The organism is Ruegeria sp. CG1 (genome assembly GCF_056537265.1).
In genome coordinates this window covers 1-55197 of sequence record NZ_JBQFRF010000007.1, presented here as the reverse complement: position 1 = coordinate 55197, position 55197 = coordinate 1, and the positions used below count along the sequence as shown (strand labels likewise).

Annotated in this window: 66 protein-coding genes, 1 tRNA gene and 1 pseudogene (1 of these 68 only partly in view); 16 read left to right on the top strand and 52 right to left on the bottom strand. The window is 56.8% G+C overall.

Annotation, left to right across the window (positions count from 1 at the left end):
• Positions 1 to 200, bottom strand: the 5' portion of a protein-coding gene (gene rhaS, locus ACR0AU_RS18220) for a rhamnose ABC transporter substrate-binding protein (protein ID WP_058272419.1). The gene continues 799 nt to the left of window position 1, outside the view; 200 of the gene's 999 nt are visible here — the first part of the coding sequence; it begins with the start codon at positions 198 to 200; its stop codon lies off the left edge, out of view.
• A 49-nt stretch (positions 201 to 249) separates the two neighbouring features.
• Positions 250 to 1053: a DeoR/GlpR family DNA-binding transcription regulator gene (locus ACR0AU_RS18215; protein WP_170624484.1), complete on the bottom strand. Its 804-nt coding sequence runs from the start codon at positions 1051 to 1053 to the stop codon at positions 250 to 252.
• A 146-nt stretch (positions 1054 to 1199) separates the two neighbouring features.
• Here ACR0AU_RS18215 and ACR0AU_RS18210 point away from each other — a divergent pair, with 146 nt between their 5' ends.
• Both ACR0AU_RS18210 and ACR0AU_RS18205 read left to right on the top strand, forming a co-directional pair.
• Positions 1200 to 3341, top strand: a complete 2142-nt coding sequence (locus ACR0AU_RS18210; RefSeq protein ID WP_480796047.1) for a bifunctional rhamnulose-1-phosphate aldolase/short-chain dehydrogenase — start codon at positions 1200 to 1202, stop codon at positions 3339 to 3341.
• An 11-nt stretch (positions 3342 to 3352) separates the two neighbouring features.
• The gene (locus ACR0AU_RS18205) at positions 3353 to 4582 is read left to right on the top strand and encodes an L-rhamnose isomerase (RefSeq protein WP_170624488.1); all 1230 of its coding nucleotides are present in this window, start codon (positions 3353 to 3355) and stop codon (positions 4580 to 4582) included.
• A 585-nt stretch (positions 4583 to 5167) separates the two neighbouring features.
• Here ACR0AU_RS18205 and ACR0AU_RS18200 read toward each other — a convergent pair.
• From ACR0AU_RS18200 to ACR0AU_RS18185, 4 genes are all read right to left on the bottom strand, one after another.
• A tRNA-Arg gene (locus tag ACR0AU_RS18200) sits at positions 5168 to 5244 on the bottom strand.
• Positions 5245 to 5308: 64 nt separating this feature from the next.
• The gene (locus ACR0AU_RS18195) at positions 5309 to 6691 is read right to left on the bottom strand and encodes a sensor histidine kinase (protein ID WP_480439421.1); all 1383 of its coding nucleotides are present in this window, start codon (positions 6689 to 6691) and stop codon (positions 5309 to 5311) included.
• A gap of 18 nt (positions 6692 to 6709) precedes the next feature.
• Positions 6710 to 8128: a dihydrolipoyl dehydrogenase family protein gene (locus ACR0AU_RS18190; protein WP_480796046.1), complete on the bottom strand. Its 1419-nt coding sequence runs from the start codon at positions 8126 to 8128 to the stop codon at positions 6710 to 6712.
• 3 nt (positions 8129 to 8131) lie between these two features.
• Entirely contained in the window at positions 8132 to 8890 is a 759-nt protein-coding gene (locus ACR0AU_RS18185; protein ID WP_480459796.1) for a TVP38/TMEM64 family protein, read from the bottom strand.
• 268 nt (positions 8891 to 9158) lie between these two features.
• Here ACR0AU_RS18185 and rpmH point away from each other — a divergent pair, with 268 nt between their 5' ends.
• The 12 genes from rpmH to ACR0AU_RS18125 all read left to right on the top strand — a co-directional run bounded on the left by rpmH (position 9159) and on the right by ACR0AU_RS18125 (position 18851).
• Positions 9159 to 9293 (top strand): 50S ribosomal protein L34, encoded by a 135-nt coding sequence (gene rpmH / locus ACR0AU_RS18180; protein ID WP_005980833.1) that lies wholly within the window; start codon positions 9159 to 9161, stop codon positions 9291 to 9293.
• A 26-nt stretch (positions 9294 to 9319) separates the two neighbouring features.
• Positions 9320 to 9745 carry a ribonuclease P protein component gene (gene rnpA / locus ACR0AU_RS18175; protein ID WP_170392869.1) on the top strand — a complete coding sequence of 142 codons (426 nt, stop codon included), beginning with the start codon at positions 9320 to 9322 and terminating at the stop codon, positions 9743 to 9745.
• On the top strand, positions 9742 to 9975 hold the full coding sequence (yidD, locus tag ACR0AU_RS18170) for a membrane protein insertion efficiency factor YidD (RefSeq protein ID WP_170392870.1): 234 nt from the start codon (positions 9742 to 9744) through the stop codon (positions 9973 to 9975). Before rnpA ends, yidD begins: the two co-directional genes overlap by 4 nt.
• Positions 9976 to 10013: 38 nt before the next feature.
• Positions 10014 to 10898 (top strand): tRNA 2-thiocytidine(32) synthetase TtcA, encoded by an 885-nt coding sequence (gene ttcA, locus ACR0AU_RS18165; RefSeq protein ID WP_480796045.1) that lies wholly within the window; start codon positions 10014 to 10016, stop codon positions 10896 to 10898.
• 70 nt (positions 10899 to 10968) lie between these two features.
• Positions 10969 to 12510, top strand: a complete 1542-nt coding sequence (locus ACR0AU_RS18160; protein WP_480796044.1) for a putative bifunctional diguanylate cyclase/phosphodiesterase — start codon at positions 10969 to 10971, stop codon at positions 12508 to 12510.
• 126 nt (positions 12511 to 12636) lie between these two features.
• Positions 12637 to 14460 carry a membrane protein insertase YidC gene (gene yidC, locus ACR0AU_RS18155; RefSeq protein WP_480796043.1) on the top strand — a complete coding sequence of 608 codons (1824 nt, stop codon included), beginning with the start codon at positions 12637 to 12639 and terminating at the stop codon, positions 14458 to 14460.
• Positions 14457 to 15194, top strand: coding sequence for an MOSC domain-containing protein (locus tag ACR0AU_RS18150; RefSeq protein WP_170733981.1), 738 nt, complete (start codon positions 14457 to 14459; stop codon positions 15192 to 15194). The genes yidC and ACR0AU_RS18150 overlap by 4 nt, the downstream gene beginning before the upstream one ends.
• The gene (gene yihA / locus ACR0AU_RS18145; RefSeq protein ID WP_170392875.1) at positions 15191 to 15844 is read left to right on the top strand and encodes a ribosome biogenesis GTP-binding protein YihA/YsxC; all 654 of its coding nucleotides are present in this window, start codon (positions 15191 to 15193) and stop codon (positions 15842 to 15844) included. The genes ACR0AU_RS18150 and yihA overlap by 4 nt, the downstream gene beginning before the upstream one ends.
• Before the next feature lie 147 nt (positions 15845 to 15991).
• The gene (gene argB, locus ACR0AU_RS18140; RefSeq protein WP_170508738.1) at positions 15992 to 16855 is read left to right on the top strand and encodes an acetylglutamate kinase; all 864 of its coding nucleotides are present in this window, start codon (positions 15992 to 15994) and stop codon (positions 16853 to 16855) included.
• 57 nt (positions 16856 to 16912) lie between these two features.
• Positions 16913 to 17704, top strand: coding sequence for a sterol desaturase family protein (locus ACR0AU_RS18135; protein WP_170508739.1), 792 nt, complete (start codon positions 16913 to 16915; stop codon positions 17702 to 17704).
• Entirely contained in the window at positions 17704 to 18357 is a 654-nt protein-coding gene (locus ACR0AU_RS18130; RefSeq protein WP_170733980.1) for a ferredoxin, read from the top strand. Before ACR0AU_RS18135 ends, ACR0AU_RS18130 begins: the two co-directional genes overlap by 1 nt.
• On the top strand, positions 18354 to 18851 hold the full coding sequence (locus ACR0AU_RS18125; protein WP_170733979.1) for a histidine phosphatase family protein: 498 nt from the start codon (positions 18354 to 18356) through the stop codon (positions 18849 to 18851). Before ACR0AU_RS18130 ends, ACR0AU_RS18125 begins: the two co-directional genes overlap by 4 nt.
• Positions 18852 to 18898: 47 nt before the next feature.
• Here the strand turns inward: ACR0AU_RS18125 and ACR0AU_RS18120 are convergent, their stop codons facing one another.
• The 9 genes from ACR0AU_RS18120 to ACR0AU_RS18080 form a co-directional block, all read right to left on the bottom strand.
• Positions 18899 to 19690, bottom strand: coding sequence for an amino acid ABC transporter ATP-binding protein (locus ACR0AU_RS18120; RefSeq protein WP_304621965.1), 792 nt, complete (start codon positions 19688 to 19690; stop codon positions 18899 to 18901).
• 12 nt (positions 19691 to 19702) lie between these two features.
• Positions 19703 to 21058 (bottom strand): amino acid ABC transporter permease, encoded by a 1356-nt coding sequence (locus tag ACR0AU_RS18115; RefSeq protein WP_170392880.1) that lies wholly within the window; start codon positions 21056 to 21058, stop codon positions 19703 to 19705.
• Between the two features lies 1 nt (position 21059).
• Positions 21060 to 22328 carry an ABC transporter permease subunit gene (locus ACR0AU_RS18110; protein WP_170392881.1) on the bottom strand — a complete coding sequence of 423 codons (1269 nt, stop codon included), beginning with the start codon at positions 22326 to 22328 and terminating at the stop codon, positions 21060 to 21062.
• Between the two features lie 124 nt (positions 22329 to 22452).
• On the bottom strand, positions 22453 to 23472 hold the full coding sequence (locus tag ACR0AU_RS18105) for an amino acid ABC transporter substrate-binding protein (protein ID WP_170392882.1): 1020 nt from the start codon (positions 23470 to 23472) through the stop codon (positions 22453 to 22455).
• A gap of 206 nt (positions 23473 to 23678) precedes the next feature.
• A complete protein-coding gene (locus ACR0AU_RS18100) occupies positions 23679 to 24386 on the bottom strand; it encodes an ATP12 family protein (protein WP_170392883.1) in 708 nt (235 codons plus the stop codon).
• A gap of 4 nt (positions 24387 to 24390) precedes the next feature.
• Positions 24391 to 25062 carry an HAD-IA family hydrolase gene (locus ACR0AU_RS18095; RefSeq protein ID WP_170392884.1) on the bottom strand — a complete coding sequence of 224 codons (672 nt, stop codon included), beginning with the start codon at positions 25060 to 25062 and terminating at the stop codon, positions 24391 to 24393.
• The gene (locus ACR0AU_RS18090) at positions 25059 to 26102 is read right to left on the bottom strand and encodes an RluA family pseudouridine synthase (RefSeq protein WP_170733978.1); all 1044 of its coding nucleotides are present in this window, start codon (positions 26100 to 26102) and stop codon (positions 25059 to 25061) included. The genes ACR0AU_RS18095 and ACR0AU_RS18090 overlap by 4 nt, the downstream gene beginning before the upstream one ends.
• A 104-nt stretch (positions 26103 to 26206) precedes the next feature.
• Positions 26207 to 27520, bottom strand: a complete 1314-nt coding sequence (locus tag ACR0AU_RS18085; RefSeq protein ID WP_170733977.1) for a replication-associated recombination protein A — start codon at positions 27518 to 27520, stop codon at positions 26207 to 26209.
• Positions 27521 to 27523: 3 nt separating this feature from the next.
• A complete protein-coding gene (locus tag ACR0AU_RS18080) occupies positions 27524 to 28909 on the bottom strand; it encodes a trypsin-like peptidase domain-containing protein (RefSeq protein ID WP_170733976.1) in 1386 nt (461 codons plus the stop codon).
• 228 nt (positions 28910 to 29137) lie between these two features.
• Here ACR0AU_RS18080 and budA point away from each other — a divergent pair, with 228 nt between their 5' ends.
• Complete coding sequence (gene budA, locus ACR0AU_RS18075) at positions 29138 to 29926, top strand: acetolactate decarboxylase (RefSeq protein ID WP_480796042.1); 789 nt, start codon at positions 29138 to 29140, stop codon at positions 29924 to 29926.
• A gap of 87 nt (positions 29927 to 30013) precedes the next feature.
• Here the strand turns inward: budA and rplQ are convergent, their stop codons facing one another.
• The 8 genes from rplQ to ACR0AU_RS18035 form a co-directional block, all read right to left on the bottom strand.
• Positions 30014 to 30436: a 50S ribosomal protein L17 gene (rplQ, locus tag ACR0AU_RS18070; protein ID WP_170392888.1), complete on the bottom strand. Its 423-nt coding sequence runs from the start codon at positions 30434 to 30436 to the stop codon at positions 30014 to 30016.
• Positions 30437 to 30554: 118 nt separating this feature from the next.
• The gene (locus tag ACR0AU_RS18065) at positions 30555 to 31571 is read right to left on the bottom strand and encodes a DNA-directed RNA polymerase subunit alpha (RefSeq protein WP_010437127.1); all 1017 of its coding nucleotides are present in this window, start codon (positions 31569 to 31571) and stop codon (positions 30555 to 30557) included.
• A gap of 114 nt (positions 31572 to 31685) precedes the next feature.
• On the bottom strand, positions 31686 to 32075 hold the full coding sequence (gene rpsK / locus ACR0AU_RS18060) for a 30S ribosomal protein S11 (RefSeq protein ID WP_008757289.1): 390 nt from the start codon (positions 32073 to 32075) through the stop codon (positions 31686 to 31688).
• 15 nt (positions 32076 to 32090) lie between these two features.
• Positions 32091 to 32459, bottom strand: coding sequence for a 30S ribosomal protein S13 (gene rpsM, locus ACR0AU_RS18055; protein ID WP_008757392.1), 369 nt, complete (start codon positions 32457 to 32459; stop codon positions 32091 to 32093).
• 200 nt (positions 32460 to 32659) lie between these two features.
• The gene (locus ACR0AU_RS18050) at positions 32660 to 33304 is read right to left on the bottom strand and encodes an adenylate kinase (protein ID WP_170424551.1); all 645 of its coding nucleotides are present in this window, start codon (positions 33302 to 33304) and stop codon (positions 32660 to 32662) included.
• A complete protein-coding gene (gene secY, locus ACR0AU_RS18045; RefSeq protein ID WP_170392890.1) occupies positions 33301 to 34665 on the bottom strand; it encodes a preprotein translocase subunit SecY in 1365 nt (454 codons plus the stop codon). Before secY ends, ACR0AU_RS18050 begins: the two co-directional genes overlap by 4 nt.
• A gap of 109 nt (positions 34666 to 34774) precedes the next feature.
• Positions 34775 to 35248, bottom strand: coding sequence for a 50S ribosomal protein L15 (rplO, locus tag ACR0AU_RS18040; RefSeq protein WP_170567425.1), 474 nt, complete (start codon positions 35246 to 35248; stop codon positions 34775 to 34777).
• 200 nt (positions 35249 to 35448) lie between these two features.
• Positions 35449 to 35664, bottom strand: coding sequence for a DUF1127 domain-containing protein (locus ACR0AU_RS18035; protein WP_170663167.1), 216 nt, complete (start codon positions 35662 to 35664; stop codon positions 35449 to 35451).
• A 487-nt stretch (positions 35665 to 36151) separates the two neighbouring features.
• Between ACR0AU_RS18035 and ACR0AU_RS18030 the strand changes: the two genes are divergently transcribed.
• Positions 36152 to 37975, top strand: a complete 1824-nt coding sequence (locus ACR0AU_RS18030) for a DUF3604 domain-containing protein (protein WP_480796041.1) — start codon at positions 36152 to 36154, stop codon at positions 37973 to 37975.
• A 127-nt stretch (positions 37976 to 38102) separates the two neighbouring features.
• Here the strand turns inward: ACR0AU_RS18030 and rpmD are convergent, their stop codons facing one another.
• The 29 genes and pseudogenes from rpmD to ACR0AU_RS17885 form a co-directional block, all read right to left on the bottom strand.
• Positions 38103 to 38291 carry a 50S ribosomal protein L30 gene (rpmD, locus tag ACR0AU_RS18025; protein WP_039538297.1) on the bottom strand — a complete coding sequence of 63 codons (189 nt, stop codon included), beginning with the start codon at positions 38289 to 38291 and terminating at the stop codon, positions 38103 to 38105.
• Positions 38292 to 38303: 12 nt separating this feature from the next.
• The gene (gene rpsE / locus ACR0AU_RS18020; RefSeq protein ID WP_155148691.1) at positions 38304 to 38873 is read right to left on the bottom strand and encodes a 30S ribosomal protein S5; all 570 of its coding nucleotides are present in this window, start codon (positions 38871 to 38873) and stop codon (positions 38304 to 38306) included.
• Positions 38874 to 38989: 116 nt separating this feature from the next.
• Positions 38990 to 39349: a 50S ribosomal protein L18 gene (gene rplR / locus ACR0AU_RS18015; protein WP_170392895.1), complete on the bottom strand. Its 360-nt coding sequence runs from the start codon at positions 39347 to 39349 to the stop codon at positions 38990 to 38992.
• A gap of 11 nt (positions 39350 to 39360) precedes the next feature.
• Entirely contained in the window at positions 39361 to 39894 is a 534-nt protein-coding gene (gene rplF, locus ACR0AU_RS18010) for a 50S ribosomal protein L6 (RefSeq protein ID WP_170392896.1), read from the bottom strand.
• An 11-nt stretch (positions 39895 to 39905) separates the two neighbouring features.
• Entirely contained in the window at positions 39906 to 40298 is a 393-nt protein-coding gene (gene rpsH / locus ACR0AU_RS18005) for a 30S ribosomal protein S8 (RefSeq protein WP_010437099.1), read from the bottom strand.
• A gap of 13 nt (positions 40299 to 40311) precedes the next feature.
• Entirely contained in the window at positions 40312 to 40617 is a 306-nt protein-coding gene (rpsN, locus tag ACR0AU_RS18000; RefSeq protein ID WP_010437098.1) for a 30S ribosomal protein S14, read from the bottom strand.
• 19 nt (positions 40618 to 40636) lie between these two features.
• Complete coding sequence (rplE, locus tag ACR0AU_RS17995; protein WP_170392897.1) at positions 40637 to 41197, bottom strand: 50S ribosomal protein L5; 561 nt, start codon at positions 41195 to 41197, stop codon at positions 40637 to 40639.
• Entirely contained in the window at positions 41190 to 41501 is a 312-nt protein-coding gene (rplX, locus tag ACR0AU_RS17990) for a 50S ribosomal protein L24 (RefSeq protein ID WP_010437096.1), read from the bottom strand. The genes rplE and rplX overlap by 8 nt, the downstream gene beginning before the upstream one ends.
• 2 nt (positions 41502 to 41503) lie before the next feature.
• Positions 41504 to 41872 (bottom strand): 50S ribosomal protein L14, encoded by a 369-nt coding sequence (rplN, locus tag ACR0AU_RS17985; RefSeq protein ID WP_008757934.1) that lies wholly within the window; start codon positions 41870 to 41872, stop codon positions 41504 to 41506.
• Positions 41873 to 41947: 75 nt separating this feature from the next.
• Positions 41948 to 42178, bottom strand: coding sequence for a 30S ribosomal protein S17 (gene rpsQ, locus ACR0AU_RS17980; RefSeq protein ID WP_068340771.1), 231 nt, complete (start codon positions 42176 to 42178; stop codon positions 41948 to 41950).
• A 4-nt stretch (positions 42179 to 42182) separates the two neighbouring features.
• On the bottom strand, positions 42183 to 42389 hold the full coding sequence (gene rpmC / locus ACR0AU_RS17975; protein WP_010437082.1) for a 50S ribosomal protein L29: 207 nt from the start codon (positions 42387 to 42389) through the stop codon (positions 42183 to 42185).
• A gap of 272 nt (positions 42390 to 42661) precedes the next feature.
• Positions 42662 to 43444: an SDR family NAD(P)-dependent oxidoreductase gene (locus tag ACR0AU_RS17970; protein ID WP_170733973.1), complete on the bottom strand. Its 783-nt coding sequence runs from the start codon at positions 43442 to 43444 to the stop codon at positions 42662 to 42664.
• A 54-nt stretch (positions 43445 to 43498) separates the two neighbouring features.
• Positions 43499 to 44119, bottom strand: a complete 621-nt coding sequence (locus tag ACR0AU_RS17965; protein ID WP_170392899.1) for a 2OG-Fe(II) oxygenase family protein — start codon at positions 44117 to 44119, stop codon at positions 43499 to 43501.
• A gap of 40 nt (positions 44120 to 44159) precedes the next feature.
• Positions 44160 to 44708: an amino acid synthesis family protein gene (locus tag ACR0AU_RS17960; RefSeq protein ID WP_170733972.1), complete on the bottom strand. Its 549-nt coding sequence runs from the start codon at positions 44706 to 44708 to the stop codon at positions 44160 to 44162.
• A 160-nt stretch (positions 44709 to 44868) separates the two neighbouring features.
• Complete coding sequence (gene rplP, locus ACR0AU_RS17955) at positions 44869 to 45282, bottom strand: 50S ribosomal protein L16 (protein ID WP_039538270.1); 414 nt, start codon at positions 45280 to 45282, stop codon at positions 44869 to 44871.
• Between the two features lie 12 nt (positions 45283 to 45294).
• Positions 45295 to 46005: a 30S ribosomal protein S3 gene (gene rpsC, locus ACR0AU_RS17950; RefSeq protein WP_008758042.1), complete on the bottom strand. Its 711-nt coding sequence runs from the start codon at positions 46003 to 46005 to the stop codon at positions 45295 to 45297.
• On the bottom strand, positions 46005 to 46385 hold the full coding sequence (rplV, locus tag ACR0AU_RS17945) for a 50S ribosomal protein L22 (RefSeq protein WP_039538267.1): 381 nt from the start codon (positions 46383 to 46385) through the stop codon (positions 46005 to 46007). Before rplV ends, rpsC begins: the two co-directional genes overlap by 1 nt.
• A 3-nt stretch (positions 46386 to 46388) precedes the next feature.
• Entirely contained in the window at positions 46389 to 46667 is a 279-nt protein-coding gene (rpsS, locus tag ACR0AU_RS17940; protein WP_010437056.1) for a 30S ribosomal protein S19, read from the bottom strand.
• A 3-nt stretch (positions 46668 to 46670) separates the two neighbouring features.
• The gene (rplB, locus tag ACR0AU_RS17935) at positions 46671 to 47513 is read right to left on the bottom strand and encodes a 50S ribosomal protein L2 (protein WP_008757664.1); all 843 of its coding nucleotides are present in this window, start codon (positions 47511 to 47513) and stop codon (positions 46671 to 46673) included.
• Positions 47514 to 47821: 308 nt separating this feature from the next.
• On the bottom strand, positions 47822 to 48856 hold the full coding sequence (locus ACR0AU_RS17930; RefSeq protein ID WP_480796040.1) for a fatty acid desaturase: 1035 nt from the start codon (positions 48854 to 48856) through the stop codon (positions 47822 to 47824).
• 251 nt (positions 48857 to 49107) lie between these two features.
• The gene (locus ACR0AU_RS17925; RefSeq protein WP_480796039.1) at positions 49108 to 49740 is read right to left on the bottom strand and encodes a hypothetical protein; all 633 of its coding nucleotides are present in this window, start codon (positions 49738 to 49740) and stop codon (positions 49108 to 49110) included.
• Positions 49737 to 50033 (bottom strand): 50S ribosomal protein L23, encoded by a 297-nt coding sequence (locus ACR0AU_RS17920; RefSeq protein ID WP_010437040.1) that lies wholly within the window; start codon positions 50031 to 50033, stop codon positions 49737 to 49739. The genes ACR0AU_RS17925 and ACR0AU_RS17920 overlap by 4 nt, the downstream gene beginning before the upstream one ends.
• Positions 50030 to 50647 carry a 50S ribosomal protein L4 gene (rplD, locus tag ACR0AU_RS17915; protein ID WP_010437039.1) on the bottom strand — a complete coding sequence of 206 codons (618 nt, stop codon included), beginning with the start codon at positions 50645 to 50647 and terminating at the stop codon, positions 50030 to 50032. The genes ACR0AU_RS17920 and rplD overlap by 4 nt, the downstream gene beginning before the upstream one ends.
• On the bottom strand, positions 50644 to 51369 hold the full coding sequence (gene rplC, locus ACR0AU_RS17910; RefSeq protein WP_170515968.1) for a 50S ribosomal protein L3: 726 nt from the start codon (positions 51367 to 51369) through the stop codon (positions 50644 to 50646). The genes rplD and rplC overlap by 4 nt, the downstream gene beginning before the upstream one ends.
• Before the next feature lie 18 nt (positions 51370 to 51387).
• Positions 51388 to 51702, bottom strand: coding sequence for a 30S ribosomal protein S10 (rpsJ, locus tag ACR0AU_RS17905; protein ID WP_008756422.1), 315 nt, complete (start codon positions 51700 to 51702; stop codon positions 51388 to 51390).
• Positions 51703 to 51882: 180 nt separating this feature from the next.
• A complete protein-coding gene (locus tag ACR0AU_RS17900) occupies positions 51883 to 52761 on the bottom strand; it encodes a hypothetical protein (RefSeq protein ID WP_170733969.1) in 879 nt (292 codons plus the stop codon).
• A 224-nt stretch (positions 52762 to 52985) separates the two neighbouring features.
• Positions 52986 to 53129: pseudogene (locus ACR0AU_RS17895) on the bottom strand (EF-Tu C-terminal domain-related protein); the annotation flags it as partial.
• A gap of 27 nt (positions 53130 to 53156) precedes the next feature.
• Positions 53157 to 54869, bottom strand: coding sequence for an amidohydrolase (locus ACR0AU_RS17890; protein ID WP_480796038.1), 1713 nt, complete (start codon positions 54867 to 54869; stop codon positions 53157 to 53159).
• A gap of 238 nt (positions 54870 to 55107) precedes the next feature.
• Positions 55108 to 55197: EF-Tu C-terminal domain-related protein (locus ACR0AU_RS17885; protein ID WP_211330766.1), on the bottom strand; the 90-nt coding region annotated here is incomplete at its 5' end.

Sequence of the window (55197 nt, the reverse complement as noted above, 5' to 3'; positions counted from 1 at the left end):
CCGGTGTAGATGATCTCGACATTGCCAAGCTCTCCGGCAGCCTCTTCAGCGCCTTCGGCGGCCGCTTCAAAGAAGCCGATCCCAAGCGCTTTTACGACCAGAGCGATGCGCATGTTGTCCTGCGCCATCGCCGTGGTGCCAAACATACCGGCAGCAAGGCTCATCCCTGCGACAAGTGATGTGAAAGTACGACGCTTCATGATAGTTCCTCCCAGAAAGTCATGTTTGGGTCTCGGGTTTCGGAGGCGGTCAAGAGGCCACCTCGTTTTCTTGACCGCTGCCCGACTGGGCAACGATCAGATTCACATCGGCAGCCTCAAGCATGGCCGCCGCCTTGTCAGGAATTCCTTCGTCGGTGATCACGGTCGTGATCCGGTCCAACTGGCAAAGCACCAGGCTGGAGCGCTGCGCGAATTTCGAACTGTCGACCAGAACGATAAGCTCATCCGCCTGTCCGATCAGTTTCTGTTCTGCCTGGATCAAAAGCGGATCGGCCTCCATCAGGCCGATGGGGCCCAGCCCCTGCGCCCCCATGAACATGCGCTTTGCATAGAAGTTGCGGGTCACGTCGTTGTCAAAGGGCGACAGGATTATGTTCTGTTCCCGGTAGATCGCGCCGCCTGACAACATGATCGTGTTCTTCGAATGCTTCAGCAGGTGCTCAGCAATCGGGAACGAATTGGTAAAGACCTGCATCCTGCGGTTGGCCAGCGGATGCACCATCTGAAAGGTCGTTGTGCCCCCGTTGATGATGATGCTGTCACCTTCGCTACACATCTCAACCGCCGCGCGCGCAATCGCCTGCTTCGCTGCGATATTCATGGTTTCGTTGACGACGAACGGACGGCCCGCCAGCCCGGCGAACTGAGGTGGCGTTATCGCCTCAGCGCCGCCTCTGACACGGCGTACCTTCTGTTTCATGTGAAGTGTTGAAATGTCGCGCCGGATGGTGGCTTCGGACACGCCGGTCAAGGTGCACAGGTCCCCAACCGTCACGACGGGGCGATCCTGCACCGCAGAAATGATGATCCTATGGCGTTCTTTTTCGTGCAAAGCCACCTCCCATTCACTCCACGCTGCGCAGATTCGCCGCAGCTGTCAATCATTTTCGATCACTTTCAATCATTCTGCATTGCAGAATGACTGATTGTGATTGTTTTTGATTGACATAACGATGCACACTACTAAGCCTAAATGCGATGGTGCAGTACCGACCGCTGCATCGTGAGGAGGGCAGAACGTTGAAATCCATCGAAAATCAGCTTCTTGAGAACCGCTGGGATGACGCTGTGGCAGGTGGTATGTCCGAATCGGAACTGCTTCTCTATCGCTCCAACACGCTGGGATCGGATAAGCGCGTCACAAACTATGGCGGTGGCAATACCTCTGCGAAGGTCATGGAAACCGACCCACTGTCCGGCAAAGAGGTCGAGGTGCTCTGGGTCAAGGGTTCCGGCGGTGACATCGGGTCCATGAAACTTGACGGCTTCTCCACGCTATACATGGACAAGCTGAACGCGCTGAAGGGGCTTTATCGCGGGGTCGAGTTTGAAGATGAAATGGTCGGCTATCTGCCCCACTGCACCTTCAAACTGAACCCGCGCGCGGCTTCAATTGACACGCCCTTGCACGCCTATGTGCCGCGCAAACATGTCGATCACGTCCACGCCGACGCGATTATTGCGATCGCAGCGTCGAAGAATTCGAAGGAGCTGACCCAGGAAATTTTCGGTGACCGGATCGGTTGGCTGCCGTGGAAACGGCCGGGGTATGAACTGGGCCTGTGGCTTGAAAAGTTCTGCCTGGAAAACCCGGATGCCGATGGCGTTGTCCTTGAAAGTCACGGATTGTTCACATGGGCTGACACGGCGAAAGACTGCTATTACTGCACCATCGACGTGATCAACGTCGCGACCAAGTGGTTGGCCGAGAAGACCGCCGATGTTCCGGCCTTTGGCGGAGCGGTCCACCAGAGCCTCGCCCGGGAAGGTAGGCGGGCCGTTGCCGCCAGGCTGATGCCCGCGATCCGTGGCTTTGTCAGTGGCAACCAGCTCATGGTCGGGCATTTCAACGACAGCGACTCGGTGCTTGAGTTCGTGAATTCTAAGGACATGGAGGCGCTGGCGGCCCTTGGTACGTCCTGCCCCGACCATTTCCTGCGCACTAAGATCCGTCCTTTGGTCGTCGGCTTCGACCCGGCCCACAACAACATCGACGCAGTGCTTGAAGGCCTGCCCGCGCAAGTCGCGGCCTATCGTGAGGACTACACGGCTTACTACAACTGTTGCAAACACGATAACTCGCCTGCGCTTAGAGACCCCAACGCGGTTGTCTACCTGATCCCCGGGGTTGGCATGATCACATTTGCCAAAGACAAGGGCACGGCCCGCATTTCCGGCGAATTCTACGTCAACGCGATCAATGTTATGCGCGGGGCAAGTGCCGTCAGCGAATACTGCGGCCTGCCAGAGCAGGAAGCTTTTGACATTGAATACTGGCTGTTGGAAGAAGCCAAGTTGCAGCGCATGCCGAAACCAAAATCGCTGGCTGGTCGCGTCGCGCTGGTCACCGGCGGCGCCGGCGGCATAGGGTCGGCAACGGCAGAACGTTATCTGTCCGAGGGCGCCTGTGTCGTGCTGGCCGACATCAATCCTGAAAGCCTCACCGCGACGGAAGGGGTCCTGACCCAGCAGTTCGGCAAGGACGTCGTTTGCACCGTCCTGATGGACGTCACGGATGAAAATGCCGTGGCCCAGGCGTTGGCTGAAACATCCGTCGAATTTGGCGGCATCGACATCCTTGTCTCGAACGCCGGGATCGCATCCTCTGCCCCGGTTGAGGAAACGTCCCTCGACCTTTGGAACAAGAACATGGACATCTTGTCCACGGGGTATTTCCTCGTCAGCCGGGAAACTTTCAAGATCATGCGGGTGCAGGACATGGGCGGATCTATCGTTTTCGTGGCTTCGAAAAACGGGCTTGCCGCCTCGCCCAATGCCTCGGCCTATTGCACGGCGAAGGCCTCGGAAATCCACTTGGCCCGTTGCCTTGCGCTTGAAGGTGCTGAGGCCGGGATCAGGGTCAACGTTGTGAACCCGGATGCGGTGTTGCGGGGTTCCAAGATCTGGGAAGGCGATTGGCTGGATCAGCGGGCTTCGACCTACGGCACGGATAAGGAGGGGCTGGAAGAGATGTACCGCAACCGATCCATGCTGAAACGCTCAGTCCTGCCGGAAGATATTGCCGAGGCCTGTTATTTCTTCGCCGCCGAGACGTCGGCCAAATCCACGGGTAACATTCTGAACGTTGATGCGGGCAACGTTCAGGCCTTCACGCGATAGGGAGACGGTCCATGAGCTATGAAAGCGCCAAAGCGCAATTCGCTGACTGGGGCGTCGACACTGATGCTGCAATCAAGGCTCTGAAGGGCATCCCGATTTCCGTTCACTGTTGGCAAGGCGATGACGTGGTGGGGTTCGAAAACCAGACCGCCACCTCGGGCGGGGGCATTCAGGCAACCGGAAACCATCCCGGCCGGGCCCGCAACCCCGACGAACTGCGGGCGGATCTTGAGTTTGCCTATGCAAATATCCCCGGGTCACATCGGTTGAATCTGCACGCGATGTACATGGACACAGACGATACCCCGGACCGTGATGAGATCGAGTATCGCCATTTCGCGCCATGGGTCGACTGGGCCAAGGGCATCGGCATCGGGCTGGATTTCAACCCGACTTTCTTTGCCCATCAAAAGGCCGATGACAACCTGACGTTGGCACACCCCGACAAGGGCATCAGGGACTTTTGGATCGAACATGGAAAACGCACGCGGGACATCGCGGCGCAGATGGGAGCCGCGCTTGGTTCACCCTGCATCAACAACATTTGGGTTCCGGATGGGTTCAAGGACCTTCCTATCGACCGTATGGCGGCAAGGGCCCGGCTTGAGGCCTCGCTCGACACCATGCTGGCCCAGGCGAAATCGGATATGCTGGATGCGGTCGAATCCAAGCTTTTCGGCATCGGGGTCGAGGCCTGCACGGTGGGCAGCCATGAGTTCTACATGGGCTATGCGATCCGCAACAAGACACTGCTGTGCCTCGACATGGGGCACTTCCACCCGACCGAGAATATCGCCGACAAACTGAGCGCCGTGGCCCTGTCTCTGGATGAGCTTTTGCTGCACGTGTCGCGCCCTATGCGTTGGGACAGCGACCATGTGATCATGCTGAACGATGACATCCTGGCGATGGCACATGAACTGGTCAGCGGCGACCTGTTGGGCAAGACCCATATCGGGCTTGATTTCTTCGACGCCACGATCAGCCGCACGGCCGCTTGGGTTATCGGCACGCGCAACATGCAAAAGGCGCTTCTGCAGGCGCTTCTGAAGCCCTGGGATCGCTTGCGAGCAGCGGAGGACGCGCTGGATTTCACAAGCCGGTTTGTTGTGACAGAGGAACTGAAGGACCTACCCTACGGAGCGGTGTGGTCTGAATTTTGCGCCAGAAACGACGCGCCTATTGGTACTGAGCTGATCACTGAGCTTGACGCTTATCAGGCCACTGTAGCGGGTCGCTGAGGCACGGCCCAATTTTGTGGAAAGTCTCCGTCTGGACAATCTATGTTGGAAAGAACGCCAAGATTGCATTCGAAAGAAAGCGGTCGTCGCGCCGGTGACCATTGAGCGGCCGCATTAGTCCGCAATGCGGTCATTGGCGCAAAGCGCAGCGAATGCCTGCTTTCCGCCCGTTTCATTAGAATAACAACGCGTTCTTGCGCAAACAGTACTCGCGCAGCCTGCTCCGCTGCACCTGTTTTGGGGCAGCGGGATTTGGACAAGCCAAACGCCCCTGGCCATCAGGGGCAAGGCGCTGCCTTCCCCCTCGGGCAACCCTATTAGACAACACCGTGTCCTCGGCTACGCCTGCGAGCCGCACCACTATTGTCAAATAGCATTGCCTCGCCCCCATCCGCGTTCGCCACGTGGCAGATCAGCAGGAACAGGCGCCTTCGGCGACTGATCTGCAAATCAGCCCTGATTTTCCCAATGGAGAAGTCAGGATCATTGAAACCGGTCTAGGTGCTGGATGGAAGGATGTGAGGCGAAAATGGAAAGGTTCTGTCGCTGGTGGCAGAACTATTTGTCGCCTGACAAGGGTTTAAGTGGCGGACCGAGGAGGATTCGAACCCCCGACCCCTTGATTCGTAGTCAAGTACTCTATCCAGCTGAGCTATCGGTCCGCGTTGGTGAGGCGGTGTTTAGACCTGAGGCCGAGGGCGCGCAAGTCGATTCTTCAAAAAAACTTCAAAAAGTCATATCGCCGCGTGGAAGCCTTATTTCAAAGGTGGTTCCATCAGGCCCTGTGTCTTTCAGAAACAGGTCTCCGCCGTGACCCCGCACCAATTCTTGCGAAATCGCAAGCCCAAGTCCCGAGCCGCCTTTGCGAACACCACCCTGAAATGGTGTAAACAGATTCTCTCGGGCCTTAGGGGGCAGGCCTGGACCCGTATCGCTGATTTCGATGCACCAGTCGGTTTCAAGCTCAGATGCAGACACCGTTACGCGCCCCGCCTTACCCGAGACCAGAAGTGCTTGCCGGGCATTGCGCACAAGATTCATGACAACCCTGAAAATCTGTTCCGGGTCGGCACGGATAACAAGATCTTCGGGTACGTCGTTCACAATCTCAACGCAGGCATCGGCAATGGCGAGTTGTTCGCTGGCGACAACATCTGCGGTAACGTCCCGCAAGCGCACCATGGTCAGGGTTGGGGCTGGTTCTTCGGCGCGTCCGAACGCCAAGGTGCTTTCGCACAAAGAAACCGCCCGCGTGATCGAATTGACAAGTTTGGGTGCCATTCGCGCCACCAGGGGGTCATTGCTTGCTTCAATTCGATCGGTAAACAGCTGAGCAGACGTCAGAATGTTGCGCAGATCGTGGCTGACCTTGGCCACCGCCCCGCCCAACTGGGCCAGACGTTCACGTTGTTTCAGGGCCTGGGTCAGATCGGTTTGAAGCATCTGCAGGGCCTCTTCGGCCTCGCGCAGTTCGGTCACCTTTGAATTGGGGGAGATGATGCCGCGCGCATCCTCAGGTGCGCTGGCATAGCGCTGCATGTAGCCAACAACGCTTTTGATCGGACGCACCAGTACCACGCGCACAGCCAGAAACAGGAACGAGGCCGTTATGATTGAGATCACAAAGGACAGCCCAAGGATGCGGAGCCCATAATCCGTCATGGCCATGCGCAAGGGCTCACTGTCCATTGTCACCTCGATCAACAATCCTGCGTCTTTGACCGGCGCGCCAATCACACGAATGACCTCGTTTTCGGGGGTAAACAGCCTCGAGACCGCATCACGGATCAGCACCCAAGCGCTGGCATTACGCAAATCAAAGGTTTTGGTGATCTGGGTCGGGATCGGTGAAGACAGCATGAGCTGACGCACCTCGTCGCGGCGCAATACGACGTTATAGACCCCCGCATTTGACAGCAGTTCCGCTTCAAGCTCATCAGCCAGCATATCGTCGGCCAACAAAGCAAGCGAGGCGATCTGGGCGCGTTCCAGCCGGTTCAGCAGAAAATCTTCTCGGAAGCGCGCGATCGAGGGCACAAAGATCAGTACTTCGGCCAACATGACGAAGACCGTCGTCAGGATCAGAAATCGGCCCGACAGCGAGTTCACTTTGCGCTCCTCCTTGGGTCAGGGAATCCAGCGCTGGACGAACCTGACCACTCTTTTAACCATTTGATTCTCAAACAGCCTTGGAGAGAAATAGGCCCCTGCCACACGTTTGTTAAGCTCTCCGACCGTTGGGTAAGGCGAAACCATCGCTGCGATCTGACCCATCTTGAGATTATTGGCCAGCGCCAGCGACCACAAGTTGATCAATTCTCCGGCCTGATATCCGACGATTGTCGCGCCCACTGGTTGGCCCTTTACGACCATCACCTTGATGAACCCCTTGGTCTTGCGCTCGGAAACTGCGCGGTCATTGTGGTGATAGTCGAACCGGGCAACCTCCACCGCGTCGCCATGCTGTTCACGGACTTGTGCCTCGGTCAGGCCGACCTGTGCCAGTTCGGGATCTGTATAGGTGGCCCATGGGATATGAGCGGTCTTCGCTTTCGACGGAAGCCCAAATAAGGCAGAGCGGATTATGATCCCCGCATGATATCCGGCGACATGGGTAAATTGCAGCCCACCTGCAACATCACCAATGGCATAGACCTTGCGATTGCTCGTGCGTAAAGAGTCGTCCACCTTGATGCCTGCCCGCGTGCTGTCGATCCCGGCAGCGTCGAGGTTCAGACGGTCGATATTGGCCTTGCGTCCGACGGCCAGCAACAGATGAGAGCCCGCGTAGACCTCATCATTCTCAGTGACCACCTCAATGGTGCCTGCATTTTCTCGGATCTGGGACACCATGGCGTTTTCATGGATTTCGACACCTTCAGTCCGAAGGCTGTACTGCACGACGGCTGCAGCTTCAGGGTCGTCTTTGCCCAGCGCACTAAGGCCCTCGATCACGGTCACTTTGCAGCCCAGCCGGATATGCGCCTGCGCCATTTCCATGCCGATAGGACCTCCGCCGATGATCAAAAGGTGTTCGGGCTTGTCGCGCAGGTCGAATATTGTCTCGTTGGTGTAATACGGAACCTGATCCAACCCGGGCAGTGGCGGTACCAAGGGCGATGAACCGGTGGCCACCACGACGCGTCGGGCGGTGATCAGATGATCTCCGGCCTGTACCTGCGTGGGTGAGATGAAACGACCGTACTCCCGGATTACCTTGACGCCAAAGCCCTCAAAACGCTCCTGACTGTCCATGGGTTCGATTTGAGCGATGACGTTTTGCACGTGTTCTTTGGCGGCTGCATAATCCACCCGTGGCGTCACATCCGCGACACCAAAAGCCGACGCGTGGGCCTGAGCATATGCAGCCTTGCCGCTGGCGATCAGAGCTTTGGATGGGACACAGCCGAAGTTCAGGCAATCCCCACCCATCTTGTGGCCTTCCAGCAGGATGACATCCGCACCCATCTGGCTGGCCCCGGCGGCTACAGACAACCCGCCTGACCCGGCCCCGATCACCAGGATATCGGTTTTCAACTCTTGCATGGATCAGGAGCCCTTTCGACCACGGAGGGATTTGATGACAATCGGCAGCGCTGCCAGCGCGCACAAGCCAATAATTGGCCCGATCACGAAGGGTTCCCATAACAGCGAGACATCCGGGGTTTCGCCGCGATCAAAAACACCACCCAGCCCAACACCGATCCAGGTATAGACAATCCCACCAGGGATGATGCCCAGCGCCGTCGTAATCAGGAAGTTTCGGAACTTTACCCCAACCAATGCGGGCACCAGATTGGCAACGAAGAAGGGCACCACAGGTACAAGACGCAGCAGGAACAAAACCGAGATTTCATTCTCACGTAGCCCGTCCTTCAGTTTCTTGACCGTCCCTTCCGAGGCTTCAAGCTTGGCGGTCAGAGATTCACCCAAACCCCAGCGTGCGGCTAGAAAGATCGTCGAAGCGCCTATGGTTGCGGCAAAAACATTAAAAACCGTTCCTGCAAGCAACCCGAACAGGAACCCACCGGTCATCGAAGCAACCGCAGCACCGGGTAACGAGAAGGCAACAATAATGATGTAAATCCCCACGAAAGCCGCAGCCATCGCCCAGTAGTTTGAATCGCGCCAGGCCAGCAAAGCCTCGCGATTGTCGCGCAGGGTTTCAAAGGTCAGATAGTCGCCCAGCGCAAAGAACCCCACGGCGGCAACGGCGAGAATCACCGCCAAAGGGATATGACGTGCCAGCCCGTTGCGCGGGATCTTGGTGGTTTCGTTCATCTGGGTAGCAGGTTCTTGTTCATTCATCTTGCCCACAACATGCGCCGCCCGCGCGCGCTGCAACAGAGGCCTCACGGGGCCTTGATGTTTATGGCACTTAATGTGAGGGATACGCGCTCTGAACCCGGTTTTTGAAATCTTTTGCCCGGGCAGATTACAGATTTGTTGCAAAACGCACCAAAACCCCCACCTAGGGGTTTGACTTACCCCCCGCTACCCAGTAGAGGACGGGCTTCGAACACTAGGGCCAGGCGAATCCGCGCCGCACCCACCGCTATAGATTGGAGACGGAGCGATGAAACGCACCTATCAGCCTTCGAACCTGGTTCGCAAACGCCGCCACGGTTTCCGCGCGCGCATGGCTACCAAAGCCGGCCGCAAAATCCTGAACGCACGTCGCGCACGCGGCCGCAAGTCGCTGAGCGCATAAGCCGCTCGACCTTTCAGGTTATGAACATGACGCCGCCGGAGGCCCCTGAGGATGGTAACAACCAGCCGAGGGTGATGCCCCCGGCGGCGTCCGTTTGCGCATCTGAATCATTGACCGTACTGCAGAATCGCTCGGACTTTCTGAAAGCCGCGCGGGCCAAACGGCAAGGCACTGCATCGATGATGGTGCAGGCGCGTAAACGTGGCGCTGATGAGGCTGCGGGCATTCGCATCGGGTTCACCTGCTCAAAGAAGGTCGGCAATGCCGTCGCCCGCAACCGCGCCAAACGCCGCCTGCGTGAAGCCGCGCGAGCCGTATTACCTATTCATGGGCATGCGGGCTGGGACTACGTGTTGATCGGCCGCGCCGAGGTTACCGCTGCACGGCCCTTTGATGCGCTGAAAGACGATCTGCGCTATGCCCTGCGCAAAATTCATGGGGGTGGCAAGTGAACATATTTGCCCATCTCCTCGCCCTGCCCGTCCGGGCCTACCGGTTGATCTTCAGCCCCTGGGTCGGATTCAACTGCCGCTATCAGCCGACTTGTTCCGCCTATGCACTGGAAGCGCTTGAAAAACACGGCGCCATCAAGGGCGCATGGCTGGCAGCGCGCCGGATCGGGCGCTGCCATCCGTGGGGTGGCGATGGCTATGACCCTGTGCCCGACGACGAACGACCCTGACCCTTGCCCGGTTCACCCAACTGCGATAGGCCCCGCCCATGTTTGATGAAGCCGACGATATCCATCCGCTTTTTACCGGTGCGCCTTCAACCACCGAGTTCAAGAAGCTGCGCAAGCGCATCGTGCGCCAGACGCGCGAGGCCATTGAGCAGTACGGCATGGTGGACCGCACCGCCGAAGGTAAAACACCCCGCTGGTTGGTCTGCCTATCGGGCGGCAAGGACAGCTATACCCTTCTGGCGGTGCTCTACGAACTGAAATGGCGCGGTCTGCTGCCCGTGGATCTTCTGGCCTGCAATCTGGATCAGGGGCAACCGGGGTTCCCGGCAACAGTCCTGCCAGAATTCCTAGACCGTATGGGGGTGCCACATCGGATTGAGTATCAGGACACCTATTCCGTTGTGATGAACAAAGTTCCGCAGGGCCGCACCTATTGTGCGCTGTGTTCACGCCTGCGTCGTGGCAACCTCTATCGTATCGCGCGCGAGGAAGGCTGTTCCGCAGTTGTGCTTGGCCATCACCGCGATGACATCCTTGAAACCTTTTTCATGAACCTGTTCCATGGCGGTCGTCTTGCAACCATGCCACCAAAACTGGTGAATGAAGAAGGTGATCTGTTCGTCTATCGCCCGCTGGCCCATGTGGCCGAGGCGGATTGCGAGAAATTCGCCAAGGCGATGAACTATCCCATCATACCCTGCGATCTGTGTGGCAGTCAGGACGGGCTGCAGCGTCAGCAGGTCAAGCAGATCCTCGATCTGTGGGAAAAGAACAGCCCCGGTCGGCGGCAAGTGATGTTTCGGGCATTGACCAATGCGCGGCCTTCGCATCTTCTGGACCCAAAACTGTTTGATTTCGCAAATCTTTCGATCGATCCGATTCAAAAAGACGAAAATTCAGACGAAATTCCCCAGTTACGTTAACGCCTGACTCAGATTGATTTCCTACGGTTGGCTTGCGCGATCCTAGCCCAAGCTGAAGGCCGTAAAACCTATGCGGAAATTCCTCTTTGTCGACCGTTGTTCCGAAACGCTGCGGATACTTCTCACCGGACCGCAGGTTCTGGCATTTATTCCCGCGGCGTGTTTAGCCGCCTTCTGGTTGGGCGGTGAACGTGCACTTGTTACCACGGCTTTGGGTTTGCCCCTTGCTTTTGCCGTCATCGGAAATTGGGGAAGCCGTTCTTATACAGCCCGTAGTTCAGGTATGCGCCCCAGCGGCCTGGTTCCCTATGACGTTTTTCAATCAGAGTTGGAGGCGTTGAGTGAATCGGTCAGCAAATCAGGTGAGAATGCCGCCTGTATTGCAATTGCTTTGGACGGCTATGCCGACCTTCAGGATCTGCACGGTCAGGCTGCCGCCACTCATGTAAAGCAGCAATTCAGTGATCGTATCCTGTCGATCATCCGAAATCAGGACATCTTTTCGCAGATCGATCAGAACCGGTTTCTCATTGGCCTGCATCCCTCCCCACATCTTGATCTGGAAGCCTGCATTCAAATGTCTGGCCGCATCCAAAGCGCAGTCGAAGAGCCGCTTTTGTTGAATGGCACAGGAGTTTACCAATCCTGCTCGATCGGGTTTTGCCTGCATTCAGACCTGCGACAGGCCGAGGCTGATGAGTGGATTGGCGCCGCCACCGCTGCACTGTCCGACGCGCAAAGAAGCGGTCCCTCGACCATACGCGCCTATTCAACCGCGACCCGTCGGCGATCCCTGGTCCGAGCCAATTTGAGAAAAGAGTTCGAGGCGGCATTGGACAATGGAGAGATTCGGCCCTGGTTTCAGCCTCAGGTTTCAACGGATAATGGGAACATCACAGGGTTCGAGGCTTTGGCAAGGTGGGAGCATCCAATAAAAGGTGTTCTCAGCCCGCAGATATTCCTGCCCTTCGCCGAGCAAGCCGAACTGATGGAGCGGCTAGGCCAAATCATGCGTCACCATGCTTTTGAAGCGATGCAAGCTTGGGATCGTGCAGCATGCGTTGTGCCCCGGATCGGTATCAATTTCTCATCCGATGAGTTGCGCAATCCCGGCTTGATCGACCGCCTGAAATGGGAGTTGGATCAGTTTGATTTGACACCGGATCGGCTGGCGGTTGAGATTCTGGAAACCGTGTTCTCTCGCAGGCCGGATGACGTGATCACCCGGAATGTAACCGGCATGGCTGCGCTTGGATGTTGTATCGACCTGGATGACTTTGGCACCGGACATGCTTCAATCGCCTCTATCAAGCGGTTTGACGTCTCGAGGATCAAGATTGATCGGACGTTTGTCACCAAATCGGATCAGGATCCCAGCCAGCAGCAACTGGTCAGCGCCATTCTGACCATGGCTGAACGCCTGAATCTCGAAACGCTCGCTGAAGGTGTGGAAACGCCCGGCGAACACGCGTTGATGGCGCAATTGGGCAGTAACCACGTTCAGGGGTTCGGAATTGCAAAGCCAATGCCATTTGAGCAGACCCTGGATTGGATCGCGGCGCATCGTGCCAAGATCAGGGGTGCATCCAAGATCGGTCGCAAAATGGGATGAAATCTGCAATTACGGTGCGCCAAATCCAGCGCCGGAGCGATTTGATGGGCGATTCCGCTTGACCTTTGGGGCTGCACTCTGTTGAACCCACCGGGTGTGTTTCACTGCTCAAGGTGGCTGTCCCCGATGGACGATCAGAACAAAAATCTCATCCTTGCAACCGCGCTCAGCTTTCTGGTGATCCTTGTCTGGTTCGTGCTGTTCCCACCGCCGGAATCAACCACGACGCAGGACGCTGCAGAAATTGCAGCTCTGGAAGGCGACGAGGTGCAAACACCCAGCGCGACCAGCACCGTGGGTGAAGCCACAGCGACCGCCGAGGAAACACTGCCAGAGGAACAGGCCCCTCGCGTCAACATCGACACCCCCCGTCTGAAAGGCAGCCTGTCCCTGTCCGGCGGGCGGATCGATGAGCTGTTTCTGAAAGATTACAAAGTCTCGATCGAAGAAGGCGCGCCTATTGTTGAGCTGCTGTCTCCGGTTGGTTCGGAATCGGCTTATTATGCCCTTTACGGCTGGGCACCGGGTTCAGGGGTTGCAGGTGCGGATGTCCCGGGCCCCAACACGCTCTGGACATTGGAAGAGGGTGAGACGCTTGGCGTAGACAACCCCATCACGCTGGCCTGGGACAATGGCAATGGCCTGACTTTCCGCCGCACCATCGCGGTCGACCAGGACTACATGTTCACAGTTACCCAATCGGTTGAAAACGCGACCCAATCCGAGGTGGGCATGGCCCCCTATGGCATTCTTGCACGCCACGGTATTGGTGAAGATGGCGACCTTCCGGGCCTGAAAAACTTCTTCATCCTGCATGAGGGTGTGATCGGCATGGCGGACGGCACGCTGTCAGAAGTTGACTATGGTGATGTCCGCGATTTTGACATCGACCCGAACGAACGGGCGCAGGCCGAGGTCTATCAGGTCAAGGAAGACGGCTGGATCGGCTTCACGGATCACTACTGGATGACCACGCTGATCCCAGAGCCGGGCTCGTCCTTCAAAGCAGCCGCAAAATATGACTCGCGCCGCAAAATCTATCAAACCGAAACGGTGCTGCCGACGCTGACCGTAGCGCCGGGTGAGACTGCTGAAGTGACCACACGCCTGTTCGCTGGTGCCAAGGAATGGGAAGCCATTCGGGAATACCAGGCAGAAGGCGTACAGAAATTCATCGACAGCATCGACTGGGGCTGGTTCTTCTTCCTGACCAAGCCGATCTTCTGGCTGCTGCACAACATCAATCTGCTGATCGGCAACATGGGCTGGTCGATCATCGGCCTGACCCTGATCATCAAGGCGATCCTGTTCCCGCTGGCGTTCAAATCCTACGTTTCGATGGCCAAGATGAAGGAACTGCAGCCCCAGATGGAGGCCTTGAAAGAGGCCGCAGGGGATGACCGCCAGAAGATGCAGCAAGGCATGATGGAGCTGTACAAGAAGGAAAAGGTTAACCCGGCCGCAGGCTGTTTGCCGATCCTGATGCAGATCCCCATCTTCTTCTCGCTGTACAAGGTGATTTTTGTCACCATCGAACTGCGTCAAGCCCCATGGTTTGGCCCGTTCCAGGACCTCAGCGCTCCGGATCCGACCTCAATCTTCAACTTCTTTGGCTGGCTGCCTTGGGCGGCACCGCAGCCTGAAAGCTTCATGGCGCTGATCTTTATCGGTATCCTGCCACTGCTGCTGGGTATCTCGATGTGGCTGCAGCAGAAACTGAACCCGGCACCGACCGATGCAACACAGGCGATGATCTTTGCCTGGATGCCATGGGTGTTCATGTTCATGCTGGGCGGATTTGCCAGCGGTTTGGTGGTCTACTGGATCGCGAACAACACGATCACATTTACCCAGCAATACCTGATCATGCGGAGTCAGGGCTATACGCCCGATGTATTCGGCAACATCAAATCAGGCTTCAAACGAACGCCAAAGACGGACGACAAATGAGCGGTTCGGTCACCAGCATTTGGCGGCACCCGATCAAAAGTCACGGGCGTGAACGCCTTGATCGCATTACCATGATCCCCGGGCATACCATGCCCGGGGATCGTGTTTGGGCGGTTGCACATGAGGCGTCGAAAGCGGATGGATCGGAATGGGCACCCTGCGCCAATTTCAGCCGAGGCGCGAAGGCCCCTCAGTTGATGGCAATCTCGGCGCAGCTGCAAGGCGACTCGGTCACGCTGAGCCATCCCAATCGCCCCGATCTAAGCTTTGAGCCCGACGTGCAACAGGATACCTTTCTGGACTGGGTCAAACCGCTGATGCCTGCAGATCGCGCTGCGTCTGCCCGCATTGTCCGCGCCGCTAATCGCGGCATGACGGACAGCGATTTTCCTTCGATCAGTTTGTGCAACATGTCGTCGCATCGGGCGGTCGAACAGAAGCTAGGCAGGGATCTTTCTATCGCTCGCTGGCGCGGAAATATCTGGTTCGATGGCCTGCCGCTGTGGAATGAGTTCGACTGGATTGGCCGCGACATCCGGATCGGCGAGGCCGTTTTTCATGTGCGCGAACGCATCACGCGGTGTTTGGCGACAACCGCCAACCCTGAAACGGGTGAGCGGGATGCCGACACACTGGGTGCGCTGAGCAGCTGGGATCATCAGGATTTTGGCGTTTATGCCGAAGTTCTGGAAGGCGCCACCATTCACACCGGTGACGAGGTTCAGGTTCTATGACCACACTTCCCTTTCCACTAGCTGAAACTCCAGATGAATTCGCAACGGAAACCGGTCGAAAGCTGTTTGCCGGGCCATCCGAATTCGTCAAAGGCGTCGTTGCCATGGATGGCCTGCCTGCCCCCGATCGGCTGGAGGTATGTTTCGCCGGGCGTTCGAATGTCGGTAAATCCAGCTTGATCAACGCGCTAACGGGCACCAAGGGGTTAGCACGTGCCTCGAACACGCCGGGGCGTACACAAGAGATCAACTTTTTCACGCAAGGGCCTGAACTCTATTTGGTCGACCTGCCAGGGTACGGCTATGCGAACGCGCCGGTGAAGGTCGTGGAAAAATGGCAACGTCTGCTGAAACAGTATCTGAGTGGACGTCAGACCCTGCGCCGTGCCTTCGTCCTGATCGACTCGCGCCACGGGGTGAAACCTGTGGACGCCGAGATCATGAAGCTGCTGGATACCAGCGCAGTGACCTTTCAATGCGTTCTGACAAAGGCCGACAAGGTCAAAGCAAAAGACCGGGAAAAGGTGCTGGACCAGGTACGCGCCGCGCTTTCAAAACATCCTGCGGCATTCCCGGAGATCGTGTTGACCTCATCCGAGAAGGGCGACGGCATTCCGACCCTGCGTTCGATCATTGCGCATCTGGAGTGACGCTGTTCAGCAATATACAAGTCATGAGCTAAGGAAGCCGGGTCGCGCCCATCGGGTACGGCCCGTTCAGATTGGCTGTTTCCGCGATCCGGTCTTGGCACCATCCTCCAAACGCCCTAACACAGGGTCCCAGAGGGACAATCAGCCATGAAGACACGAGATATGAACCGGGATTGGATCGCCACCGCCGCCACATTGAACAGCGCCCTGCCCTATCTGCAGCGATACGACGGTGCGATTGTCGTCATCAAGCTAGGTGGCCACGCCATGGGCAGCGACGAAGCCATGGAAAGCTTTGCGCGCGATGTGGTGCTTATGCGTCAGGTTGGCGTAAACCCGGTCGTCGTGCACGGCGGTGGCCCAATGATCAATGCGATGCTCGACAAACTGGACATCCAGTCCGAGTTTGTGGGTGGTAAACGCGTGACGGACAAAGCCACAGTCGAAGTGGTCGAAATGGTCCTGTCGGGCCTTGTGAACAAGCGGATCGTGCAGGCGATCAATGCGCAGGGTGGCATGGCTGTGGGTCTGTCGGGCAAGGATGCCCATTTGATGATGTGCGAACAGACCGACGCCTCGCTCGGGTTTGTCGGCACACCGTCCGAGATGAACCCCAAAGTCCTGCATGACCTGTTTGCGCATGATGTTATCCCTGTGATCGCGCCGCTGGGCGCAGGTCGGAATGGCGAAACCTTCAATGTGAATGGCGACACTGCAGCCGGGGCGATCGCCTCAGCTCTTAAGGCAGACCGCCTGCTGCTGCTGACCGATGTAGCGGGCGTCAAGAACGCAGCGGGCGATGTCGTGACCGAGCTCAAAGCCGGCCAGATTCGTGAGATGACGCGTGAAGGCACTATTGCGGGTGGGATGATTCCAAAAACCGAAACTGCGCTGGACGCGCTGCATAATGGCGTTCGGGCGGTCGTTATTCTGGACGGGCGCGCACCAAATGCGGTGTTGCTCGAACTGTTTACGGAACACGGTGCCGGATCCTTGATCCGTCCTGATTAACGCCATAGTGATCTTCAACATCTTGCACCGGGCATTAACATGCTCGATTGTGAATGTATGGAGAACGAGCCCCTATTTCGCCTAAGCGTGTTTTTGATCCTGTTTGTTGTGTTTGCGGCGGCAGAGACAATTGCACCAAAACGCTTACGAACCTGTCCGCGAAAAAATCGGTGGCTAACCAATCTATCAATCACTGTTTTGAACACACTGATGCTCAGGACTATGGCGATTGGGTTGCCCTTATTGGCAGTTGGCGCTGCCATTGATGCCGGGAAAAATGGATTGGGCGTTTTTAATTGGCTCGCCTGGCCAGGGTGGGTTGAGCTTATTCTATGTGTGCTGATTCTGGACTTTGCAATCTGGCTACAGCATCTGATTACCCACAAGGTGCCAATCCTTTGGCGGCTACATCGTGTGCATCACGCCGACCGAGACATGGACGTCACTACTGCAGTCCGCTTTCACCCTGTTGAAATCGCGTTGTCCATGATCCTGAAAATCGGGCTAATCTATCTGCTCGGCGCCAGCGCCCTGGCTGTGATCCTGTTCGAGATCCTTCTTAATGGAACAGCGTTGTTCAATCATTCAAACTTGAAGCTCCCCCTTGCCGTTGACGCTGTGGTACGTAGGATTCTTGTGACACCCGATATGCATCGCGTACATCATTCGGTATTCCGAACAGAGCATGACAGCAATTATGGCTTTGCACTGTCTATCTGGGACCGAATGCTGGGGACTTACATTGCACAACCTCGGGACGGGCACGAACAAATGAGCGTGGGATTGGAATGGCAGGACGATCGACCAACAAAACTGGGCTGGAGCCTGGCTCTGCCCTTCCGCCGTTGATGACCTACGCCAATGTCGAACGAGCAGCCACTCAGGTTGGGCTGATAGTTATGGGTGCACTTCATCCAAGGCCCAGTGAAGCAAAGCAACTTAATGACGGAACCCTGATCCTTCTGGGGGCTGCGGGGGCATTCTGGCCTGCTCTGAAGGCCTCGGCTGAATGGCAGGATGGCCAACCCGACCCGGTTGATCGCTGGTCCAGACGGGTGATCGGCCAGCTTGCGCGGGACTTGAGGGGCACCGCCTACTATCCGTTCGGCGGCCCACCATACGCACCCTTTATTGACTGGGCACTTAAGTCCGGTCGCACCTTCAGCAGTCCGGTCGGGGCCCTGGTGCACGATACGGTAGGGATGATGATATCATTCCGTGGTGCGTTGCATTTTGCGGATGAGTTCTCAATTCCATCCGTGTCTCAATCGTCACCCTGCACAGAATGCCCCGCGCCTTGTGCAACAACCTGTCCGGTTGGGGCATTGAACACCCACAGCTTCTATGACGTGGCAGCCTGTCATGATCATCTCGATACCAAGGCGGGACACAGCTGCATGAACAAAGGCTGCCTCGCCCGGCTCGCCTGCCCTCTCAGCGCCGGCGCAGAGCGCCAGCCAGAGCAATCTGCGCATCACATGAAAGCATTTCACCGATCATGACCCGCACACTGATCCTAATGCGCCATGCCAAGTCCAGTTGGGGCGATCCCTTTGCCGAAGATCACGACCGCCCGTTGAACAATCGAGGACGCAAATCGGCCCCCGCGATTGGGGCGTGGCTGCAAAGCAATGGCTGGCTGCCGGATGACGTTATCTGCTCAAGCGCCAAACGCACCCGGGAAACGTGGGACAGATTGGGGCTGAGCACCCCGGAATTCCGCTTTACCCCCGCCTTGTATCTGACAGGCCCCGATGAGATGTTCGCCGAATTGGCCACAGCCACCGGCAATACCGTACTCATGCTGGGGCATAATCCCGGCATCGCTGCTTTTGCAAATCGGCTGGTACGCAACCAGCCCGATCATTCGAGATTCTACGACTATCCGACTTGTGCAACGACTGTAGTCCGGTTCGATATCCCCGACTGGAATGCGCTCGAATGGCATCAGGGTGAGGTTCTGGGCTTCACGATCCCACGCGAGCTGCTGGAATAGAAAAAGGCGAGGTCGACACCCCGCCTTCTTGGTTTTCTGATCCGAATTTAGTGTCCCAGAATCTGGCTGAGGAACAACTTGGTCCGTTCGCTCTGCGGGTTGTTGAAGAACTCTTCCGGTTCGTTCTGCTCCACAATCTGACCGGCATCCATAAAGATCACGCGGTTGGCGACCTGGCGGGCAAAGCCCATCTCGTGGGTCACACACAGCATCGTCATGCCTTCCTCGGCCAGTTCAATCATGGTGTCGAGCACCTCTTTGATCATCTCGGGGTCCAGCGCCGATGTCGGTTCATCGAACAGCATGATCCGTGGCATCATGCACAGCGAGCGGGCAATCGCCACACGCTGCTGCTGACCACCCGATAGCTGACCGGGATACTTGTCGGCCTGCTCAGGGATCTTCACCTTTTCCAGGAAATGCATCGCGCGCTCTTCGGCCTCTTTCTTGGGCGTCTTGCGCACCCAGATCGGGGCCAGCGTGCAGTTTTCCAGAATGGTCAGGTGCGGGAACAGGTTGAAGTGCTGGAACACCATGCCAACCTCGGACCGGATTTTGTCGATGTTTTTCAGGTCATTCGACAGCTCGGTCCCATCCACAATGATCGTGCCCTGCTGGTGTTCCTCCAGCGCGTTCAGGCAGCGGATCAGGGTAGACTTGCCCGACCCCGACGGCCCCGCGATCACGATCCGCTCGCCCTGATTGACGGTCAGATTGATATCGCGCAGCACGTGGAAGGCCCCGTACCACTTGTTCATGTTGGTGATTTCGATGGCGATTTCGTCGCTCACCTGCATTTTGGAGCGGTCGATTTCGCGTTCAATTGCAAGTTCAGACATGTGTTGAACTCCTTAACGGTGGCCAGTCTGAAGCTTGCGCTCCAGGTACATGGAATAACGGGACATGGAGAAGCAAACCACGAAGAACAGAACGCCGATAAAGGCAAACAGTTCCCAGTAGACGCCGTTCCAGGCGGTATCGGCGCGGATGCCGTTGGTCAGGCCAATCACGTCGAACAGACCGATAATCGAGACCAAAGTCGTATCCTTGAAGATACCGATGAACGTGCTCACGATGCCCGGGATCGAGATTTTCAGCGCCTGTGGCATGATGATCAGCCGCTGCGCCTGCCAGTAGTTCAGGCCCAGACTGTCTGCGCCTTCGTACTGACCACGCGGCAGGGCGGCCAGACCACCCCGGATCACCTCGGCCATATAGGCGGCCGAGAACAGGGTCATCATGATCATCACCCGCAGGATGATGTCAAAATTAGTGCCCGGCGGCAGGAACAGGTTCAGCAACAGCGATGCCACAAACAGCAGGGTAATCAGCGGCACGCCCCGAATGAACTCGATAAAGCCCACGCACAGGTATTTGACGATCATCAGATCGGACTGACGACCCAGCGCCAGCACGATACCGATAGGCAGCGAAACACCAATGGCCACGACACCCAACAGGATCGCTAGCATAAAGCCACCAAAGTCGCGGCTTTCCACCGGCGCGATACCGATCGGAATGATTGCATTGATTGCGTCAGCCACGGAACCGGCAGCAAACAGCCACCATAGTATGGGCAGCGCAATCGCAAGGATAATCGCGGCAAGAGACCCGGCAACCGGAAGCGCAAACTTGTACGCGAAATACCCGATGGCAAATCCGGCGGCGACCATGAGCGGCCCCCAGATCGAGCCACCCCACATCAGCCAAGGCAGCAGGAACGGATAAGCCGCCGTTACAATCAACAGCTTACGCGGCACCTTAGTGAACAACACTGGCGCAATAGCAACCAACAACAGTATGAAGGTCAGGTTCGGACGGAAATAGGCCGGCCATGCCCCTGTTTCAGGCGGGTTCGACCATGTGGCATCCGGATGCGCCGGATACGGCGGATAGAACCCATATAGCAGCTGTAGCCAACGATCCTTGATCACACCCCAGCAGGCATGACCATGCGTATCGCCCCACGTAGCCATCATGATCTCACGACATTCCGACAGGGAATTGGCGTTCCAAACGGATTCGAACGTCCAGGACAGGATGTTGGAGAGCACATAGTAGATGAAGACCAACGAGACGATCGTCAGGATCGCGTTCAGCCAGCTTGAAAACAGGTTATGCTTGATCCAGCCCAGTACACCGACCTCGGAGGCGGGTGGTGCCTGTTCCGGCAACATTTCCGTGCGGACAAATGAAACATCACTCATATTACCGCTCCACCAGTTTGACACGGTTGTTGTACCAGTTCATCACCGCCGAAATGCTCAGCGAGATGGACAGGTAGACCAGCATCAGCAGCAGAACGCATTCCAGCTCGCGACCGGTCTGGTTCATTGTGATGCCACCCAGCGTACCCGTGATGTCCATATATCCGACCGCGATCGCCAGTGACGAGTTCTTGGTCAGGTTCAGATAGTTCGAGATCATTGGCGGGATGATCACCCGCAACGCCTGCGGCAAGATCACCAGACGCATGGTCCGGCCCGGGCGCAGGCCCAGTGCGGATGCGGCCTCGGTCTGACCCTTGGAAATGGCCAGAATACCGGCGCGCACGATCTCGGCGATGAATGCCGCAGTGTACAGCGACAGGGCCAGCCACAAGGCAATCAGCGAGTTACGAAGGTGGGTACCGCCGCTGAAGTTGAAGCCTTTCAGCTCAGGGTAGCCCAGGTGAAAACCCAGAACGCCAAGCAGGATGGCTGACGGCACGAACAATAGGCCCAGTTGGATGTGCCAGATGGTCGGGCGATCGCCAGTCTTTTCTTGCGTTGAATTGGCCCAGGCCGAAACCTTGCGCATCGCAAAGATGCTGCCGCCAAACACGATCAGGAAGGCGATCAGGTCAAGCGAAACATCAAAGCGCAGGCTTGATGTACCGAAAAGGTGGATATCGCCCAATCCGCGCGAGAACAGAAACTCGGGGATATAGACACCGCGATTAGTGACCGCGACCGTGCCAAAAAGATCCATCGTGGCTTCTGGGTTTTCACCTCGGAAGGCGCGCGGTGCTGGCAGGCTTTCAATCAGGATCGCCATGGCGAACACGATCCAAAGCAGCACTGGAACGTTACGGAACATCTCGACATAGACTGTCATGATCCGCGCGATCAGCCAGTTATTCGACAGGCGCAAAACACCGACCATAACACCGATGATCGTTGCTGTGATACAGCCCAGAACTGCAACAACCAGAGTGTTTAGCAGGCCTATAAACGCTGCGCGCAGATGGGTATCGCGCGAGTCGTATTCCAGCAGGCGTTGGTTGATGTCATAGCTGGCCGGTTCGGCAAAAAAGTCGAACCCGACTGTTCTGCCCAGCGTTTCAAGGTTCTGAATGGTGTTGTTGATAATCCAGGCTGCCAGAAGCATGAAACCGATCATCGCTATGACCTGAATGGTCGCAGATCGGTACCGCGTATCATAAAGGAGCATGGACAGCCGGAAGTGCTCCTTCGGCGGGTCAGTGAGTGTCGTCATGACCTATGTATATCCCCGTGCATCCCGGATGTTGGCAGAGTTTGCCTCTGCTCAGATCGTTCCGGGCGTGTTTCTTATGGAAGGAAAAAGGGCGCGGGTTCCCCCGCGCCCTTTTCCGTGGATCTTAGCGGAAAGGCGGTGCGTACAGCAGGCCACCATCGGTCCACTGTGCGTTCAGGCCGCGTGCCAGACCGATCGGGGTTTCCTCACCGATGTTCTTGGCAAACACTTCGCCGTAGTTACCGCCGACTTTGATCGCACGCTGTGCCCAGTTCGCGTCCAGACCCAGCATCTCACCCAGCGTACCTTCGGTACCCAACAGGCGGTTTACCTCTGGGTTGTCGGTGGCACCGCTGGACATCTCGTCGATGTTCGCCGAGGTTACACCCAGCTCTTCCGCTGCGATCAGTGCGTTCAGGGTCCAGCGGACCACATCGCCCCACTCGTGATCGCCGTGACGGACCAGCGGGCCCAGCGGCTCTTTCGAGATGATTTCGGGCAGGATCACGTGGTCGCCTGCGTTTTCAAAGGTGGCGCGCGTAGCAGCCAGACCCGATGCGTCGGTGGTGTAAACGTCACAGGCACCAGCCAGATACTGCTGCTGCGCTTCGGCGTTGGTTTCGATCGGAACCGGCTCGTAGCTCATGTTGTTGATGCGGAAGAAATCCGCCAGGTTAAGCTCAGTTGTGGTGCCGGTCTGGATGCAAACGGTTGCACCGTCCAGTTCCTTGGCCGAGCTGACGCCCAGTGCCTTGGGAACCATGAAGCCCTGACCATCGTAGTAGTTGATGCCGACGAATTCGAACTTCAGGTCGACGTCGCGGCTGAAGGTCCACGTGGTGTTACGGGCCAGCATGTCAATCTCGCCCGAAGCCAGCGCGGTGAAACGTGTTTTACCGGTGGTCGGGATGAACTCAACGGCGCTTGGGTCGTCCAGAACGGCAGCGGCTACCGCGCGGCATACGGCCACGTCAAAACCCTGCCACTCACCATTGGCATCGGGGCTGGCAAAGCCGGGTACGCCGGTTGCGACGCCGCAGTTCAGCTTGCCGCGGGCTTTCACGTCGTCAACGGTACCCGCTGCAGCTGCGCCAGCAGCCAGGCCGGCAATGGTTGCCACGCCCAAAATTACGGATTTTTTCATTTTTACCTCTTCCTGATTTTCCATCCCTGAATGGAACGGTTCGATCCGGCGCATAGGCGCCAGAAAGGTTACCCAAAAGGTGTCTCCCCTTTAGTGGCCCGAGTTTGGGCGTATTCATCAACAAACGTCAAGGGCTGGATCAGGGAAAACGATAGGTCTTTTCTGCCAGAATCGGACACAAATTCACGATTTGACGAGAATCCGTCTCAGAACGAGAGGTCAAAGAACTGCTTTGCGTGCAGAAAGGCGGCCCGTTTCACTTCGGCGGCAGCATGTGCCTCATCGTCGTGGCCCCATTGTTCGATCTGCCAAAGCTCGTCCAGCCGAGAAATGCGCCATATCTCGTCCGGTTTGCGCCAATTCTGCGCAGCGGCAAAACCAAGAATCAATGACCCCGACAGGCTGACGAGGTCATGAAACGCCGCCAGCTGGAACGCATTCAGTCCATGCACCCGGTCACGCAGGCCTTGCAGCACCTCGGCAGCTTGCGGTTGATGCACCACCCCTGCACGCGGGATCAACCGCGCGCCCAGCGCGTCCGCAGCCCAATCCAATGCAGGATCCCAGGCCTCGGACTGCCGCTGCTGCAACGTTTCGGGATGGGTCGCCCGATAACACAGCAGATCCGAGTCGCCGTAATCGGCCAGCATATCGGCAACCTCACCATGCTGGTGCCGCACCTTGTCGATCGCCGCATTGGCCGAACGGGTGAATGGCATCGTGGTCGGATCGATTTCCTTTTCCTGTGCATCCCATTCCCGTGCAACGGCCTCGGCCATGGCACGCGTGGGCAGGTCCAGCGCAGCCTTGGCGGGCGTTTTGACCCGTCGACCATCCAGTTCAACCGTATAGCCCACGTCGGTCTCAACGACCGTGCTTGTCGTCCAGAAGCGTTTGGGTTTCCAGTCGCTCATCTCTTTAGCCCCAGATCTTGGCCAGTGCGCCTGGCAATTCTTCGAATGTTTCGATCACATGTGTCGCAGCCGTCAGTACCCGACGATCGTGATAACCCCAGCTGACACCGATCCCGGCAACCTGCGCGGCTGCGGCCATATCCATGTCAAAGCTGGTGTCGCCCACCATGACGGCTTGCGCAGCCGGCACGCCCGTTTCAGCCAAAGCTGTTTCTATCATCGACGGGTGCGGCTTGGACGGGTGGTGATCTGCAACCTGACGAGTAATGAAATGCTGCTGCAACCCATGCCCTTCAAGCAGCGCATCAAGCCCGCGCTGAGATTTGCCTGTGGCCACTCCCAAAAGAACCTCGGGCTGAGCGTGAAGAGCCTCAATCACTTGGCGCGCACCGGGATAAAGCGGCGAGCTTGCGGCGCCCTGCTCCAACCTTTGCGCGTGATAGGCCTGCTTATATCCGTCAACCAATGCGCTTTGTATCCGCTCGGACTGATCTGCTGCCAGACGCGCCATTGCATGGGGCAGAGATAAACCGACGATGGACAGGATGGCGTCACGGTCCGGGACCGGTAGTGACTGCGCCTGAAAACAGGCGGTCATTGCCGAAACAATGGCACCCTGACTATCGACCAGAGTGCCATCCACATCAAACAGGACTAGCCGCAATGGGGCGTTCATCGCAACTCCTCAAACGGATCATCTGCAGCGAGGTCTTCGGTCCAGCCCAGCGTATCCCAGCTGTGTTTCATATGATCCGGTAAAGGCGCCGTAAGCGAGATGGGTTTGCGGGTCATCGGGTGTTCAAAGGACAGGCTGCGGGCGTGGAGGTGCAGCTTTTTGCTGATGATACCTCCCAACTGCGCGCCCCAGCCATCGCCGAGGTTTTCCTGCCCCGAGCCGCCATATTTCCCATCGCCAATGATCGGGTGACCGATCGCCGCCATATGTGCGCGCAGCTGATGGGTCCGCCCCGTCACCGGCTCCATCGCGACCCAGGCTGCCCGCCCTGCAACGCGATACAGCGTTGCATAGAGCGTATGCGCACGTTTCGCGCCGGGCGTATCGTTCACTTCGCTCGGATGAACAGCGATCATCTTCTCGCCTTCACCCTGTTTGCCATGTCCCGGAGCCTTGACCAGCCCGGTCTTGATCTCTCCCAAATAAGGCGTCGGCACCCCGGCAACGAGCGCCCAATAGATTTTCTGGGTGTTACGATGCCGGAACGCAGCGGTCAGCCCCTTGGCAGCCTCGCGCGTGCGGGCCAACAGCAGTACGCCCGAGGTGTCTTTGTCCAGCCGATGCACAAGGCGCGGGTTCTCGTCATACCCAAAGCGCAATGCCTCAGACAGGCTATCCACATGGCGGGTCTGACCACTGCCACCTTGAACCGGCAGCCCATGCGGCTTGTTCAGCGCCAGCACGTGATCGTCTTTATAAATCACGCAAGACTGGATCATCTTTGCGTCAGCGTCCGAAACACGATGCTTTACGACAGCGGGCTTATGGTCGGCGTCTGGCAGCGGCGGCACACGCACGGACTGCCCGACCTCTAACCGCGTCGAAGCTTTGACCCGACTGCCATCTACGCGCAGTTCACCCTTGCGGCACATCTTCTCGATCCGGCCCTGGCTGACATGAGGAAACAGGCGGCGCAGCCAACGATCCAGCCGCTGGTCGCCATCCCCCTCTGCTACGGTGATCACCTGTACGCCGCTCATGCCATTGCCCCTTGTTCCGCACGGCTGATCCGCCCGGATTGTGCTTGTTTCAGTGCCTTAGAAATCATGCGCGTCTGTCGCGCGCATCGGGTGCAGAGTCAAGTCTAGCCCTGATTGCGTTGCGTTCTCAGCTTGGCGAAGTATTCCAGCCGTTTTTTCAGCTCGCGCTCAAAACCACGCTCTACCGGCTGATAGAGAACCGGGCGCTTCATATCATCCGGGAAATAGTTCTGACCCGAGAACCCATCTTCGGCATCGTGGTCATAGGCATACCCTGCACCATATCCCTGATCCTTCATCAGCGATGTCGGAGCGTTCAGGATATGTTTGGGCGGCGGTTCACTGCCCGATTGCTTGGCCAGACGCATCGCCGCTTTATAGCCCACATAAGCGCCGTTCGATTTCGGAGCGAGCGCGAGATAGACCACCGCCTGAGCCAGCGCCAATTCGCCCTCGGGCGAGCCCAGCCGTTCATAGGTCTCCCAACTGTGCAAACAGATCGATTGCGCCTGCGGATCGGCCAAACCGATATCTTCAACCGCCATCCGTGTGATCCTGCGCGCCAGATAGCGCGGGTCTTCGCCGCCGGTCAGCATCCGCGCAAACCAATAGAGCGCCGCGTCGGGATCCGATCCGCGCACCGATTTGTGCAGGGCCGAGATCAGATTGTAATGCTCATCCCCCGATTTGTCGTATTTCGCAGCCCGGCGCATCAGGCGCGTCGACAATGCATCCGAGTCCAGAGCAGTATCGACTTTCCAAGCAGCGACCTGCTCAATCAGGTTCAACAGCGCCCGGCCGTCACCATCTGCCATCTCCTGCAACGCTTCTCGGGCTGCAGGTGTCAGGGGCAAAGCTCGGTCCAGCTCTTTCTCGGCGCGTTGGGTCAGCCGCTCAAGATCGGCGAGGCTGAGACGCTCCAGTACCAGCACCTGAGACCGGCTGAGAACAGCAGCATTCAGTTCGAATGAGGGGTTTTCGGTGGTTGCGCCAACCAGCAGGATCGTACCGTCCTCCATATGCGGCAAGAACCCGTCTTGCTGCGCTTTGTTGAAACGGTGGATCTCGTCAACGAACAGCAAAGTGCCCTGTCCGTTTTGCCGACGGATTTTGGCAGCCTCGAACACCTTCTTCAGATCCGGGACACCGGTGAAGATCGCGCTGATCTGTACGAAATGCAGATCGGTTTCCTGCGCCAGCAACCGGGCAATGGTTGTCTTTCCCACACCCGGCGGGCCCCAGAAGATCAGGCTGGACAAGCTACCCGAGGCTAGCATCACCCCCAGCGGCGCATCCGGCCCCAACACCTGCTCTTGCCCGATCACCTCAGACAGGGATTGAGGGCGCAAGCGATCGGCAAGCGGCCTGTGCGGCGACGCGGTTGGTTCGGCAGAACCGGTATCGAACAGATCACTCACGTCTTACAGCCTGAACCGCACTGAGATTGACCGGCCTCCCCGTTCAATCTCGACCTGCACCCGGCGACCTGGATCGGTCAGGGCCTGAACGACATCCTCCGGTGTCTCGGTTCTGGCTCCGTTGATACCTTTTATGACATCGCCCACACGCAATCCTGAGCGCCCGCCATAGCGGTTCGGATCAACCACCACGACGCCGGTCTGAGACAGCGACAAGCCAAGCTTAACAATCACCGCCGGATTTACGCCCGAGACGATCAGACCCGGCATCACCGTATCTTCGTCCAACGTGGTCTCATCCGCAGCAGGCGTTTCAGGCGGCCGGATCAGCGCCACTTCGATGTCCGAGCGGTCTTCACCGCGCAGCCGGGTCAGGACCGACTTTCCACCCACCCCGGCAACCGCCATGCGAAATTTCATCTCGGCCGGAGAATTCACCTCGTCCCCGTCGACATGGGTGACGACATCGCCAACCCGAAGGCCCGCTTCGGCAAGCGGGCTCAGTTCATGCAAGTCGGAAATCACGACACCCAAAGGAATGACCATGCCCAGAGACTCGGCAATATCCGCGCTCATGTGCTGACCGGCCATACCCGCCCAAGGGCTGACAAAGTTCTCATTGCCCGCCTGCGCCTGACGCAGGAATTCGGCTACCAAATTGGCCGGAATGGCAAAGCCGATACCGTTCGACCCGCCCGAGCGGGTCAGGATTGAAGTATTGATACCAATCAGATCACCATTCACATCGATCAGCGCGCCACCGGAATTGCCCGGGTTGATCGCCGCATCGGTTTGAATGAAGTACCCTCTTGCGTTTCCGGTTGCGGTTCCTGTGCGCGCCAGCCCTGAAATAATACCTGACGAAACAGTTTGGCCGACGCCGAACGGATTGCCGATCGCCAGCGTCAATTCTCCGACCTCGACCTGATCGGAATCGCGCATCTGCAGGAACGGCAGATCGCTTGCCTCATTCAGCCGCAAGATTGCAATGTCGCTTTCTTTGTCGCCCAAAACCACTTCGGCAGTGAATTCACGACGGTCGGTAGTCACGACCTGAATTTCCGATGCCATCCCCACAACGTGGTAGTTTGACACTACATACCCATCACCAGTGAGGATCACGCCAGAGCCCAGCGAATTCTGCACACGGGGGCGTGGCGTCCCAAATCCACGGCCAAAGAAGTCCTGAAAGAACGGGTCAGAGAACAGCGGATTTGCCCGCCCTTCGCGCACAATCTTGGCGTAGATGTTCACAACCGCCGGGGCAGCCTGCTTTACGACAGGGGCGAACCCGAGGCTGATTTCGGTCTGGCTTTTTGGTACCTGAGTCTCTGCGGCTGCCGGTATTGCGCCCATCAGCAATACTAGGAAACACAATAGTCTTAGCATCATCGGCCCTCCGGCAATATCGCCAACCGGATATGCGGGGCCGATGCAAAGATTGCAAGCGACATAACCCGCTGCCTTCGACAATGCTGAGGACCTACCGCTTTCTTTTGAGCTATTCGCTCAAATATCCTGCTTGAGCATTATGGCTTCGCAAAGCGTTGGAAAAGTTTCACAGGGAATTGTGCTATGTGTTGGACTTGGCGCTGAATCCAATCAGAGGGAACGACCATGCACAAAGACCGGGAGTTGACCTTTGCAACGGCCCTTGCCTCTCATCATCAAAAAAAGAGCTTTGTGCGGGAAGAGCACGCCCACGAGTATTACCAGGCCTCACTACTGAGTGCCGTCATGCAGGGCGTCTATGACGGGACTGTTTCCATCGGTCAGCTGCTGGAACACGGAGATTTCGGTCTCGGCACGTTCAACGCCCTGGACGGAGAAATGGTGGTGCTGGATGGTGTCGCTTATCGCCTGGATGGGGAAGGCAAAGCGACAATTGCGGATAACGGCGCGCTAACACCATACGCAGCCGTCATTGACTTTGAACCAACGATTTCGCTTGCGTTGGATTCTCCGGTTAACAAATACGGTTTCGAGGAGGGTTTGGATGACATGGCCGATGCAAAGAACCTGTTTTATGCGGTTCGTTTCACCGGATTGATCAAACACATTAGGTATCGAAACGTTTTGAAACAGGAACGGCCATACAAACCTTTGCTGGAAGTGGTCAAAACGCAGGCCGAGTTTGAATTGGAAAACGTGGAGGGAACTATTCTCGGGTTCCGCTGCCCTGACTACGCAGTCGGGATCGGCGTACCGGGTTACCACTTGCATTTCATCTCTGACGACCGGACCACCGGTGGGCACGTACTTGATTACACATTGACCCGGGGAAAGATCGAAATCGATCACACCTCGTCTCTTCATCTGGAACTGCCAGAGACAGAGGATTTCTCTGACGCCAATTTGTCCGCGGGAGCGTCAGCGGATGGTATCCTGAAAGCCGAAAGCAATTAAATTTAGGCCGACTTGGATTTTCACACGGAGCAAAAGAAAACCCCCGCGTCTGCGACGCGGGGGCTGAGACTCAGATATAGCCAAGGCTTATTCTTCGTCTGCGGCCTCTTCGGCGGCAACACGAGCTTTGTCAGCTGCGCCTTTGGCGTCGATGTCGCGGTCAACGAATTCGATGATCGCCATCGGTGCCATGTCACCATAGCGGAAGCCTGCTTTTAGGATACGGACATAACCGCCCTGACGCTCGGCGTAACGAGGGCCCAGAACTTCGAACAGCTTGGCGACGTCTTTGTCTTCTTTCAGCTGTGCTGCGGCCTGACGGCGGGCGTGCAGGTCGCCGCGCTTGCCCAGAGTGATCAGTTTTTCAACGATCGGGCGCAGTTCTTTTGCCTTGGGCAGAGTTGTTTTGATTTGCTCATGCTCGATGAGCGAGCCAGCCATGTTTGCAAACAGAGCTTTGCGGTGCTCATGAGTACGGTTCAGGCGGCGATAACCACGTGCGTGACGCATTTTCTAGTTCCTTCTTTCGCGTTTTGCTTTGTCTGGCCGGCGATGCGTGTCACCGGCTCTCCTTGGGGCGGAAGTGCCCATATGGTCCCCGGCAGCCCGGGCATTTGTGAAGACGCGCTTAGAACGCGTCTTCGAATTTCTTGGCCAGATCTTCGATGTTGTCGGGCGGCCAGTCCTCGACATCCATGCCGAGGTGCAGACCCATGCCGGATAGCACTTCCTTGATCTCGTTCAGCGACTTGCGGCCGAAGTTCGGAGTGCGCAGCATCTCGGCTTCGGTCTTCTGGATCAGATCGCCGATGTAAACGATGTTGTCGTTCTTCAGGCAGTTTGCCGAACGGACCGACAGTTCCAGCTCGTCCACTTTCTTCAGCAGCAGCGGGTTGAACTCCAGACCATCGTCCTCGTCCTGGCGGCCAGCCGATTCCGGCTCGTCGAAGTTGACGAAGATTGACAGCTGATCCTGTAGGATGCGTGCGGCGAATGCCAGCGCGTCTTCCGGCGTGATCGAACCGTCGGTGTCGATCTTCAGGGTCAGCTTGTCATAGTCCAGAACCTGACCTTCGCGGGTCGGCTGAACGTCATAAGCAACCTTTTTGACCGGCGAATAGATCGCGTCGATCGGGATCAGGCCGATGGGTGCGTCTTCGGGCTTGTTCTTCTCAGCCGAGACATAGCCCTTGCCGGTGTTGACGGTCAGCTCCATGAACAGGTCTGCGCCATCATCCAGGTGGCAGATGACGTGATCACGGTTCAGAACCTCGATGCCAGCGCTTTCGCTGATGTCGCCAGCGGTAACTACTGCGGGGCCTTTGGCATTGATCGACAGGCGCTTGGGGCCTTCGACTTCCATGCGCAGCGACACGCCTTTGAGGTTCAGGATGATGTCGGTGACGTCTTCACGTACGCCCGCGACCGAGGAGAACTCGTGCAGTACGTTATCGATCTGAACGCTGGTGATGGCCGCGCCTTGCAGCGAGCTCATCAGAACGCGGCGCAGCGCGTTACCCAGGGTCAGACCAAAGCCACGCTCCAGCGGCTCGGCAACCAGGGTTGCCTGACGTGCAGGGTCGTTGCCCGGCTTGCCGTCAAGCTGGGTCGGCTTGATCAATTCTGCCCAATTCTTATGGATCATGTAATCCCTCCATTCCTGTCCGCGCCCCATGACCAACAAGGTGCAGACGCCCGAGGTTCAAAATGACGTGCTGGGGCCGTGCAAAAACACAGCCCCAGCTTAATTCAAAATCGCTTAGACGCGACGACGCTTCGGCGGACGGCAGCCGTTATGAGCGATCGGGGTCACGTCGCGGATCGACGTGATGTTGAAGCCCACTGCAGCCAGCGCACGCAGAGCCGATTCACGACCCGAACCGGGGCCCTGAACTTCGACTTCCAGCGTCTTGACGCCATGTTCCTGCGCCTTTTTGCCTGCATCTTCTGCAGCCATCTGAGCGGCGTAGGGGGTCGATTTCCGCGATCCCTTGAAGCCCATGGTACCGGCAGACGACCACGAGATGGCGTTGCCCTGTACGTCCGAGATCAGGATCTTGGTGTTGTTGAAGGTCGAGTTCACATGGGCAACGCCCGATGCGATGTTCTTACGCTCTTTGCGCTTAACGCGAGTCTTGTCACGTGCCATCGGTCAGACCCTCCCTTATTTCTTCTTACCGGCAATGGCCTTTGCGGGGCCTTTGCGGGTACGAGCATTGGTGTGGGTACGCTGACCGCGAACCGGCAGGTTGCGGCGGTGACGCAGTCCGCGATAGCAGCCCAGGTCCATCAGGCGCTTGACGTTCATCTGAACTTCACGACGCAGGTCACCTTCAACGGTGAAGTTTGCATCGATGTGCTCGCGGATGGCCAGAACTTCGGCGTCGGACAGTTCGTTGACGCGACGGTGCGCTTCAATGCCTACGGCTTCGCAGATCGCTTTGGCCGAAGTGTTTCCGATACCGGTGATATATGTGAGGGCGATTGGTACCCGCTTTGCAGTCGGGATGTTTACGCCGGCAATACGTGCCACGTGTCACTTTCCTTTTTGTTGCGGTTCCGTAACTCCGGAACCTTTTTTCACAACACTTGACCGTGGCAGTGACGCCAGAGGGTCCAGTATTATTCGAGGTGGTCGGGGCAATTGGGACGAATCCCGCATGCGATCTTGATTCCCTTTAGGGATGGGGGTCGATATGGGCTTTTGGCGGTGCCGTCAAGCCCATATTGATATCAGCCTAGAACGGCCTCGATCGACGCGGTGACTTCCTTGATATCCGCCAGCCCGTTCACCGGGCGCAGATCGCCTTTGGCGTAGTAATAGCCAATCAGCGGCGAGGTCTTCTTGTAGTATTCCATCAGGCGCGTACGAAGGCTGTCTTCGTTATCGTCGGCGCGACGGACGAAGTCATTTTCCTTGCCGCAATTGGTGCATTTTCCATCCGCCGGGATCGGCTTGGTGTTGTCATTATATACCTCACCACACCCGCCGCAGGTTGACCGCGCCGTGATCCGGTCCACCAGCGCGTCATCGTCCACACGCATCTCGATCACCGTATGCAGCGACTGGCCCAGCTTGGTCAGCAGAGCCGACAGCGCGTCTGCCTGTGCCAGCGTCCGGGGGAAGCCGTCAAAGATGAAACCGGCACCTTTTTCGGTGGTCAGTTTCTCTTCAATCAGGCCGATCACGATCTCATCGGTGACCAGCTTGCCCGCGTCCATGATCGCAGCAACCTTCTGGCCCATTTCCGTGCCCGAGGTTTTCGCCTCGCGCAGCATGTCTCCGGTGCTGAGTTGCACCATACCGCGGGTTTCAACCAGGTGACGCGCCTGCGTTCCTTTGCCTGCCCCCGGGGGGCCGAGAAGAATGATGTTCATCGACGAGCAGCTCCCTTTCTGCCGCGTTTCTTGCCTTTGCCGCGCAGCTGGGACTTTTCAATCAGCCCTTCGTATTGATGCGCCAGCAGGTGGCTCTGGACTTGTTGGATCGTGTCCATGGTCACAGAGACGATAATCAGAACCGAGGTACCACCGAAATAGAACGGGATAGCAAACTGGCCCCGCAGGATTTCAGGCAGCAGACAAACGGCCGCCAGATAGGCCGAACCCAGAACCAGCACGCGGTTGACCACGTATTCCAGATATTCGGCGGTCTTCTTGCCGGGACGGATACCCGGCACAAAACCGTTCTGCTTTTTCAGGTTGTCCGCCACATCGTCCGGCTTGAACGACACGTTGAACGTGTAGAAATAGGCGAAGAACACGATCATCGAAGCGAAGAACAGCAGATAAAGCGGCTGTCCGGGGCCGAAGTTGGCCAGCAGCCACGACATCACCGGGCCATTTGTGGCGCCCGACGAGAAGGTCGAGATCGTTACCGGCAGCAACAGCAGCGAGCTTGCAAAGATCGCAGGGATCACACCCGCCGGGTTCACTTTGACCGGCAGGTGGCTGGAGCCGCCTTCGTAGACTTTCATACCAGCCTGACGGCGCGGGTATTGGATATGGATCTTGCGCAGGGCCCGCTCCATGAACACCACAAAGGTGATCACGGCAATGACCATGATGATCACACCCACGATCACGGCGGGGCTGATCGCACCGCTGCGGCCCGAAGCGAAGAACTGCGCCAGAGCTGCGGGAACCTCGGCGATAATGCCGACGAAGATGATCAGAGAGATACCGTTGCCGATGCCGCGTGCGGTGATCTGCTCGCCCAGCCACATCAAGAACATGGTGCCGCCGACCAAAGTGATCATGGTCGACATACGGAAGAACATGCCCGGATCGGTCGCAAGATCGCCCGATTCCAACGAAACCGCCAGACCATAAGCCTGAACGGTAGCCAGAGCCACGGTACCGAAACGGGTGTATTGGTTGATCTTCTTGCGCCCTTGCTCGCCCTCTTTCTTAAGCTGTTCGAGCGCGGGAACCATCGATGTCAGCAGCTGCACGATGATCGAGGCCGAGATATAGGGCATGATGCCGAGGGCAAAGATACCCATCCGCCCCAGCGCCCCGCCGGTGAACATCGAAACCATGCCGCCGATGCCTTGCCCCGCTTGCTCCATGAACTCGCGCAGTGCTTGCCCGTCGATACCTGGGACCGGAATGAAGGTGCCCAGACGATAGACGATCAACAAACCCAGCGTGAACAGGATGCGGTTGCGCAGATCGGTGGCTTTGCCCAAAGCAGCCCAGCTTGTGTTGGCTGCCATTTGTTCTGCTGCTGATACCATAAATCGGTCTCTCTTATGAAAACACCGCCCGGAACCGTTTTCCGGCTCGGGCGGCGTCTTGGAAAACTCTGAGGTCTATGTAAGCGGGTCTGCGCCCGCTCACAAGCGCTTACTCTGCCGCAGCAGCTTTTGTGACCGTCAGTGAGCCGCCCGCTTTCTCAACCGCTTCAACAGCAGATTTCGAAGCACCGGTGACTTCCAGGTTCACTTTGGCGGTGATTTCACCTTTGGCCAGAACGCGGACACCGTCCAGCTTGCGGCGGACCAGACCGGACGCAACCAGAGCGTCCTCGGTGATCGCAGCTTTGGCGTCCAGCTTGCCGGCGTCGACGAATTTCTGGATCAGGCCCAGATTGATAACGGCGAATGCCTTGCGGTTCGGCTTATTGAAGCCACGCTTGGGCAGGCGCTGGTACAGCGGCATCTGGCCGCCTTCGTAGCCATTGATGGCCACACCCGAACGGGATTTCTGGCCTTTGATACCACGGCCACCCATTTTACCTTTGCCAGAACCGGGACCACGGCCAACGCGGGTGCGTTTAGGTGCGGCGCCAGGATTGTCGCGCAATTCGTTCAGTTTCATTTCGCTTCTCCTAAGCCGGATGTGACCCCCGAAGCGTGATGGGCCAAACACGGCATTTCTTGATTTTGATTCTTGTGGACGGAAATCCACCGGAGCGCTCTACAGCGTTGCGGCCTCGGTTGCAAGCATTGTTCAATCACATCCCCAATACCAAAAGAGGCGCCGTATAGGCGCCTCTTCAACGGTGAGTGGTTGGGGTGTTACCCACAGTAGGCGTGTTCGCGCGCGATATCCGCGATATCGCAGCGACGAATACCGATATCATCCAGTTCGCGGTTGGTCAGGCGCTGAAGCTCGGTATAGGTGCGGTTATATTCCGTCGCCCGGGCGCGGTTTTCTTTCACGCGCTCAAACAGGTTCGCAATACGGGCGCTCAGATTGAAGCCGCCATGTGTCAGTGTAACTGTATGTGCCATATCTTTGATCCTTTCGAATGTCGGGGCGCATTCCCCGATGTCACTTGATTTGTTCCTTCATTGGACAGGCGTGAGATAGGCGCAGACGATAACGCTAACAACGCGTGTTTCGGTCTAGCCGGTATGCGTTTTGTGAATGGCAATACAGGGTCCACCTGCTACTCTGAATGCACCGAGTGTCCGCTCAGCAGGCAAAGCCGCTGTTTGATTTCGCGGTATACGAGACTAAGCTGCGGCGACGGATTCGGGTAGTTACACACAAATTCAATCAAGCACAGATGCTCCTCGCGGAAACAAAAACGAGGTTGACAGCAAGCATATGAGAATGGTCGCATAAGCTATAGTCTGATTAGCAGGGAATATAGCCATGAAAATTCCTTTCAGTGCGACCTTATTTATTTGGCTTTGTATGTCATCTACCTCTGCGTGGGCACAAGAAACCGCCGAGGGTGGGCAAGTTGGTGAAATGACCATCTCGGAGGCCGACATGCATGCCCCTGCATCAGATGCGTTTTCGCCTTATGCGGGACGTGACTTTCCAACTAGACCTCTTTGGGGCGACACCCACTTGCATACATCGCTCTCACTTGACGCGCGTGCGTTTGGTGTACTTCTTTCGCCTTCAGACGCGTTTCGGTTTGCACGTGGAGAAGAAGTAACTACTTCTCACGGCCTACGGGCGAAGTTGTCTCGCCCGCTCGATTGGCTCGTTGTTTCAGACCATTCAGACGCGATGGGGGCGATGAACGAGATCGTCGCGGGGAACGCAACTTTGATGGGCGACCCAACTTTACGCGATTGGAACGACAGGTTGAACCAAGGAGGCAATGTGGCCCTTGGAGCGACAATGGAGGTTATCGAAACTTTCGCCGGAATTACCGGTGAAGCTTTGCCAGAGGCTATTGCGGACCGTCGTTTTGTACAGTCGGTTTGGGATGACTTTACGGAAACTGCAGATGCCTATGATCAACCGGGATCGTTCACAGCGTTTATCGGCTACGAATGGACGTCGACAGAGGGTGGTAACAACTTGCACCGTAATGTCATCTATAGGGACGACAAAATTCGGGCGCGGCAAATGTTGCCGTTTACGACTGCCGAGACTTTCAATCCTGAAGATCTGTGGGATTGGATGGAAAGATACGAAGAAACGACAGGCGGGCGCGTCCTTGCATTGGCGCACAACGGAAATGTTTCCAATGGTTTGATGTTTCCTGTCGAGACAAACCCCGATACCGGCGAACCGCTCACAGGAGATTACGCGGAAAGACGCGCCAAATGGGAGCCACTGTATGAGATTACTCAGATCAAAGGCGACGGCGAGGCCCACCCGTTCCTGAGCCCAAATGACGAGTTTGCAGATTACGAAACATGGGACGTCGCAAACCTTGGCCCTGTCCCCAAAGAAGACTGGATGTTGCAGTACGAGTATGCTCGCGAGGCTTTAAAAAATGGATTGAAGCTTGAGACGCAGCTTGGGACCAACCCTTACAAGTTCGGTGTCGTGGGATCCACAGACAGTCACACGGCCTTGGCGACAGCCCAGGAAGATAACTTTTTTGGTAAGCACTCAGGCGTGGAACCTGAGCCTGGGCGCTGGCAGCATGTTGTCGGCGAGTTTGAAGCGACCAGAATTCTGGGCTGGCAGATGGCTGCCTCTGGTTATGCGGCGGTTTGGGCCAAGGAAAATACGCGAGCATCTATTTTCGACGCGATGGAACGCAAGGAAGTATATGGCACAACGGGTAGTCGGATCACGGTACGTTTCTTCGGGGGATGGGATTTCGAAGAACACGATGCTCAATCGCGGCTTCCTGCGGAGATTGGGTATGGCAAAGGCGTACCGATGGGGGCAGATCTACCGGAAGCGCCCGGTGATGCCTTTGCGCCGAATTTTCTCGTCGCTGCACTCAAGGATCCGTACTCGGGTAATCTGGATCGTATTCAGATAGTCAAGGGCTGGCTAACAGAAGCCGGTGAGACACAAGAAAAGGTTTTTGATGTCGTCTGGTCCGGCGATCGGGATATCGGTGCCGATGGCAAGCTACCGCCTGTCGGCAATACCGTGGACGTCGAAACCGGCACGTTCACGAATTCAATCGGATCGCCGGAATTGATAACCGTCTGGTCTGATCCCGAGTTTGATCCGGGACAAAAAGCCTTTTACTACGCGCGCGTGCTGGAAATCCCCACGCCGCGATGGACGGTTTACGAAGCTGTTCGGTTCGGCGACGAACTACCTGAAGAAGTACCTACATCCACACAAGAACGGGCTTATACTTCGCCCATTTGGTACACTCCGGAGGGGTAACACTTCACCGCAAACGCGCTCATGTTTTATAGCTGCGTTGGGCTCGCAGCAGACAAACATAATCGCAAACACGAAAAAAGGCCCCCGAGTTTTCGAGGGCCTTTCAATTCTCAAAAAAAGACTGCGCTTAGCCGCGCTCTTCGATGATCTCAACCAGATGCGGGATCTTGTTGACCATGCCGCGGACCGAAGGAGTGTCCTCCAGCTCGCGGGTGCGGTTCATCTTGTTCAGGCCCAGGCCGATCAGGGTTGCGCGCTGTTCGGCGGGGCGGCGGATCGGGGAACCGATCTGCTTGACGACGATGGTTTTTGCCATTGTTCGCTCTCCTTACGCTTCTGCTTCGGCAGCAGCCGGTGCTTCGTCCCGCTTGGGCAGGATGTCGGCGACCTTTTTACCGCGACGTGCGGCAACCGAACGCGGGCTCTGCTCTTTTTGCAGGCCGTTGATGGTGGCACGGATCATGTTGTACGGGTTCTGCGAGCCCAGCGACTTGGAAACAACGTCCTTAACGCCCAGCATTTCGAACACAGCACGCATCGGACCACCGGCGATGATACCGGTACCTTCAGGTGCGGTGCGCATAACCACTTTACCGGCGCCGTGACGGCCCTCGATGTCGTGGTGCAGCGTACGACCTTCGCGCAGTTGCACGCGGATCATCTGACGCTTGGCTTGTTCGGTTGCCTTACGAATGGCCTCAGGTACTTCTTTTGCTTTACCCTTGCCAAAGCCGACGCGGCCTTTCTGATCGCCGACAACCACCAGAGCGGCGAAGCCAAAGCGCTTACCACCTTTTACGGTTTTCGACACGCGGTTGATTGCGACCAGACGATCTGCAAATTCCGGCGCTTCTTCACGATCGCGGCCACGGCCCCGACGGTTTTCACGTTCTGCCATTTGGCATCCCTTTTCTCATGTGGCGCATGCGGCGCCGTTTAGTTCAATCCAAGTGAGCCCCGACTGTCGCCGAGGCCCCCGGATCATCGGGGCAGCCGCAAAGCTGCCCGCAAGTCTTAGATCTTCAGACCACCTTCACGCGCGGCGTCGGCCAGAGCCTTCACCTTGCCGTGGAACAGGAAGCCGCCACGATCGAAATAGGCCTCTTCGACGCCTGCCTTTTTGGCGCGCTCGGCGATGGCCGCGCCCACTTTGGTGGCCGCTTCGACGTTGTTCTTGCCCACAACGCCCAGATCCTTTTCCAGGGTCGAGGCTGCGGCCAGGGTCACGCCACGTACGTCGTCGATCAGCTGAACAGAGATGTTCTTGTTCGAACGGTGTACGGACAGACGCGGACGACCCGCGTTAACCTTGCGAAGTTTGTTCCGAACGCGCAGGCGGCGCTTCAGAAACAGGGTTCTTTTGCTGTTTGCCATTGTCTGCGTCCTTACTTCTTCTTGCCTTCCTTGCGGAAGATGAACTCGCCCTTATAGCGGATGCCCTTGCCTTTGTACGGCTCGGGACGGCGCCATTCGCGGATTTTGGCCGCGACTTCGCCCACCTGCTGCTGGTCGATACCTTCCACAACGATCTCGGTCTGCTTCGGCGCGGTGATGGTGACACCTTCCGGAGCAGTGAAATCAACATCATGGCTGTAGCCCAGGTTCAGCTTCAGGGTATTACCCTGCATCTGAGCCCGGTAACCAACACCCTGGATCTCCAGCTCTTTTTTGAAGCCGTTTGTTACGCCTTCAACAAGATTAGCGACCATGGTGCGGCTCATGCCCCACTGCTGTCGCGCACGCTTGGACATGCCACGGGGATCGATCTTGACCACGTTGTCTTCAACCGACAACGTAACGTCGTCGGTGGCGGTGAAGCTACGAGTGCCTTTCGGACCTTTCACTTCGATGGTCTGACCCGACACAGAGGCGGTAACGCCGCTGGGCAGCTCGACCGGTTTTTTACCAATACGAGACATTGCAGACCTCCTTAGAAGACGGTGCAGAGCACTTCGCCGCCAACATTGTTGGAGCGAGCGTTTGCGTCCGACATCACACCTTTCGGAGTGCTGACAATCGACACGCCCAGACCCTGACGGACCTGCGGGATGTCATTGACGCCCATGTAGACGCGACGGCCAGGCTTGGAAACCCGCTTGAGTTCGCGAATAACAGGGGTGCCTTCGTAGTATTTCAGGCTGATTTCGATGGCCGGATGACCGTTTTCACCGGTCGTCGCTTCGTAGCCACGGATGTAACCTTCGTCCGCCAGCACGTCCAGAACCCAGCCGCGCAGCTTGGAAGCCGGGGTGGAAACGGTGGACTTGCCGCGCATTTGCGCGTTGCGGATACGGGTGAGCATATCGCCGATAGGATCATTCATATCTATGTCTCCCTTACCAGCTCGATTTCACCATGCCGGGGATCTGACCAGCAGAACCCAGCTCGCGCAGCGCGATACGGCTGACCTTCAGCTTACGGTAGTAAGCGTGGGGACGACCGGTCAGCTGACAACGGTTGTGCAGACGGGTAGCCGAGCTGTTGCGCGGCAGTTTCGCCAGTTTCAGACGCGCTTTGAAACGCTCTTCCATCGGCTTGCTCTCGTCATTCGCGATTTCTTTCAGCTCGGCACGCTTTGCGGCATATTTGGCCACCAGGCGTTCGCGCTTCTTCTCGCGTTCGATCATTGCTTTTTTAGCCATGTCTCAATCCTCCCGGCGCTTACGCGTTGAACGGCATGTTGAATGCTTTCAACAATGCCTTTGCTTCAGCGTCGGTTTTCGCTGTGGTGGCAATTACGATATCCAGGCCCCAGACCTCGTCGACCTTGTCGAAGTCGATTTCCGGGAACACGATGTGCTCTTTCATGCCCATGGCAAAGTTGCCACGACCATCGAAAGACGGCTTCACACCGCGGAAGTCACGAACGCGAGGCATCGCGATGGTGATCAGACGATCCAGGAATTCGTACATCCGGTCGCCGCGCAGGGTCACTTTCGCACCCAGCGGCATGTCTTCACGGACGCGGAAACCCGCGATCGACTTCTTCGCCTTGGTTGCAACGGCCTTCTGGCCAGCAATCGCAGTCAGATCCTCGACAGCAGCTTTCGCTTTTTTCGAGTCTTTGACGGCCTCAGCACCACAACCGATGTTCAGAACGATTTTTTCCAGCTTGGGCAGCTGCATGTCGTTCTTGTAGCCGAACTCTTCTTTCAGAGCGGCACGGATGGTTTCGGCGTACTGAGCTTTCAGACGCGGGGTGTAGGTTGCGTTATCAAGCATCGATCACGTCCCCTGTGGTCTTGGCGAAGCGCACCTTCTTGTCGCCTTCCATGCGGAAGCCAACGCGGGTTGCTTTGCCGTTTTTGTCCAGCAGTGCCAGGTTCGACAGCTCGATCGGGTTTGCCTGAGGCAGGCGACCACCTTGCGAGGTTTGCGACTGACGGGTGTGGCGGATGGCGATGTTGATGCCATCGACAACAGCTTTACCGGCTTTAGGGTCAACCGAGGTGATAGTTCCCTCTTTGCCCTTGTCCTTGCCGGCCAGCACGACGACCTTGTCGCCTTTGCGGAGTTTAGCAGCCATGATTACAGCACCTCCGGAGCCAGCGAGATGATTTTCATGAAGTTCTTGCCGCGCAGTTCACGAACAACGGGGCCAAAGATACGGGTACCCACGGGCTCGTTGTTGTTGTTCAGGATGACGGCGGCGTTGCGATCGAAACGGATCGCGGTGCCGTCTTCGCGACGGACTTCCTTGGCGGTGCGTACGACGACGGCCTTGCGGACGTCCCCTTTCTTCACGCGGCCGCGCGGGATGGCTTCCTTCACCGAGACGACAATGATGTCGCCTACGGAGGCGTATTTACGCTTGGAACCACCCAGGACCTTGATGCACTGAACTCGGCGTGCGCCGGAGTTGTCAGCGACATCCAGATTGGTCTGCATCTGGATCATGTGGTTTCTCCCGACCTGTGGGGGCTGGTCTCGTTAAATCCCCCAGGGTTTCGACAAATGAAAAGTCCTGGGGGCTTACGCCTCCAGAACCTCCCAACGTTTCGTCTTCGATTTCGGCGCGCATTCGATGATGCGTACGGTGTCACCGACCTTGAAGGCGTTCTTTTCATCGTGAGCCCGGTATTTCTTGGACTTACGGATGGTTTTCTTCAGAACCGGATGCGTAAAGCGGCGCTCGACGGATACGGTTACGGTCTGTTCGTTGGCGTCGCTGGTCACGGTGCCTTGCAGGATACGCTTGGGCATCTGATTACTCCTCGGATGCCGCAGCAGCGGCCTTTTCGTTCAGAATGGTTTTGACACGGGCAGCATTGCGGCGGGCCGCTTTGATGCCGGCTGTGTTTTCCAGCTGACCGGTTGCCTGTTGAAAGCGCAGGTTAAAGCTTTCTTTCTTCAGGTTGGCCAGTTCCTCGCGGAGCTGGTCCGGGGTCTTGTCACGCAGTTCTTGGGCGTTCATCGCCTTTTTCCTTTGCTCAAAACACCAGAAGGCCCCCTTACAGGGTCACCTTTGACCTGGTGGATGAATGATAGACATACGAATCGCCCGACAACGCCGGGAGATCGCAGGATGCCGCCGTATAAGGGTTTGGGGGGTGGGTGGCAAGGGAAAGTTTCAAACCGTTTTCGAGCAGATGAAACTACCTGTTTCCAAATTACCGCTGCCCTCTGAAACCGGGCAGCAGATCACTACCGCGACCTTTCTGGATCCCGACAAACGCGGCCGAGTGCTCAGGTACCCTTCTCCTGCATTTTCCGAACCATTTTCAGGCGCGCGCGTCGCGGCAGCAGCGGCATGACCCAACCCAGCACAAACGCGAGCGACTTATCGTTGATCACCGTGAGCTTTCCATCAATCATGGCGTCATAGCCGACTTTGGCCACGGCCTCAGCGGTCGCCCCTTTTTGGGCAACAAGCTTCGTTCCCTCAAGATTTGCAGCAGCAGCAAATTCGGTCACGACATAGCCCGGCTCCAGCGCCGTCACAGTGACGCCCTTACCTTTCAGCTCCTCCGCGAGCGCCTGACTGAAACTCGAAACATAGGCCTTGGTGGCAAAATAGGTCGCCTGCAATGGACCCGGCATATGCGCCGCAGTCGAACTGACATTCAGTATCTTTCCGCCACCGCTACTGATCATATCCGTGCCGAACAGATGACACAGAGAGACAAGGGCTTCGACGTTCAGCCGGATCATATTCAGATCGTCCGAAAGGCGGCGATCCAAAAAAGCCCCATGCCCTCCGAATCCAGCATTGTTGATCAGGTAGTCGACCGTCAGGTCTTTGCACTTGACGGCCTCATAAAGTTTTTCCGCGCCTCCAACAGCACCCAGATCAAGCGGAATGGCAGTGACAGTAACATAGTGGGCTGCCTCAAGCTCTGATCTGAGGGCATCTAACGCATCTCCGCGTCGCGCACTGATGATCAGATTGCCGCCTCGCGACGCATGATAACGTGCCAATTCCCGACCAATTCCGGATGATGCGCCTGTGACGAGAGCTGTTTTGGTCATAGTATCCTCCGACGAAGTAACTGGAGCGCTTTCACCTTGACGCTTTAAGACGCTTCACTCCCATTTATAGTTGAAGCTAACAGAAATCCGCTCGTCCTCGGCCATATTCATCGGCACCTCGTGGCGCAGCCAGCTTTCCCACAGCAGGACGTCGCCCACCTGCGGCTTCATGTAGATGAAAGGCTGTAATTCCCGACGCCCGCCTTTCAGCCTCGTCGGGGCGGCCATCATACGGCCCGAACGTGGGTCTTCCAGTTTCAGTGCACTGGCCCCTTCCGGCATGGACACATAGGTCGTGCCCGAAATGACACTGTGCGGATGCAGGTGACTGGCATGCATTCCGCCCTCGGGCAGGATATTGATCCACAGATCCTCAAGCTTCAACGCGCGGTCGTCCAGATCAAACTCCAAATCCTTGGCGAAAGCCGCGACGTGCTGATCCAGCACTTTGACAAGATCGGCAAATATCGGAAATCGCCAAGGCAAATCGGTCAGCGAAGCATAACTGGTGTAGCCGGGATACGCGTTCGCTTCACACCAGTCCTGCCCGGCCTCATCATCTTCAGCAATAACAAGGCATGAACTTTCCAATTCCTCCGCGTCGATCCTGGGATCGAATTCGGACAAGTTTGCGCGATAGAGACGGGTGACGAAGAGTGATTCAATCTGTGCCATGGGCTGGGCATACCCCAGCCCTCTCGGCAAGACCAGCCGCTTAGGTCTTGATGGGCCCTTTGCCACAGCGTGGTATCGGGCGACCTCCGTCGGCATAGGCGAGGCACAGCACGATCTCATCCGGTTTCGGCGCATCTGGGATGTTCAGCGTCATCGTGTCGAAATGATCGAACGACCACGGATTGTCCTTGTGCCCCAGCGGAAGATCAATCGCGCAACCCGGCGCGCCCAGCTTGGCGTTGGACGGTATCACCGCCTCACCTCCGCCCACCACAGCGCGCATGGGCGCACCGAGTTTGGGGTGGATCACCGCCCCGCCCTGCTCAAGATCGCCGTTCATGCCGACAAGCGCGGCTTTGCCGTACGAAACCGGCGGCCCATCAAGCTGAGAAACTGCCTCAGCGGCGAGTTCCGGGCCCAGAATGGCGCCGATCTCGAACAACTCTGAAAGATCGTCCGAGAAGTGCCCGGCCAAAGGGTTCTGCATCACCGCCATCGCTGCGACTCGACTGATCGGATCACAAGGTTGGCCCAACTGGTCGTTGGTTATGACTTCCTTAATGAGCATCTTTTTGCGTAGCTGAACCATAGGGCCCTCCCATTCCTGCAAGCTAGCCTAGTGGTGCGGCAGAGGGAGGTCGACGTTTTTCACGATCCACGAAGCACGGGCTGCCGAACCAAAAGAAAACCCCCGCCGGTTTCCCGACGAGGGTCATTCTTGTAACGAGTGGGATCAAAGCCCCAATCGCTTACCAGTCTTCGCGGACCACAACGCGGGTCTTGATCGGCAGCTTCATCGCGGCCAGGCGCAGGGCCTCGCGGGCGATGTCGTCATTGACGCCGTCAATTTCGAACATCACACGACCGGGCTTTACTTTCGCGGCCCAGAAGTCAACGGAGCCTTTACCTTTACCCATACGGACTTCGGTCGGCTTCGAGGTCACGGGAGTATCCGGGAAGATCCGGATCCAGACGCGGCCTTGACGTTTCATGTGACGGGTCATGGCACGACGTGCAGCTTCGATCTGACGCGCGGTGACGCGCTCGGGCTGCAGTGCTTTCAGACCGTAGGTGCCAAAGTTCAGATCGGAACCGCCTTTGGCGAGCCCCTTGATCCGGCCTTTGTGCATCTTGCGGAATTTAGTACGCTTTGGTTGAAGCATATCTTTCCCTCCTTAGCGACGACCGCCACCAGCACCACGAGGTGCAGGGCCGTCCTGGAGTTCCTGTGCTTTACGGTCACGTGCCTGCGGATCGTGCTCCATGATCTCACCTTTGAAGATCCAGACCTTGATCCCGATGATCCCGTAAGGAGTCATCGCTTCGGCATGTGCGTAATCGATGTCGGCACGCAGGGTGTGCAGAGGCACGCGGCCTTCGCGGTACCACTCGGTCCGTGCGATTTCGGCGCCGCCCAGACGACCAGCGACGTTCACCCGGATACCCAGGGCGCCCATGCGCATGGCGTTCTGAACCGAGCGCTTCATGGCGCGACGGAACGAAACACGACGTTCCAGCTGCTGAGCGATGGACTCGGCAACCAGCTGCGCGTCAAGCTCGGGCTTGCGCACTTCGACGATGTTCAGGTGCAGTTCGCTGTCGGTCATACGAGCAAGCTTTTTGCGCAGAACTTCAATGTCTGCACCTTTCTTGCCGATGATGACACCGGGACGTGCAGTGTGGATCGTAACGCGGCACTTCTTGTGCGGACGTTCGATGATCACACGGGCAACACCGGCCTGCTTGCACTCTTTGTTGATGAACTCACGGATCTTGAGGTCTTCCAGCAGAAGATCACCGTAGTCCTTGGTGTCGGCGTACCAGCGGCTGTCCCAGGTGCGGTTGACCTGAAGGCGCATGCCGATCGGATTGACTTTATGTCCCATTAGGCTTGCTCCTCAACTTGACGCACCTTGATGGTGATCTCCGAGAACGGCTTCATGATCTTGCCGAAACGGCCACGGGCACGCGGACGACCGCGCTTCATGACCAGGTTCTTGCCAACCCAGGCTTCGGCGACGATCAGTTCGTCGACATCCAGGTTGTGGTTGTTCTCGGCGTTGGCGATTGCAGACTGCAGGCACTTCTTGACGTCCTGCGCGACACGCTTGTTCGAGAAAGTCAGGTCAGTCAGAGCCTTCTCAACTTTCTTGCCACGGATCATCTGCGCAACCAGGTTCAGTTTCTGCGGGCTAGTACGGAGCATGCGCGTTTTCGCCATTGCTTCGTTTTCAGCCACGCGGCGGGGGTTCTTTTCCTTGCCCATGACTTACTTCCGCTTCGCTTTTTTGTCAGCGGCGTGACCGTAATAGGTACGAGTCGGAGAGTATTCACCGAACTTCTGACCGATCATGTCTTCCGAGACGTTGACGGGGATATGCTTATGGCCGTTGTACACACCAAAGGTCAGACCCACGAACTGGGGCAGAATGGTGGAACGACGCGACCAAATCTTGATGACTTCGTTGCGGCCCGACTCGCGCGCTGCTTCGGCTTTTTTCAGCACGTAAGCATCGACGAAAGGACCCTTCCAAACAGAGCGAGACATAGATTAACGTCCCTTCTTCTTGGCGTGCCGCGAGCGGATGATCAGCTTCTGGGACGCTTTGTTCTTGTTGCGGGTACGCTTACCCTTGGTGTCCTTACCCCACGGAGTAACCGGCGTACGGCCACCCGAGGTACGACCTTCACCACCACCGTGCGGGTGGTCGATCGGGTTCATTGCAACACCACGAACCGACGGACGAACGCCCTTGTGGCGCATACGACCGGCTTTACCGAGGTTTTGGTTGCTGTTGTCGGGGTTGGACACGGCACCAACGGTGGCCATGCATTCCTGACGGACCATGCGCAGCTCGCCCGAGCTCAGACGGATCTGAGCGTAGCCGCCATCGCGACCAACGAACTGAGCGTAAGTACCGGCCGCACGTGCGATCTGACCGCCTTTACCAGGCTTCATCTCGATGTTGTGGACGATGGTACCAATGGGCATGCCCGAGAAGGGCATTGCGTTGCCCGGCTTGATGTCGGCCTTGGCGGATGCCACGACTTTGTCACCAACAGCCAGACGCTGCGGAGCCAGGATATATGCCTGCTCGCCGTCTTCGTATTTTACCAGTGCGATGAATGCGGTCCGGTTCGGGTCATATTCGATCCGCTCGACGGTTGCCGCGACATCAAATTTGTTCCGTTTGAAGTCAACGATCCGGTAGAGACGCTTTGCGCCACCGCCGCGGCGGCGTGAAGTGATCCGTCCGGTGTTGTTCCGGCCGCCCGATTTGGTCAAACCCTCAGTGAGAGACTTTACCGGACGTCCTTTCCAAAGCTCCGAACGGTCGATCAGCACCAGCCCGCGCTGGCCCGGCGTCGTCGGCTTGTACGACTTGAGTGCCATGCTTTCTGTCTTCCGTTTAGCAAGTGCGAGGGATTTCCCCGCTATGTGATAGGCCCCCGTAGGTGCCAAGGGTATAGGGCCCCGAAGGTCCCCGGTTACAAATATCAGAGGCCCCGGAACGAATCCGAGGCCGCAAGATTGGGAGCGTGTAGCAGTGTTGGGGATGGGTGTCTATAGGGTGCGGCCCAAGATTCTTATGGAGACCAAAGAAAAAGTCACCGCAACATTTGCCCCAGGTTTCAATTTCGCAAGTCGCGCGGTCAGTGGGTATTACTTATTCGGCCGGAAGAACTCAGGTAACTTGCCACTCACTGATACAATGCGCGAACCTCGGCGAAGGACAACAGGCGGCGGTGTTTTTCGTCCCACAGGTGCAACCGCGCGTTGGCAATGCTCTCACGAATGGTCATCCTGTTGCTGTTTGCCAACTCGTCGTGATCGCGCAGCACTTCGGTCAGGCGGTAGAACGGAATGCGGCTGTACAGATGGTGCACGTGGTGGATGCCGATATTGGCACTGAACCACTGTAGCACCGGCGGCAGAATATAATGCGAGCTTCCGTGCAGGGCCGCCTCGTGCAACTGCCAATCCTTGTCCGATTCCCAATGCGTTTCTTCGAATTGGTGCTGAACATAAAACAGCCATACTCCTGCAGTTGCCGCAATCAGGGTTGAGGGCAGAAAAATCAGTAGGACCGGCATCAAGCCGCCACAGTAGTAGACAGCAAAAAGGGCGGTCAGAATAGCTATATTGGTACCCATCGCGCTGACCCAGAACCGAGCGCTACCAGTTAAACCCAAGGGCAGACGGTTTTGGAGCAGGAACAAATAGCCGGGACCAAGTACGAACAGTGTGACCGGATTGCGGTAAACGCGATACCAGAACCGGTTCATGGGAGACTTGGATTGGTACTCAGCCACTGTCAGCGTGTGGATATCCCCCATTCCCCGCTTGTCCAAGTTACCCGAACTGTTGTGATGGTAAGAATGAGTGCGGCGCCAGACATCATAGGGTGTAAGGGTCAGCACCCCGATCACCCGTCCAACCCAGTCGCTGACTGTCCGGTTCTTGAAGAACGCCCCGTGCCCGCAATCGTGTTGGATCGCAAACAGGCGCAGCAGGAAGGCCGCATTCAGGACCGCAATGGCAAATGCCAGCCAGTAGCTGATGGATAATGCCATCCAGGACAGCGCCCAAAGCACAAAGAATGGGATAATGCTGACACCCAGCTCAAAGGAACTGCGCCATTGATTAGGTTCGCGGTATTTGGCAAGCGTCGAAACCCAATCCCGCGCGGCAGTTCTATCCGGGTTTTCCCGGGTCGAGAGAGAGGTTTCGGTCATGCGCCTGCCATGTCTTTTGCTTGTTGGAAGCCGGATAGACTACCCGCGCGACATAGCAAGCGAATTGTGCAAAATATGAGAGTTTAGTGCTCAAATTTTTGTGTCGCCGCGTAAGAACAACCCCCATGAGCACGCCACTTACCTCTCCCCAAAGACGCGTCCAATCACGGACCGCCGGATATATCGATGTGTGGTCTCTCTTCCAGGGTTGCACGTGCTTCTGACGCGTTTCTGATGAGTCAACGCAACTCTTACCCCAACGACCGCCTTCTGCAGAGCGGCTCAGACTCTACCGCGATACGTTGCTTGAGTTTGATATGACCCAAAACCTCGCGAAATGCGCGGTGCTTGGGTTTCCCTTCCAGATAATCCGCCAGTTTGAGCAGGTTGATAGGGTGCTTCGTAATTAACGCCTCGATCCGCTGCACCGCTTCGTCCAGCACGTAGTGATCCACGTACTGGCAGGCCACCTGTGTGGGCGTAAGGAGACAGTAATCCTGCGAGCGTTTCTCGGTATAGCGCGTGATGTCGAAGGGCGACGCACCGAGGGCGTGGAACTTGGGGATGTGCACACGCATCTCGGCCTCGACGTGTTCCAACACCGTACCCGAGGTCTGGCGAAACCCCAGCGGACCAAGCTTATCGACCACATGATTGCGCATCGCCGGAGAGATCATGTCCACATCCGCCCGGTCGTATTTCAGATCGTCGAAAACCGACAAAAGCCCCAGCTTTTCATCGGCGATCTGAAAATAGGGCTCGTCGCTGAAAGCCCGCATCTTCTCCAACACCTGCGCACGGGCAGTTTCAGGGTCTGAAACGAAATCGGCCCCGGCGGGTTGAACCGCCGGGGCCGTGAATAGTCGCAGTAAGCGTCGGATCAAAGACCGGTGCTCACGTCGATGGTGTTCCCCTCTTCCAGGGTCACATATGCTTTTTTGACGTCTTTGCGACGGCCCAGCTGGCCGCGGAACCGCTTGACCTTGCCTTTGGTCACGGTGGTGTTCACCGCTTTGACCTTCACACCAAACAGAGCCTCAACGGCCTCTTTGATTTGCGGCTTGTTGCTATCGATCGCCACTTCAAAGACAACCGCGCCGTTTTCGGACGCCATGGTCGACTTTTCGGTGATGACCGGCTTGCGGATCACGTCGTAGTGTTCTGCCTTCGCGCTCATTTCAGACGAGCCTCCAGTGCTTCGACAGCCGCTTTGGTGAGCACCAGAGTGTCACGCTTGAGGATGTCATAGACGTTTGCGCCCATCGACGGCAGGATATCCAGACCCTCGATGTTCTTGGACGCTTTCAGGAACCCTTCGTTCACGGTCGCGCCATCGATGACCAGAGCGCGTTTCCAGCCCAGGTTTGCAACCTGTTTGGCCAGAGCGGCGGTCTTGCCTTCGGCTTCGGCGTTCTCGATTACGACCAGTTCACCTGCCTTGGCTTTTGCCGACAGAGCGTGGCGCAGGCCAAGCTTGCGGAACTTCTTCGGCAGGTCGTGGCCGTGCGAACGCACGACGGGGCCTTTGTAGATACCACCACCACGGAAGATCGGTGCGTTACGGTCACCATGGCGTGCGCCACCGGTGCCCTTCTGGCGATAGATCTTCTTGGTCGAGTAGCTGGTTTCCGAGCGGGTCTTGACCTTGTGGGTGCCGGCCTGCGCGTTGTTGCGCTGCCAACGGACCACACGGTGCAGGATGTCCGCGCGCGGCTCGAGGCCGAACAGGTCCGCATCCAGCTCGATGTTGCCGGCTTTGCCGCCGTCCAGTTTGATTACATCAAGTTTCATGCTTCACCACCTTCCGCGGGGGCTTCTTCCGCAGGTGCTTCGGTTGCAGCCGATTTCACAGCAGCCGGGAAAGGCAGGCCTTCCGGTGCTTTCTTCTTGACGGCGTCCTTGACAGTGACCCAGCCCGATTTCGGTCCGGGAACGGCGCCTTTGATGAAGACCAGACCACGGTCGGCGTCGGTTTTGACAACCTCCAGGTTCTGAGTGGTAACACGGGCAGCACCCATGTGACCGGCCATCTTCTTGCCTTTGAACACCTTGCCCGGATCCTGACACTGACCGGTCGAACCGTGCGAACGGTGGCTGATCGAAACACCGTGCGAGGCGCGCAGACCACCAAAGTTCCAGCGCTTCATTGCACCGGCAAAGCCTTTACCGATCGAGGTGCCCGAAACGTCAACCTTCTGACCTTCCAGGAAGTGTTCCGCCGAAATCTCGGCGCCCACATCGATCAGGCCATCTTCGGAGACGCGGAACTCGGCCAGCTTACGCTTGGGCTCGACCTTGGCAGCGGCATAGTGACCGCGCATGGCCTTCGAGGTGCGTTTTGCTTTGGCAGCACCGGCGCCCAGCTGAACGGCAGTGTAGCCGTCTTTGTCAGCGGTGCGCTGTGCGACGACCTGCAGGTTGTCCAGGTGGAGAACGGTCACAGGGATCTGCTTGCCGTCTTCCATGAACAGGCGGGTCATGCCAACTTTTTTTGCGATAATACCAGAGCGCATAATCTATACCCTCCGATCTTACGACTGCAGCTTGATCTCGACGTCCACACCAGCAGCGAGGTCGAGCTTCATCAGCGCGTCAACGGTCTGGGGGGTCGGATCAACGATGTCCAAGAGACGCTTGTGCGTACGGATCTCGAACTGGTCGCGGGATTTCTTGTCAACGTGAGGGCCACGGAGAACCGTGAACTTCTCAATCTTGTTCGGCAGCGGGATCGGGCCGCGCACGTTCGCGCCGGTCCGCTTGGCAGTGTTGACGATCTCTTGCGTGCTGGCATCCAGAACGCGATAGTCAAATGCCTTCAGCCGAATACGGATGTTTTGGCTTTGCATAGATACAGCCTTTTATCAGGCGTTGAGGTTGAGAGGAGGACAGACGCGCATCGCCAACCCTCATCGAACCCAAAAGGCGGGAATCACCCCGCCTTGATGTTCTTGTTGAGAACTCGCGCGTATTAGTGGGGTTGGTGGGGTTTGGCAAGGGCAATTCTACTGTCTCCAATAAATAGACTGTCACACCTGAAGAAATTCCAATACTTCATTGCTTTGAAGAGTTATCAGCTGCTGAACAAAATCATCGGGTACTTTTCTACCTGTAGCCTGCTCAGTTTCGTTCACTCCTACCATTCTCAAAAGACGTTTAACTTTGCGCTCTTTTTTGGGGCTGTTCCAAGTCTTGTGAATACCATTTGCTGGGCTCGATACACCAGCGCTCAAAAATTGTAGAAGTGCAGTTTTCAGGTAGCTCTCGATTGGAACATGTCGAAGCAAATACTGATCGTAATGTTCAACTGCTTCGTGAACCATTCGGATTATCGATGCTGCCTCTTTAAAGGTTGGAGGTGAACCAGCTTTGAAATGAGAAACAAATTCTTCAATTTTCAAGCCACTATACTCACTTGAAAACGTTTTTGAGTTACCCAAAAGTAGTCTGGCTGTGCGCTTATCCAACGAAGGCGTTGAAAGGCTGTGAACCCGTCTATTTCGCCAATCAATGGCAACTGAAAGTGCCGCTTTTTGGTAGCGCGGCAAAGGAGCAAGTCGTTCGTCGAAAACTTCAAGCCGCCTCGCTACGCTTTGGCCAGTCGCATTCATTTTAGTTAGAAAATCAGATTCTGAAAGCGCGCACGGTTTGCGAACAGTCGTCATCATATATGTATCAAACGCGTCAATTGCGCGAACCAAGGCAAGGTCTAAGACGAACTCTCTACTTCGATCCGCTGATCGCGGGACAGATTGTGGATTCCAGCTTGTGTGGAACTCTTTCTCAATACCCGCACGGCCCGATCTAACTCCGTTCAAACCGACCAAAATTGTGATCAGGAAATGGTTAGCTTGACCCAGCATTTCTTTGAACGCCCGCCGCGCCAGTGTTCTGTTCAGTTCGTACATAGCGTTCTCGCGAAAAACATGATGCCGCGTGCGACTCGAACGCACCCGTCCACTTTAAAGGAGCATTTAGAGCTACTTGAAGGCGGGGCTCAACCCTGAGCTTACGGCAACTCTCTCTTGAGTAGATCATCAAAATGTTCTTAGCAATGTAAAAAAGGCCGCCCCTTTTGGAGCGGCCTACTTAGGCTCACCGATGTGCCGGGCTGAACCCCGACCTACCGTGATTACTCGATGACTTTCGACACAACACCGGCGCCGACAGTGCGACCGCCTTCGCGGATCGCGAAGCGCAGACCGTCTTCCATCGCGATCGGCGCGATCAGCTCAACGGTGAAGCCAAAGCTGTCGCCGGATAAAACCAATTCGGTGACGTCTCAGTTCCCAAAACCCACAGGCTAGTTCCTAACAAGCCACGGGGCTTCAACCTTCATGCCTTGATAGACCGCGTGCATGAAAAGGTGTGCAATCACAGGGTCATTTGAAAATGGCGAGAATTGCAGATTTCCCTCTCTGACATCGCCTTCCGCTTCATAGACCACCTCGTCGCCTTTAATCGTTACACGCACTTCAAGCTCCGCCAGTGTTTCCGGATCGACGGCAGTAGGATCGTCCGACAAAATCACAAAGTCCGCGACTTTTCCAACTTCGATAGACCCCTTCTCGTCTTCTTCAAAATGCTGCCAGGCGGGCCAGATTGTCATGGCTTTCAAGGCGGTCATAACGTCGACTCTTTGATGGGGGCCCAAAATGTCACCAGACCGTGTGCGGCGGGTTACCGTCGCGGCGAGAACACGCATGCTGTTCGGAAAGGCGACCGGCGCATCGTGATGCGTGCCGAACATCATGCCACGCTCGTGCAGCCATCCTGTAGGCGAAATATTTTCCGCATTTATCGGCCCGACAGTATGATCCCGGTGCCAATCGCCCCAATAGAACGTATGCATCGGAAAGAGCGACGGAAACACACCAAGGCGCTTAAGGCTTGCGACCTGATCCTCTCGAAGGAACTGACCGTGAATCAGAACGGGGCGGTTGCCGGGATCGCCATACTTGATCTGTGCCTCTTCTAGTGCAGCAATCAGCATGTCAGATGCCCCTTCACCGTTGGAATGCACGAGGATTTGGAAATCGTTGTCGTAACACCAATTCACCGCGTCCTGGAGTTGCTCAATCGTGATGGCTGCGTATCCTGCGTAGCCGGCAGCATAGTTCCCAACCGGATCATAATAGGGCCGATCCCTTAAAGCGGTGAAACCTTGCGGCGAGCCATCAATTGTAAGTTTACAGCCCCCGACCCGAACCCTGTTTTCGTAGCTTTTCGAAGTGTTCGCACCAATAAACTCTTTCGACTCAAGAACATCCGGGAAGGCTACTACATCGATTGGAAGAGCTTCTTCCGCAGCAACTTTCCCGAGAACCTCGACAATCTGACCTGATGATCGGCCTTCCTGCCCGGTCGTATATCCAAACTTTGCCCAAAGGTCGGTTCCAGCTCGGGCAAATGCTGCCAGACCCTCTTCACCCAGATTTCCCAGCAAGGGAACGAGAACAGAAAAGAACGCGTACTCCTCCAGAACACCGTTTGGCTCTCCGGCCTCATCGCGTTGGATCACCCCGCCCGGAGGTGCTTCGGAAGCCGCCGTTATACCAGCCAATTCCAAAGCTTTCGAGTTTGCGACACCTATATGTCCAGACTGATGAATAATGACGACCGGCAAGTCTTCAGACACAATGTCCAGCTCTTGTCGTGTTGGGTGACGGAGTTCCCTTAATTGAGCATTGTCGTAACCAAAGCCGATGATCATTTTGACCTGCTCAACGGCTTGCGCATTCTCCTCGGCCCAGTCAGTCAGCGTGGATTGCAGACTGGCGATATCAATGACATCCCCATCCGGTGGCGCAAGAAGGTTAGCGGACAGTGCCTGCAAGCCGCCCATGACGACATGTCCGTGGCTATCAACGAAACCCGGAAGCATCGCGCGCCCTTCCAGATCATAGGTTTCGGTTTCCTCACCCTGATGCACCGACAAGTCAGATAGCGACCCAACCGCAAGAATGCGCCCGTCTTTGACTGCGACAGCTTCGGCGGACGGAGCCGTATCGTTCATCGTTACAATTGGTCCGCCCAAATAGATCCGATCCGCGATCTGTTGTGAGGACGCAGAAGTAGATGAGAAAGCAACCGCTGCGACAAGACAAACTGAACGCGCCCAAAAGTGCATCTTATGACCTCTTTCTAATTGCAATGTCTCAATACTAAAGAAGTTAGCATTACTGTTGGCTTAGGCAAAAACGAAAAAGGGCGCCCCGAGGGACGCCCTTTCTTTGTATATTCGCTTACGCGAATTACTCGATGATTTTCGAGACGACGCCGGCGCCGACGGTGCGGCCGCCTTCGCGGATCGCAAAGCGCAGGCCGTCTTCCATCGCGATCGG

Coding starts and splice junctions, on each gene's coding strand:
- ACR0AU_RS18210 (WP_480796047.1), top strand. CDS start 1,200: ATGGTGCAGTACCGACCGCTGCATCGTGAGGAGGGCAGAACGTTGAAA.
- ACR0AU_RS18205 (WP_170624488.1), top strand. CDS start 3,353: ATGAGCTATGAAAGCGCCAAAGCGCAATTCGCTGACTGGGGCGTCGAC.
- ACR0AU_RS18190 (WP_480796046.1), bottom strand. CDS start 8,128: ATGCAAGAGTTGAAAACCGATATCCTGGTGATCGGGGCCGGGTCAGGC.
- ACR0AU_RS18185 (WP_480459796.1), bottom strand. CDS start 8,890: ATGAATGAACAAGAACCTGCTACCCAGATGAACGAAACCACCAAGATC.
- rpmH (WP_005980833.1), top strand. CDS start 9,159: ATGAAACGCACCTATCAGCCTTCGAACCTGGTTCGCAAACGCCGCCAC.
- rnpA (WP_170392869.1), top strand. CDS start 9,320: ATGACGCCGCCGGAGGCCCCTGAGGATGGTAACAACCAGCCGAGGGTG.
- ttcA (WP_480796045.1), top strand. CDS start 10,014: ATGTTTGATGAAGCCGACGATATCCATCCGCTTTTTACCGGTGCGCCT.
- ACR0AU_RS18160 (WP_480796044.1), top strand. CDS start 10,969: ATGCGGAAATTCCTCTTTGTCGACCGTTGTTCCGAAACGCTGCGGATA.
- yidC (WP_480796043.1), top strand. CDS start 12,637: ATGGACGATCAGAACAAAAATCTCATCCTTGCAACCGCGCTCAGCTTT.
- ACR0AU_RS18150 (WP_170733981.1), top strand. CDS start 14,457: ATGAGCGGTTCGGTCACCAGCATTTGGCGGCACCCGATCAAAAGTCAC.
- yihA (WP_170392875.1), top strand. CDS start 15,191: ATGACCACACTTCCCTTTCCACTAGCTGAAACTCCAGATGAATTCGCA.
- argB (WP_170508738.1), top strand. CDS start 15,992: ATGAAGACACGAGATATGAACCGGGATTGGATCGCCACCGCCGCCACA.
- ACR0AU_RS18135 (WP_170508739.1), top strand. CDS start 16,913: ATGGAGAACGAGCCCCTATTTCGCCTAAGCGTGTTTTTGATCCTGTTT.
- ACR0AU_RS18130 (WP_170733980.1), top strand. CDS start 17,704: ATGACCTACGCCAATGTCGAACGAGCAGCCACTCAGGTTGGGCTGATA.
- ACR0AU_RS18125 (WP_170733979.1), top strand. CDS start 18,354: ATGACCCGCACACTGATCCTAATGCGCCATGCCAAGTCCAGTTGGGGC.
- ACR0AU_RS18120 (WP_304621965.1), bottom strand. CDS start 19,690: ATGTCTGAACTTGCAATTGAACGCGAAATCGACCGCTCCAAAATGCAG.
- ACR0AU_RS18115 (WP_170392880.1), bottom strand. CDS start 21,058: ATGAGTGATGTTTCATTTGTCCGCACGGAAATGTTGCCGGAACAGGCA.
- ACR0AU_RS18110 (WP_170392881.1), bottom strand. CDS start 22,328: ATGACGACACTCACTGACCCGCCGAAGGAGCACTTCCGGCTGTCCATG.
- ACR0AU_RS18105 (WP_170392882.1), bottom strand. CDS start 23,472: ATGAAAAAATCCGTAATTTTGGGCGTGGCAACCATTGCCGGCCTGGCT.
- ACR0AU_RS18100 (WP_170392883.1), bottom strand. CDS start 24,386: ATGAGCGACTGGAAACCCAAACGCTTCTGGACGACAAGCACGGTCGTT.
- ACR0AU_RS18095 (WP_170392884.1), bottom strand. CDS start 25,062: ATGAACGCCCCATTGCGGCTAGTCCTGTTTGATGTGGATGGCACTCTG.
- ACR0AU_RS18090 (WP_170733978.1), bottom strand. CDS start 26,102: ATGAGCGGCGTACAGGTGATCACCGTAGCAGAGGGGGATGGCGACCAG.
- ACR0AU_RS18080 (WP_170733976.1), bottom strand. CDS start 28,909: ATGCTAAGACTATTGTGTTTCCTAGTATTGCTGATGGGCGCAATACCG.
- budA (WP_480796042.1), top strand. CDS start 29,138: ATGCACAAAGACCGGGAGTTGACCTTTGCAACGGCCCTTGCCTCTCAT.
- rplQ (WP_170392888.1), bottom strand. CDS start 30,436: ATGCGTCACGCACGTGGTTATCGCCGCCTGAACCGTACTCATGAGCAC.
- ACR0AU_RS18065 (WP_010437127.1), bottom strand. CDS start 31,571: ATGATCCATAAGAATTGGGCAGAATTGATCAAGCCGACCCAGCTTGAC.
- rpsK (WP_008757289.1), bottom strand. CDS start 32,075: ATGGCACGTGACAAGACTCGCGTTAAGCGCAAAGAGCGTAAGAACATC.
- ACR0AU_RS18050 (WP_170424551.1), bottom strand. CDS start 33,304: ATGAACATCATTCTTCTCGGCCCCCCGGGGGCAGGCAAAGGAACGCAG.
- secY (WP_170392890.1), bottom strand. CDS start 34,665: ATGGTATCAGCAGCAGAACAAATGGCAGCCAACACAAGCTGGGCTGCT.
- rplO (WP_170567425.1), bottom strand. CDS start 35,248: ATGAAACTGAACGAATTGCGCGACAATCCTGGCGCCGCACCTAAACGC.
- ACR0AU_RS18035 (WP_170663167.1), bottom strand. CDS start 35,664: ATGGCACATACAGTTACACTGACACATGGCGGCTTCAATCTGAGCGCC.
- ACR0AU_RS18030 (WP_480796041.1), top strand. CDS start 36,152: ATGCATGCCCCTGCATCAGATGCGTTTTCGCCTTATGCGGGACGTGAC.
- rpmD (WP_039538297.1), bottom strand. CDS start 38,291: ATGGCAAAAACCATCGTCGTCAAGCAGATCGGTTCCCCGATCCGCCGC.
- rpsE (WP_155148691.1), bottom strand. CDS start 38,873: ATGGCAGAACGTGAAAACCGTCGGGGCCGTGGCCGCGATCGTGAAGAA.
- rplR (WP_170392895.1), bottom strand. CDS start 39,349: ATGGCAAACAGCAAAAGAACCCTGTTTCTGAAGCGCCGCCTGCGCGTT.
- rplF (WP_170392896.1), bottom strand. CDS start 39,894: ATGTCTCGTATTGGTAAAAAACCGGTCGAGCTGCCCAGCGGCGTTACC.
- rpsH (WP_010437099.1), bottom strand. CDS start 40,298: ATGAATGATCCTATCGGCGATATGCTCACCCGTATCCGCAACGCGCAA.
- rpsN (WP_010437098.1), bottom strand. CDS start 40,617: ATGGCTAAAAAAGCAATGATCGAACGCGAGAAGAAGCGCGAACGCCTG.
- rplE (WP_170392897.1), bottom strand. CDS start 41,197: ATGCTTGATAACGCAACCTACACCCCGCGTCTGAAAGCTCAGTACGCC.
- rplX (WP_010437096.1), bottom strand. CDS start 41,501: ATGGCTGCTAAACTCCGCAAAGGCGACAAGGTCGTCGTGCTGGCCGGC.
- rplN (WP_008757934.1), bottom strand. CDS start 41,872: ATGATCCAGATGCAGACCAATCTGGATGTCGCTGACAACTCCGGCGCA.
- rpsQ (WP_068340771.1), bottom strand. CDS start 42,178: ATGCCCAAGCGTATCCTGCAAGGCACCGTGACCAGCGACGCCAACGAA.
- rpmC (WP_010437082.1), bottom strand. CDS start 42,389: ATGAACGCCCAAGAACTGCGTGACAAGACCCCGGACCAGCTCCGCGAG.
- ACR0AU_RS17970 (WP_170733973.1), bottom strand. CDS start 43,444: ATGACCAAAACAGCTCTCGTCACAGGCGCATCATCCGGAATTGGTCGG.
- ACR0AU_RS17965 (WP_170392899.1), bottom strand. CDS start 44,119: ATGGCACAGATTGAATCACTCTTCGTCACCCGTCTCTATCGCGCAAAC.
- ACR0AU_RS17960 (WP_170733972.1), bottom strand. CDS start 44,708: ATGGTTCAGCTACGCAAAAAGATGCTCATTAAGGAAGTCATAACCAAC.
- rplP (WP_039538270.1), bottom strand. CDS start 45,282: ATGCTTCAACCAAAGCGTACTAAATTCCGCAAGATGCACAAAGGCCGG.
- rpsC (WP_008758042.1), bottom strand. CDS start 46,005: ATGGGACATAAAGTCAATCCGATCGGCATGCGCCTTCAGGTCAACCGC.
- rplV (WP_039538267.1), bottom strand. CDS start 46,385: ATGGGCAAGGAAAAGAACCCCCGCCGCGTGGCTGAAAACGAAGCAATG.
- rpsS (WP_010437056.1), bottom strand. CDS start 46,667: ATGTCTCGCTCTGTTTGGAAGGGTCCTTTCGTCGATGCTTACGTGCTG.
- rplB (WP_008757664.1), bottom strand. CDS start 47,513: ATGGCACTCAAGTCGTACAAGCCGACGACGCCGGGCCAGCGCGGGCTG.
- ACR0AU_RS17930 (WP_480796040.1), bottom strand. CDS start 48,856: ATGACCGAAACCTCTCTCTCGACCCGGGAAAACCCGGATAGAACTGCC.
- ACR0AU_RS17920 (WP_010437040.1), bottom strand. CDS start 50,033: ATGAGCGCGAAGGCAGAACACTACGACGTGATCCGCAAGCCGGTCATC.
- rplD (WP_010437039.1), bottom strand. CDS start 50,647: ATGAAACTTGATGTAATCAAACTGGACGGCGGCAAAGCCGGCAACATC.
- rplC (WP_170515968.1), bottom strand. CDS start 51,369: ATGCGCTCTGGTATTATCGCAAAAAAAGTTGGCATGACCCGCCTGTTC.
- rpsJ (WP_008756422.1), bottom strand. CDS start 51,702: ATGCAAAGCCAAAACATCCGTATTCGGCTGAAGGCATTTGACTATCGC.
- ACR0AU_RS17900 (WP_170733969.1), bottom strand. CDS start 52,761: ATGTACGAACTGAACAGAACACTGGCGCGGCGGGCGTTCAAAGAAATG.
- ACR0AU_RS17890 (WP_480796038.1), bottom strand. CDS start 54,869: ATGAACGATACGGCTCCGTCCGCCGAAGCTGTCGCAGTCAAAGACGGG.